The 52,991-nt window shown below is 36.2% G+C and carries 43 protein-coding genes and 4 tRNA genes; 18 read left to right on the top strand and 29 right to left on the bottom strand.

Annotated features, from left to right (window positions below):
- Positions 1–166: 166 nt before the first annotated feature.
- The 4 genes from HCG69_RS17280 to HCG69_RS17265 all read right to left on the bottom strand — a co-directional run bounded on the left by HCG69_RS17280 (position 167) and on the right by HCG69_RS17265 (position 5,142).
- The gene (locus HCG69_RS17280; RefSeq protein ID WP_221651067.1) at positions 167–1,465 is read right to left on the bottom strand and encodes an NAD(P)/FAD-dependent oxidoreductase; all 1,299 of its coding nucleotides are present in this window, start codon (positions 1,463–1,465) and stop codon (positions 167–169) included.
- 421 nt (positions 1,466–1,886) lie between these two features.
- The gene (locus HCG69_RS17275) at positions 1,887–3,023 is read right to left on the bottom strand and encodes an AAA family ATPase (RefSeq protein WP_221651066.1); all 1,137 of its coding nucleotides are present in this window, start codon (positions 3,021–3,023) and stop codon (positions 1,887–1,889) included.
- Positions 3,001–3,729 carry an RNA ligase family protein gene (locus HCG69_RS17270; RefSeq protein ID WP_221651065.1) on the bottom strand — a complete coding sequence of 243 codons (729 nt, stop codon included), beginning with the start codon at positions 3,727–3,729 and terminating at the stop codon, positions 3,001–3,003. The genes HCG69_RS17275 and HCG69_RS17270 overlap by 23 nt, the downstream gene beginning before the upstream one ends.
- A gap of 15 nt (positions 3,730–3,744) precedes the next feature.
- The gene (locus HCG69_RS17265; protein ID WP_221651064.1) at positions 3,745–5,142 is read right to left on the bottom strand and encodes an RtcB family protein; all 1,398 of its coding nucleotides are present in this window, start codon (positions 5,140–5,142) and stop codon (positions 3,745–3,747) included.
- Positions 5,143–5,599: 457 nt separating this feature from the next.
- Between HCG69_RS17265 and HCG69_RS17260 the strand changes: the two genes are divergently transcribed.
- Positions 5,600–5,672: transfer RNA gene (locus HCG69_RS17260), tRNA-Lys, on the top strand.
- A 332-nt stretch (positions 5,673–6,004) separates the two neighbouring features.
- On the top strand, positions 6,005–6,592 hold the full coding sequence (locus tag HCG69_RS17255; protein WP_221651063.1) for a lipocalin family protein: 588 nt from the start codon (positions 6,005–6,007) through the stop codon (positions 6,590–6,592).
- 34 nt (positions 6,593–6,626) lie between these two features.
- Here HCG69_RS17255 and HCG69_RS17250 read toward each other — a convergent pair whose 3' ends face one another.
- The gene (locus HCG69_RS17250) at positions 6,627–7,205 is read right to left on the bottom strand and encodes a Crp/Fnr family transcriptional regulator (RefSeq protein ID WP_221651062.1); all 579 of its coding nucleotides are present in this window, start codon (positions 7,203–7,205) and stop codon (positions 6,627–6,629) included.
- Between the two features lie 125 nt (positions 7,206–7,330).
- On the opposite strand from HCG69_RS17250, the gene HCG69_RS17245 reads away from it, so the two are divergent.
- The gene (locus tag HCG69_RS17245) at positions 7,331–7,651 is read left to right on the top strand and encodes a multidrug efflux SMR transporter (RefSeq protein ID WP_221651061.1); all 321 of its coding nucleotides are present in this window, start codon (positions 7,331–7,333) and stop codon (positions 7,649–7,651) included.
- 96 nt (positions 7,652–7,747) lie between these two features.
- On the opposite strand, the gene HCG69_RS17240 is transcribed toward HCG69_RS17245, so the two are convergent.
- The 3 genes from HCG69_RS17240 to HCG69_RS17230 all read right to left on the bottom strand — a co-directional run bounded on the left by HCG69_RS17240 (position 7,748) and on the right by HCG69_RS17230 (position 10,183).
- Positions 7,748–7,820 (bottom strand) — tRNA-Lys (locus HCG69_RS17240).
- Between the two features lie 88 nt (positions 7,821–7,908).
- Positions 7,909–8,712 carry an MBL fold metallo-hydrolase gene (locus HCG69_RS17235; RefSeq protein WP_221651060.1) on the bottom strand — a complete coding sequence of 268 codons (804 nt, stop codon included), beginning with the start codon at positions 8,710–8,712 and terminating at the stop codon, positions 7,909–7,911.
- A gap of 88 nt (positions 8,713–8,800) precedes the next feature.
- Positions 8,801–10,183: a peptide MFS transporter gene (locus HCG69_RS17230; RefSeq protein ID WP_221651059.1), complete on the bottom strand. Its 1,383-nt coding sequence runs from the start codon at positions 10,181–10,183 to the stop codon at positions 8,801–8,803.
- A gap of 99 nt (positions 10,184–10,282) precedes the next feature.
- On the opposite strand from HCG69_RS17230, the gene HCG69_RS17225 reads away from it, so the two are divergent.
- On the top strand, positions 10,283–10,678 hold the full coding sequence (locus tag HCG69_RS17225) for a BT0820 family HAD-type phosphatase (protein WP_221651058.1): 396 nt from the start codon (positions 10,283–10,285) through the stop codon (positions 10,676–10,678).
- An 81-nt stretch (positions 10,679–10,759) separates the two neighbouring features.
- Here the strand turns inward: HCG69_RS17225 and HCG69_RS17220 are convergent, their stop codons facing one another.
- From HCG69_RS17220 to uxaC, 3 genes are all read right to left on the bottom strand, one after another.
- A complete protein-coding gene (locus HCG69_RS17220) occupies positions 10,760–13,090 on the bottom strand; it encodes a tyrosine-protein kinase family protein (RefSeq protein ID WP_255586193.1) in 2,331 nt (776 codons plus the stop codon).
- Between the two features lie 10 nt (positions 13,091–13,100).
- Positions 13,101–13,892 carry a polysaccharide biosynthesis/export family protein gene (locus HCG69_RS17215; protein ID WP_002560253.1) on the bottom strand — a complete coding sequence of 264 codons (792 nt, stop codon included), beginning with the start codon at positions 13,890–13,892 and terminating at the stop codon, positions 13,101–13,103.
- A gap of 413 nt (positions 13,893–14,305) precedes the next feature.
- Positions 14,306–15,712: a glucuronate isomerase gene (gene uxaC / locus HCG69_RS17210; protein ID WP_221651057.1), complete on the bottom strand. Its 1,407-nt coding sequence runs from the start codon at positions 15,710–15,712 to the stop codon at positions 14,306–14,308.
- A 197-nt stretch (positions 15,713–15,909) separates the two neighbouring features.
- Here uxaC and HCG69_RS17205 point away from each other — a divergent pair, with 197 nt between their 5' ends.
- Together HCG69_RS17205 and HCG69_RS17200 are read left to right on the top strand one after the other, a co-directional pair.
- Positions 15,910–16,971, top strand: coding sequence for a substrate-binding domain-containing protein (locus HCG69_RS17205; protein WP_221651056.1), 1,062 nt, complete (start codon positions 15,910–15,912; stop codon positions 16,969–16,971).
- A 27-nt stretch (positions 16,972–16,998) separates the two neighbouring features.
- On the top strand, positions 16,999–18,438 hold the full coding sequence (locus HCG69_RS17200) for a tagaturonate reductase (RefSeq protein ID WP_221651055.1): 1,440 nt from the start codon (positions 16,999–17,001) through the stop codon (positions 18,436–18,438).
- An 80-nt stretch (positions 18,439–18,518) separates the two neighbouring features.
- Here HCG69_RS17200 and HCG69_RS17195 read toward each other — a convergent pair whose 3' ends face one another.
- From HCG69_RS17195 to HCG69_RS17145, 11 genes are all read right to left on the bottom strand, one after another.
- On the bottom strand, positions 18,519–18,665 hold the full coding sequence (locus tag HCG69_RS17195; RefSeq protein WP_005931831.1) for a hypothetical protein: 147 nt from the start codon (positions 18,663–18,665) through the stop codon (positions 18,519–18,521).
- Between the two features lie 266 nt (positions 18,666–18,931).
- A complete protein-coding gene (locus tag HCG69_RS17190; protein ID WP_195348515.1) occupies positions 18,932–19,459 on the bottom strand; it encodes an FHA domain-containing protein in 528 nt (175 codons plus the stop codon).
- A 27-nt stretch (positions 19,460–19,486) separates the two neighbouring features.
- Positions 19,487–20,587 carry an SPOR domain-containing protein gene (locus HCG69_RS17185; RefSeq protein ID WP_221651054.1) on the bottom strand — a complete coding sequence of 367 codons (1,101 nt, stop codon included), beginning with the start codon at positions 20,585–20,587 and terminating at the stop codon, positions 19,487–19,489.
- Between the two features lie 684 nt (positions 20,588–21,271).
- Positions 21,272–22,048: a glycosyltransferase family 2 protein gene (locus HCG69_RS17180; RefSeq protein ID WP_221651053.1), complete on the bottom strand. Its 777-nt coding sequence runs from the start codon at positions 22,046–22,048 to the stop codon at positions 21,272–21,274.
- Positions 22,049–22,050: 2 nt separating this feature from the next.
- Positions 22,051–22,689: an acyltransferase gene (locus HCG69_RS20820; protein ID WP_291585397.1), complete on the bottom strand. Its 639-nt coding sequence runs from the start codon at positions 22,687–22,689 to the stop codon at positions 22,051–22,053.
- A gap of 7 nt (positions 22,690–22,696) precedes the next feature.
- On the bottom strand, positions 22,697–23,944 hold the full coding sequence (locus HCG69_RS17170) for a glycosyltransferase family 4 protein (protein WP_221651052.1): 1,248 nt from the start codon (positions 23,942–23,944) through the stop codon (positions 22,697–22,699).
- The gene (locus HCG69_RS17165) at positions 23,929–25,185 is read right to left on the bottom strand and encodes a hypothetical protein (RefSeq protein WP_221651051.1); all 1,257 of its coding nucleotides are present in this window, start codon (positions 25,183–25,185) and stop codon (positions 23,929–23,931) included. Before HCG69_RS17165 ends, HCG69_RS17170 begins: the two co-directional genes overlap by 16 nt.
- Positions 25,173–26,537 (bottom strand): lipopolysaccharide biosynthesis protein, encoded by a 1,365-nt coding sequence (locus tag HCG69_RS17160; protein WP_221651050.1) that lies wholly within the window; start codon positions 26,535–26,537, stop codon positions 25,173–25,175. The genes HCG69_RS17165 and HCG69_RS17160 overlap by 13 nt, the downstream gene beginning before the upstream one ends.
- A 13-nt stretch (positions 26,538–26,550) precedes the next feature.
- Entirely contained in the window at positions 26,551–28,815 is a 2,265-nt protein-coding gene (locus tag HCG69_RS17155; RefSeq protein ID WP_221651049.1) for a tyrosine-protein kinase family protein, read from the bottom strand.
- 20 nt (positions 28,816–28,835) lie between these two features.
- Positions 28,836–29,642 carry a polysaccharide biosynthesis/export family protein gene (locus tag HCG69_RS17150; protein ID WP_221651048.1) on the bottom strand — a complete coding sequence of 269 codons (807 nt, stop codon included), beginning with the start codon at positions 29,640–29,642 and terminating at the stop codon, positions 28,836–28,838.
- 1,459 nt (positions 29,643–31,101) lie between these two features.
- Positions 31,102–32,241: a glycosyltransferase family 1 protein gene (locus tag HCG69_RS17145; RefSeq protein ID WP_221651047.1), complete on the bottom strand. Its 1,140-nt coding sequence runs from the start codon at positions 32,239–32,241 to the stop codon at positions 31,102–31,104.
- A 1,116-nt stretch (positions 32,242–33,357) separates the two neighbouring features.
- Between HCG69_RS17145 and HCG69_RS17140 the strand changes: the two genes are divergently transcribed.
- From HCG69_RS17140 to HCG69_RS17095, 10 genes are all read left to right on the top strand, one after another.
- Entirely contained in the window at positions 33,358–34,494 is a 1,137-nt protein-coding gene (locus HCG69_RS17140) for a glycosyltransferase family 4 protein (RefSeq protein ID WP_221651046.1), read from the top strand.
- Positions 34,495–34,615: 121 nt separating this feature from the next.
- The gene (locus HCG69_RS17135; RefSeq protein ID WP_221651045.1) at positions 34,616–35,245 is read left to right on the top strand and encodes a methyltransferase domain-containing protein; all 630 of its coding nucleotides are present in this window, start codon (positions 34,616–34,618) and stop codon (positions 35,243–35,245) included.
- A gap of 225 nt (positions 35,246–35,470) precedes the next feature.
- Positions 35,471–36,466 carry a hypothetical protein gene (locus tag HCG69_RS17130; protein WP_221651044.1) on the top strand — a complete coding sequence of 332 codons (996 nt, stop codon included), beginning with the start codon at positions 35,471–35,473 and terminating at the stop codon, positions 36,464–36,466.
- Between the two features lie 257 nt (positions 36,467–36,723).
- A complete protein-coding gene (locus tag HCG69_RS17125) occupies positions 36,724–37,752 on the top strand; it encodes a radical SAM protein (protein ID WP_221651043.1) in 1,029 nt (342 codons plus the stop codon).
- A complete protein-coding gene (locus HCG69_RS17120) occupies positions 37,749–38,861 on the top strand; it encodes a glycosyltransferase family 1 protein (protein ID WP_221651042.1) in 1,113 nt (370 codons plus the stop codon). Before HCG69_RS17125 ends, HCG69_RS17120 begins: the two co-directional genes overlap by 4 nt.
- Before the next feature lie 71 nt (positions 38,862–38,932).
- Positions 38,933–39,493 (top strand): sugar transferase, encoded by a 561-nt coding sequence (locus HCG69_RS17115; RefSeq protein WP_255586192.1) that lies wholly within the window; start codon positions 38,933–38,935, stop codon positions 39,491–39,493.
- 3 nt (positions 39,494–39,496) lie between these two features.
- Entirely contained in the window at positions 39,497–40,906 is a 1,410-nt protein-coding gene (locus HCG69_RS17110) for a capsule assembly Wzi family protein (protein ID WP_221651040.1), read from the top strand.
- A 2-nt stretch (positions 40,907–40,908) separates the two neighbouring features.
- Positions 40,909–41,457 (top strand): dTDP-4-dehydrorhamnose 3,5-epimerase, encoded by a 549-nt coding sequence (rfbC, locus tag HCG69_RS17105; RefSeq protein WP_221651039.1) that lies wholly within the window; start codon positions 40,909–40,911, stop codon positions 41,455–41,457.
- Between the two features lie 24 nt (positions 41,458–41,481).
- Positions 41,482–42,795, top strand: coding sequence for a UDP-glucose/GDP-mannose dehydrogenase family protein (locus HCG69_RS17100; RefSeq protein ID WP_221651038.1), 1,314 nt, complete (start codon positions 41,482–41,484; stop codon positions 42,793–42,795).
- A 36-nt stretch (positions 42,796–42,831) separates the two neighbouring features.
- A complete protein-coding gene (locus HCG69_RS17095) occupies positions 42,832–43,629 on the top strand; it encodes a DUF4738 domain-containing protein (RefSeq protein WP_221651037.1) in 798 nt (265 codons plus the stop codon).
- Positions 43,630–43,703: 74 nt separating this feature from the next.
- Here HCG69_RS17095 and HCG69_RS17090 read toward each other — a convergent pair whose 3' ends face one another.
- Both HCG69_RS17090 and serB read right to left on the bottom strand, forming a co-directional pair.
- Positions 43,704–44,945 (bottom strand): DEAD/DEAH box helicase, encoded by a 1,242-nt coding sequence (locus HCG69_RS17090; RefSeq protein ID WP_002560226.1) that lies wholly within the window; start codon positions 44,943–44,945, stop codon positions 43,704–43,706.
- 51 nt (positions 44,946–44,996) lie between these two features.
- Positions 44,997–46,220, bottom strand: a complete 1,224-nt coding sequence (gene serB, locus HCG69_RS17085) for a phosphoserine phosphatase SerB (RefSeq protein WP_221651036.1) — start codon at positions 46,218–46,220, stop codon at positions 44,997–44,999.
- 266 nt (positions 46,221–46,486) lie between these two features.
- Here serB and HCG69_RS17080 point away from each other — a divergent pair, with 266 nt between their 5' ends.
- Entirely contained in the window at positions 46,487–46,993 is a 507-nt protein-coding gene (locus HCG69_RS17080) for a peroxiredoxin (RefSeq protein ID WP_221651035.1), read from the top strand.
- Between the two features lie 189 nt (positions 46,994–47,182).
- Here the strand turns inward: HCG69_RS17080 and HCG69_RS17075 are convergent, their stop codons facing one another.
- Genes HCG69_RS17075 through lon form a run of 3 tightly spaced genes read right to left on the bottom strand, consistent with a single transcriptional unit; the run spans position 47,183 to position 51,877 of the window.
- Positions 47,183–48,280 (bottom strand): LptF/LptG family permease, encoded by a 1,098-nt coding sequence (locus HCG69_RS17075; protein WP_002560223.1) that lies wholly within the window; start codon positions 48,278–48,280, stop codon positions 47,183–47,185.
- Positions 48,281–48,284: 4 nt separating this feature from the next.
- Positions 48,285–49,415 (bottom strand): tRNA guanosine(34) transglycosylase Tgt, encoded by a 1,131-nt coding sequence (gene tgt / locus HCG69_RS17070; protein ID WP_196039863.1) that lies wholly within the window; start codon positions 49,413–49,415, stop codon positions 48,285–48,287.
- Positions 49,412–51,877, bottom strand: coding sequence for an endopeptidase La (gene lon, locus HCG69_RS17065; protein WP_221651068.1), 2,466 nt, complete (start codon positions 51,875–51,877; stop codon positions 49,412–49,414). The genes tgt and lon overlap by 4 nt, the downstream gene beginning before the upstream one ends.
- A 186-nt stretch (positions 51,878–52,063) precedes the next feature.
- Here lon and HCG69_RS17060 point away from each other — a divergent pair, with 186 nt between their 5' ends.
- Positions 52,064–52,768 carry a tRNA1(Val) (adenine(37)-N6)-methyltransferase gene (locus HCG69_RS17060; RefSeq protein WP_221651034.1) on the top strand — a complete coding sequence of 235 codons (705 nt, stop codon included), beginning with the start codon at positions 52,064–52,066 and terminating at the stop codon, positions 52,766–52,768.
- A gap of 43 nt (positions 52,769–52,811) precedes the next feature.
- Here the strand turns inward: HCG69_RS17060 and HCG69_RS17055 are convergent.
- A tRNA-Pro gene (locus HCG69_RS17055) sits at positions 52,812–52,886 on the bottom strand.
- A gap of 28 nt (positions 52,887–52,914) precedes the next feature.
- Positions 52,915–52,989, bottom strand: a tRNA-Pro gene (locus HCG69_RS17050).
- Between the last annotated feature and the right edge of the window lie 2 nt (positions 52,990–52,991).

The following is a 52,991-nucleotide window of genomic DNA, read 5'->3' as shown; positions in this document are numbered from 1 at the left end:
CCCAGCGGCAAGGGGCGGGACCACCCGTCCCGACGAGCGTTGGTTTTCAGTGTTTACAAACATAGTAACTATTATAACTCTAATACTATTCTTAATAAAAAAGGGAATAAGTCATCGCAACATTCCCTTTCCCATATCTATTAAAACGAGAGCAACATAACATATATCATTTCTTCGGTTTTACTCTTTTCACAGGCTTTATTATTAATCGCAACGAAGGGTCATAAGTGAAATAACTCCACATCCAGTCTATGAAAATGAAAAGTCTGTTCTTTACACCTACAATACTCATTAAGTGAATGAATAGCCAGACTGCCCAGGCAGGAAAACCACCAAAACGGATATTCTTCAACTCCACAATGGCGTTATTTCTTCCGATGGTAGCCATCGAACCTTTATTATGATACACAAAAGGTTTAAGTGGAAGCCCCTTTTCTATGTTGTTCAGATTCTGAACAAGAAGCTTAGCCTGTTGAATAGCCGGCTGAACAACCTGAGGATGCCCCCTCGGATAATCTTCTGAAATCATTAGAGCAGTATCACCAATAGCAAATACATTGTTAGTACCGACTACCTTGTTGAAAACATCTACATTCAGTCTGTTCCCCGGTCCGTAAGCGTCCTGCGGAAGTCCTTCAAGACTGTTAGCTTTCACACCTGCTACCCAATAGATATTTGTAGAAGGTATGGCCGTACCATCTCCCAGAGTAAGCAAATCATTTTCATAATCTACCACCTTGGAATCCACCTTTATTTCAACTCCTTTTTTTGCCAGATAGTCATGTACTTCGGTAGACGATTTTTCGGAGAAAGCCGAGAGTAGGCGAGGGCCTGCATCGATAAGGACAATACGCATCTGCTCTATATCCAGATCGGGATAATCTTGTGGCAAAATGAACTTACGCATCTCTGCCAATGCACCCGAAAGTTCTATTCCGGTAGCTCCGCCACCTACAATTATAAACGTCATCAATTTTTCCCGTTCTTTCAAATTACTCGTGTTCTGCGCTTTCTCAAAGCTTTCCAGTACTTGGTTACGGTTATAGAGAGCTTCTGCCGTTGTTTTGAGAGACATGGTATGGAGAGCCATCTTATCGTTACCAAAATAGTTGGTATAACATCCGGTTGCAATTACCAGATAGTCGTATTCAATAGCTCCAATGGAAGTTTCCAACATATTTTGTTCAGAAATAACCCGCTGGGCTTCACAGATACGAATATGAAAATATTTACGCTTTTTAAAAATCTTACGGAAAGGGAAAGAGATTGCACTCGGCTCTATACCGGCTGTAGCTACCTGATAAAGAAGAGGCTGAAACAGATGATAATTATTTTTGTCTAACAGAACAATTTGAAAATTGTCATTTTTTAGTTTGCGTGCCAGCTTTAATCCTCCAAAACCACCGCCTACAATAACTACTCTTTTTCTTTTTCCTTTATCGGGAATATCAATTTTATTCATCATGTTATTATTATATTAATCTGATAGTATATTAACATCACAGAAGGGAAAATTGTTTTTGTTATCCACTACCTCCAAACGTGTTTTTGTCAAGAGTAGATTTATTGATTATTAACCTGAAAGCGACTTTCTCAGAAGATAATATCAGTTGCATTGCAACACAGTAGCATTTACATCGCAACATACCGAGAAATGCATCGTAACATAGTAACAAACGAACCGTAACATACCATGTAATCTTGAATAAGTACCGGGAAAAACTGCAATAGATACCTGCCTATATACCTTCAGAAGCCGGTATAAAAAAATAAAGGAGAAAGCCATAGCTTTCTCCTTTACAAGTATTCTAACTGAATCTACTTTATGATTACAATTACAAAGATACTGTTTTTTTGACTAAAAGTCAAGCATCCGATGTATTATTTCATAGAAAATCTTTTTTATTTATCTCATTCTCTACCAGATACTCCACTTCGTGAGCTTCCGTCAATTGAGGTACCTCAAGCTTACCAAGCATACTGTCCAACACACTCTCCGGAAGCGGATATTCTCTTTCACGGTTCTGTTTTCGCCAAACGGAATAGTCTTTCTCAACATAAACCACTTTAACACGAGCCCCATACCCGGCAAAGAGATTGATAAGCTGAAAGCGCATCAGAGTAGTAATATTAGTTGCATTCCATATGAAATCCTGCCCTTTACGCAAATAAGCACGGGCTATCTTTTTAGCTTCCTGCACCACCCATCCATTTGCCGATTTGTCAGTAGGACTCAGTTTATTCTTCCGGCGAATATCATCCAGGCTGATAACAGGAAGAGCTATACCGGACGTTTCAAGATAATGATCTTTTCCCATTCCCGGTAACCCGGATAACAGAACAACATTACACTTAAACTTTTCATACGGAATGTAATCTATATAGCTTTCTTCCGTATGAAAGTAACGAAAACGGGCATGATCAGTGGTAAATTCTCTGCTCTTTTTCCAGCACCCCTGCTCACGGCAGAAGATTTCAAATAACTCCAGCGATTCCATCAAAGTATTTTTATCCTGACAGATACGTCCTTTTATATCAGCTTCGGCAAGTAAACGGAGTTGCGAAGTGTCCACTCTGAAAGCTGCCTTGGCAACCTGTCTCACAGGATCCTGCTTTTCCATCAGCCATAAAGGGAGCCCGTGAAACCTTACAAGTGATGCTATCTTTTCACGAATGATAAAAGGAGTTGATGTATCCTTGTACAAAAGCGTACGCACAGTATATTCTCCCTTACGGGCATGCCCTTTGGCAGTGACACTGCCATCTTCCTCAATGACTGTAGTAGAACGTTTTTCTACATCATGCAGTAGTGCAGCCGTCCAAAGTATTTCCTTGTCCTGCTCTGTAAGGGCAAGATAGCCGGGTAGTTTCTGTAATTCTTCTATCACCCGCCAGGTATGTGTAGCCACATCTCCTTCGGCATGATGAAACTGGTCCTGAGGAATCCCATTCATATCGCGTAACCATTCGAATTGTAGTTCGAGCGAGCTACGATCTTTCTTATCTGTTAATGTCCAAATCATATTTTTCTTTATTTTCATTAAACTCCCAGAAAAGCCGGGCACGCTTCCAGTGACGTGTCCAATGCTCATCTGTTTTCACATGTCCTTTGCGCACATACTTAAATACATTGTGTGCAAATTCGCTAACCGGATATTCATCTGTATTCCGCACTACCAACCCTTCACGCGTACAATCTTCTCCGGTAAAAGGATCTTTTGTACCAAAGGCTCCCGGTTGCCGGGCAAGCGTAAGTATCTGCTGCCGAAATTGTTCCTGAGGAAGTTCTGCAACGGACTCCAATCCCAATTCGGGAACCGTTGGCAAATCAAACATAGCAGCATAAAACTTTACCTCTTCCCAGGATAACCATTTATCGAGGCAACGCACGGCAAAAACATAGAAATACGATTCTAACCGTTTGTATTCAATAGAGTGAACAGCATACAGATTTTCACCAAATAATTCAAGACTGCCCAAATCATGCTTCATTAATTCCCAACGCTCACGCAGTTGTCGTGTCCATGGAGAAGTAGCAGGTGCAGCATGTGACCGTGCAAATACGCCGACGCTGTTCAGGCAATTATTCTCACCGTCCAATTTTTCGGTATATACAAGCGTGTCAATCCGCTGGATATCTTCCCAATAAGTATGGTTGATGCGGTCGTCACTTGTAGTTCCCGGTGAGAAAGGAAAGTGATACGTACGACCATATTTTTCTGATAACATTTTGTTTTTATTTAATTATTCTTTATTCATTCTTACGATACGGGGCATAAAACGCCCTTGTATCTCTACCAGGTTTTCCTGTGCCCGCATCACTCTTTCGATGTCCTTATAGGCAAGAGGCATCTCTTCCACACTGCCTCCGATAAGGGTTACACCCGCTTGTACCAGGTATTTCTTTAAAGCGGACTGTGTGAAGGTGCTTTGGGCCTGTTGTCTTGACATCGCCCGTCCGGCACCATGAGAGGCCGAAAAGAGAGATTCACGTACTCCTTTACCACAGACCAGGTATCCGGGAGTAGCCATACTACCCGGAATAAGTCCGGGTTGGCCTTTATAAGCCGGAGTAGCTCCCTTGCGGTGAACAATGGCAAAGTTACCGGGTGCTATTTCCTCCTCCCAGGCAAAGTTATGGTGATTGCTTACATTAGCAACCGGGATCAATCCCAAGGCTTTGGCAAGATTAAGATGAATCCTTTCGTGACAAGCCCGAGCATAATCTCCGGCAAGATTCATACTCATCCAGTATGCTTGTCCCTCTTCCGAATGGAGATCAAGCCAAGCAAAACACTGGGCTTCGCGAGGTAATTTACAAGATTCACGTGCCAGAAAACTATAATGTTGTGCAATAGCAGCTCCTAATCCACGTGAACCTGAATGAGACAACAAAGCAACATAATTCCCGGCAGGTAACTGTAAAGCATTGTCCGCCTCCAGTTCCAGTTCTCCGAAGTTCACAAAATGATTCCCTTGTCCCGATGTTCCTAATTGTCGGACAGCCTTCCCATGTAACTTTTGTAACAGGGGTGTCAATCGGAATTCTTCTCTGTCCAACACTTCATGCTCCTGTGTAAACTCTAATCCACCATCCATACCAAAATGTGTGTATTCCTTTAACGCCACTTTTGTCTGATGAGCATATCGTTTCAGAAAATCCGGCTTCGCATCAAAAACCGTCAAACTCATCCGGCAGCCAATATCCATTCCTACGGCATAAGGTATTACTGTGTGATCTGTTGCCAATACACCGCCGATAGGCAAACCATATCCGGCATGTGCATCAGGCATCAACGCTCCTGCCAGTGTTACCGGGAGACGCATGGCCAGTTCCATTTGTTGTTTGGCGGAACTTTCTATAAACTTGTTACCGTAAGTTTGGTAGACCAACGGCACTTCTCTCAGATCATAGACCTGAAACTTCCTTTCTATAATGGTGGGAGAGAAGTGTTCCGCCAGTTTCCCCCATACTTCATCATTTTTATATGCTTCGGGATTATCAAGCACATTTGCTAAACGAACCAGAATTTCTTCTTTACTTTCATACTTGCAATGTTTGCTTACAATGGCAACAGCCAGACTGCGTGCCACATTATTTGTATATCCCAGTTTGCTTAAATCTTTTAAACGTATTCCCATGATTTCTTACATAGCACACTGATCTCATCCCCGGAATAAACATATAATGTTCCGGAGTAATGAGGCAATATGCCTGTTAGCAGTGCAGAAGAAGACAGAACATAACATCCCCGCTTCACCACACTGAAGTGATTAAATAATAAAATAATAAGATTGCAGGACTAATCAATTTTTCTCCGGCAGCAGTTTCACGGAGTGTTCAGATAATAAAATTACTGGGGCTCTTCATCCCGATGAGCCGCTTAGTCCTGATTTTGATGTGTTATTTCTCCAACATAATTAATACCCTTTCCATAGTTTAAAGGGTGAATACTAAATTTATCGTTGCAAATGTAATTCATTTTTTAATGATAGCAAAGCGAAAGAAAATAAATTTAAAAATAATCGCTGCAAGGTTTGCTATTTTAAAATAAAGCTTTACCTTTGCACCCGAAATCAAAAAAAGCATAATACTAATGCACTCTTAGCTCAGTTGGTAGAGCAACTGACTCTTAATCAGTGGGTCCAGGGTTCGAATCCCTGAGGGTGTACAAAAAGGAGACTATTTTTAGCCTCCTTTTTTATTTGTCTTAAGTCGACAAAAAACTTTAAGACCAATAAGAAAACTGCGTCGCTAGCACATTGATAATCAACCAATAAAAGAGTATACACTTTTGCATATTAAAAATGTACATTCTTGTTATGTATCATTGTACACTTTTGCAATACATAAGTGTACACTCTTGTAATTCCCCTTCATACAGGTTAGTGTAACGCCTTCATTTCTTTCCGGGAAAGAGTATAGTTATTCAGGTAAAAATGTAAATTTAAAAATATAAATACTACCTTTGTTTCATTGTTACTATTTTAAAATTAATTGAATATGAAAAAATTAGTTTATCTGTCGACTTCAGTAGTATTTTTATTGGCTGGCATTATTTCATGCAAACAAGCTCCAGCCACTCAAATCATTAACGGAATCGTGTATGATGCAAGCATGAACAACCTGACAATTATCTCTGATCAGGGAGATACGGTAAACATCAGCACAATGGATGCCAATCCACAGAAAGTGCCCGGAGTATTACTCAATGATTCTGTCAGAGTAACCTGCACCCATGAAGATATAGACGGAGTTAAAATTCTGAAAGCCGACGAGCTAACAATTACCGTGCATTCTCCTTATTACTATATTCAGGGAACCTGGCTTGAACCCAATCCTATAAATCTCAAAGAGATGCAAGGATTCACACTCAATCAAAACGGAACGGCCAGTTCTGTGAATATGGCAACTTTACTGATAAAAAACTGGAATCTGGATAATTGGACACTGACTCTGCGATATGAAAGTATTGGCAACAAACAGACCATTACAGGAACCGATACCCTGAATGTAGTTAAAATCGATGCAGATTCACTCATTCTGGCCAAAAAGGCAGAAGTAGTGTGGCGACTGGCAAGGCAAAAGTAATCAGAGATCCTACCGTAATTCATGAATACCTTATTTATATTGTCATACTTTTAGTGTTGGCACGTATCCTACTCAAATGCTCCGATGAAATACCAAGATAGGAAGCAATATGCCGCAACTGTACACGCTGTAAAATCTCCGGTTTCTCTTTCATAAGCCGGAGATAGCGTTCGGTTGCCGTCATAGACAAACTGGAAATAAGGCGATGTTCGGTTCCTACAAATTCTTTTTCTATGAATTTCCGTGCCCAATTGCATACTTCCAGATCTTGCTGATACAATTCATGCAACTGTTTTAAATTCATTTTGTACAACACGGAATCCTCTAAAAGCTCTATCGTCTCATACCCTTTCTCACCATTCACATATCCCTGAGCAGATATAATAATATCATTTTCCTTCCCAAACCAGATTGTAATATCTCTTCCGTCCACTTCAATATAGGCCCTGGCGATACCTTGCTTTATCAGATATACATCACGTTCGATCTTATCTTTAGTGAACAAAATAAATCCTTTAGGATAGGAAATTTCATCCCATATAGACTCCAATTTATTCATTGTATTCTGTAAAATGGTATCCTTTGAAGGACAGGAAAATGATGTAATATCCATAACATGACTATATTTTGTCCGACAAATATAACTGATTTTATCTATTAAAATACTTAATTGATAATTATCAATTACTTTTTCTAACCAAGCTCATATCTTTACTGAAAATTTTAAATAATTAAATTATGGCATGGTTATTATTGATTGGAGCCGGGCTACTGGAAATAGGATGGCCTTTGGGGTTCAAACTGGCAAGTATTTATGAGAAATATTTCTATTTATTCATCACCATATCCATTGTTTCTATGGGAGCAAGTGGTTTCTTGTTATATCTTGCACAGAGAACAATTCCTATTGGCACTGCATATGTCATCTGGACAGGAATCGGAGCAATAGGGACAGTTCTTATCGGTATCTTCTTCTTTCATGATTCAACAAATATATTCAGACTGTTGTTTGTACTGCTGATTCTGACAGGAGTAGTAGGACTGAAAATGGTACATTAGAATAAGCCAGAAACAGAAAGAATCTATTAATAATAAAAGAAAATCCGTTGTATTTATTCAAAATACAACGGATTCTTTTATTTTACAAAATGCTTGTACACCCTCAGGGATTCGAACCCTGGACCCACTGATTAAGAGTCAGTTGCTCTACCAACTGAGCTAAGAGTGCTTATCTTCTCATTTGCGCTTGCAAAGGTAGATTTTTTGTTTTATTCAGCCAAACAAAACAGGAACTTTTTTAGCCGTTTTTATTGCTTTCATTCGAATTCATACAGATCTGATGGCGTACTTCGCTTTAATGCAAGCAGTTGCACATCTTTACCTACAATGATTCCTTTGTTCTTTAATTTCCATTCCACAGTCTTGTATGCCAATTCCGGATGATTATTATCTTTACTCAGGTGGCAAAGCCAGATATAACGTAGATCTTCGGTAAAGTTCTCTGCCAGGAATTCGGCTGTTGCTATATTACTCATATGTCCCGTACCGCTTGATATACGTTCTTTCAGATATTGCGGATAAGGTCCCATCTTCAACATCTCTTCATCATAATTGGCTTCAAGAATCAGGTAATTGGCTTTGCGGATGTATTTGGCAGCGGTAGGAGTGATCTCGCCAAGGTCAGTAAGGAAAGAGAAGATCTTACCATCTATCTCAATGCAATAACCCACATTATCTGTTCCGTCATGAGGGACTTCGAAAGACTCTATATGGAAATCCTCCAATTCCATCGGCTGTTCCTTTTCCAGATAACGGACAGAAGAATGTAACTTCTCCGTCATACAATAACTCTTATTAATTCCGGCATGAACACGAGCCGTTGTATAAACCGGAATATTCAGTTTTTCCCCCAAATGTCCTACAGCTTTGATGTGATCGGCGTGATCATGAGTCACAAACACAGCACGTATGGACTCCATTGCTACATTAATGTCTCTCAGTGTCTTTTTTATCGTTCGTATTCCAATGCCGGCATCGATTAGTATTCCATATGTATCAGTACCCAGATAATAGCAGTTTCCACTACTGCCACTTGCCAGGCTTATAAATTTTACTTTCATTTCGTATCCTTTTCTTTAAAATGCAAATTGCCGTCAACTTTTGTGGCAAAGTGACGGCAAATATACACAAAAAAGAAGAAAATAAGCCTTATGCTTTCTTCTTTTTGTCGATGGATTGGGTGATTTTAGCGAAAATAAGAAGAGCAATAGCTGCTACCAATCCTATACCCGCAAAATAATACCAGATATAATGAGCATTCACACTGGCAGCCTCCCATGCTTCATGTGATTCAAACAAAATTGGATCCGGACAATATTTCGTTAATAAAATACCAGCCAGCCCAAAACCAAAGATAGAAGAGAGGAATGAGTGCAGATGACTGAATCCCAGATACATTCCTTCTTCGCCTTTAGGTGCTTGTAAAGAGAAATATTCAAGATAGCGCGGAGAAATAAAACATTCAGCCAACGCCTGTATTACAATACCAACAATCATCATTAAGGTAATATTAGTCATGCCGGATATTATATCATTTCCAAGCAGGTTACCACAAGCCATCAATAATGCTGAAACCGGAATCAGAAACATACCGATATTCATAGAAGTGATAGCGGTACGCTTTGCCATCAACCGGGTAATAAAACTGACACAACAAACCACCACAAAAGGATTAACATTAGCAATCCACCCCGGCTTCGCTGTTTCGCCCGCCATACGAATAACATACTTCGGCATAGTGGCATACAATTGTTGTTGCACCATCCAGAATCCGGTAATGATTAAAATAAGAATCAGTAATCGCCAATTAGTCATGATTCGTACAAAACCACGCCAGATTTCATGCATACTTTTTCCTTCACCCGCCGTATGTGTTGATTTATAGAAGAAAATCACTGCCAGAAGAGCAAGCAATGTCATGCCACCGGAAAAATAATTGATGTAAATATACGCCTGCTCACCTATAAAGTTTCTCAGTGGATCAATAATGGTTTTACCGGTGAAAGCACCAATATTTACCATCATATAGAAAATGGAGTAACCCCGTGCACGTGTAGCTTCTGTTGTCTCTTTGGCTACTGATGCAGAAATGATAGATTTGATAAAAGAGCCTCCTATCATAAGTATAGTCAGGACAGGAACTATCATCCAACGGGCATTGCTGTCCGGCAAACCGGAAAAACGGGTTACTTCACCATAAGTAACCAGCCCCGCCGATTCAAGCAGGGTAGGTAATACTCCTAATCCCAAATATCCGATGGAAAGAAGTGAAAAGGCAATGATCATAGACCGTCGGAAACCTATCTTATCAGCATAAGCTCCCGAAAAAATAGGAAGTAAATACAATCCGCCGGAGAAAAGACCGGATATCATACTTGCTTCTAAATCATTAAAACCTAAAATACTGGATAAATAGATCGTGAGAACGATAAACACAGCATAATAAGCCATGCGTTCAAACAGTTCGACTGTGTTGCTGACCCAAAAGGCTTTAGTGAATCCTTTGGTAGCACTTTGAGGGGAATTGTTCATGTAAATTTTCTGTTTTTATGTATTAATTCAGCGCAAAGATAGTCTTTTTTGGCTATTTATATGTACATTTGTCAGCAATAACACCTAAGAAATAGTGAAATGAGAATAGCTGTAGACTTTGACGGAACCATTGTAGAACATTGTTATCCACGTATTGGCAAGGAAATTCCTTTTGCGATTGAGACCCTGAAACTGTTACAACGAGAGGGGCATTGGCTGATATTGTGGAGTGTACGCGAAGGCAAACTCCTGGAAGAAGCTGTAGAATGGTGCAGGGCACGAGGCCTTGAGTTTTATGCAGTGAACAAAGACTATCCGGAAGAAGAAATGACAGATAAAGATTATTCCCGGAAACTAAAAGTAGACTTATTTATTGATGACCGTAACCTGGGAGGACTTCCCGACTGGGGAATTATTTATCAAATAATAAAAGAGAAAAGAACCTTTGCCGAGATATACAAGCAAGAGCCTAAAAAGAAAAGAAAATGGTTTTGAAAATAAAAAATACCGCAAGAGAAATCTTCCCATATTAAGATTTCTTTTATGCGGTATTTTTGTTGAGTGAAAAGAAAAATGCTATTTATTGTTTTTATGCCCATAGCCATATCCGTAACCGTACTTGCCATAAGCATATTTTTCATCAGACATATTGTACCCGTTTACCAATATGGAAATACGATTCAACTGACCACCTGATTCCAAATCCCGTATGATTGACAAAGCCTTTTTGGGTGTATAATTCAACCGGCATACATAGAGAGTGAAGTCCGTTATCTTTCCAAGGCTCAATGTATCACTCACCATACCTACCGGAGCCGAATCGACGATAATATAATCAAATTGTTTACGCAAATAATCAAAGGCTACCCTAAGTTTTTCTTTTTCCAATTGTTCTGCCGGATTGGGAGGTACAGGACCTGCAGGAAGCACAGACAGGTCTTTATGAATGCCGGAAGGATAGATAATGCTATCCAGGGACACTTCACTCCCGGAGAGGTAATTAGTCATTCCCTGTTCGTTTCTAATCTTAAAAAATTCAGCGAGTCTCGGACGACGAATATCAAGCCCCACAATTAATACTTTGCATCCCAGGAAAGCAAAAGTCAGCGCTAAGTTTATACTCGTAAAACTTTTACCTTCAGCACTCATCGTAGAAGTCACAAGAATACATTTCTTATCATCTCCTTCGGCCATAAAACGAAGGTTACTGCGCAAACGCCTGAATGCTTCATCTATTACATCATTCCGACCGTCTTCAACTTGCTGTTCCGAATCATTCATTTGTGGAATAGTCCCCACCTGTGGTAAACCAATTGCTTCCAACTCAGATAGTGACGTCAATTTAGTACGGAAAATTCCTCCAAACAGAACTATTCCGGCAGTAAGCACAAGAGACATGAAGCTCGCTCCGGCATAAATCATCATACTTTTGGGAGCTACCGATGCATCAGCAGCAAGCGCCGCATCAATAATACGTGCTTTATTAATAGTAGCAGCCAATGAGATAGCAGCCTGTTCTCTGCGCTCAAGTAACATCAGATAAAGATTCGCCTTAATTTGTTGCTGACGGTCGATGTTATTAAATTCTCTCTCTTGTTTGGGCAAATTATCTATCCGGGTATTAAAATAGTTTGTTTTCTGCATAATATCGTCACGCGCTATCAGTAAACCATTTTTTATTCCCGAAAGCGAATTGAGCACATTCCGCCTTAAAGCGTCAATCTTAATACCCTGGTTTATAACAGCCGGATTATTCTCTTTCATTATATGCAACAATCTTTCACGCTCCAGCAATTCTTTATTATACTCATTTACTAATTTGGCAAGTTCAGTATCTGCAATTCCGGTATTAATGGGCAATAAAGAAAAAGGGTGGTTACTATCTTGCAAATATTCATAGATATAAGCAGTCATGTTCAATTGTGTTTCTACATCAAGCAATTTCTTCTCGTATTCATTATTTGTATTAAGATCAAGTACCATGTTGGTTTTTATATCACTAAGACGCTCTTTCAGTTTATAGCGTTCCAGATTCTTGTCCACAAAGCCCAGTTCACGACTGATACTATCAAGCCGCTCTGTTACAAACTGCAAAGTATTTCCTGTCACTTTGTTTTTATCTTCCATCGCATCACGGTTATAAATTTCAATCAATCTGGAAAGGAAAAGCTCTGCTCTGCGCTTACTGACATCCGTGTATGAAAGAGAAATAATCGATGTTTTCTTAGAAATGGTACTAACGGAAAGACGTGATGCGCAACTTTTCACAGCATCTATAGGACGGCAAATCATAATTTTCATAGTTCCCGGCCATTCACTCTGGTCGTTGGTCATACGAAGCATCACTTTTCCTGCGGGCGTTTCAACAGTAACCGGAAACCCTGTAAACTCAGTTGTCCGGCAAACATCATTTAATGCTGCAGTCACTACATATCCTCTTTTCTTACTATCAATTTCCAGTAGCAAAGTTCCTGTCAAAGTATCCATAGCCGCTTCATCAAGAATAGCAACCAATGGTGAAGCAGTATCTTCTACGTATCTGAAGTTTTTTCTGATGCGATAAGTCGTATGCAAACGAAGCTCATTGACTACCTGTAAAAGGGTAGAACGCGAACGTAGTATCTCCATTTCATCATCAATCTGAGTTCCTGTATTAGGAAGTTGGGTATTTGCCATGGCAAAAAGTTCGTCAACTACTTTATTCTGATTCTCTGTCTCCTTAATAACAATGGAAGCAGAGGCCTGATAAACAGGAGTTACTAAATGAACATAAATAAAAGCAGCAGCCAATGCCAGAATAAGAGAAGCAACGAACCACTTCCATCGGGCAAGAAGTTTGTAAAAAAGCTCAATTAAATCAATCTCCTGTTCCTGAACAGGGTCATTCGTCATTCGGTTATTTTCCATAATCTTTAAATTAGCGAAGTATGTTAACAATCAATCCGGCAAGTGATATCAGAATAGAAGTAACAGAAACCAGCAATGTAGTAGAAGAACCGATATTGGCACTTTGAGACTTTGCTTTATTAGGTTCTACATATACAATGTCATTCTGCTGCAAATAGAAATAAGGTGAGTATATGATATTGGCATCATTCAGATTCAGTGTAATAATATGCCGGTGAGAGTCGATGTCCTCTCTCATGATTCGTATACGATCTCTTCTTCCATAAATCGTGAGATCGCCCGCCATAGCTAATGCTTCAAATACATTTATCTTTTCGTTAATCACCGTATACATATTGGGGCGATTCACTTCTCCTATGACAGATACTTTATAGTTTATCAAACGGACGGTAACAATGGGTGGTTCTTTCAGGTACTTATGCAACTGTGAAATAATCATTTCAGAAGTCTGTTGTGTTGTGAGTCCGCCTACTTTCAATTGTCCCAGAACAGGGAAAGAGATCTCCCCTTCATTGTTAACGAGATAGTTTTGCAATGTAGGTTGGGAGACAAGACTGGAAAGGCTGTTGCCCGACTGGGCAGAAGGAACAATCAGATTGAATGGCAAAGCTGCTTCCGGTTCGGGGGTACTGACAGAAATGGTTATTAAGTCTTTTGGCATGATCCGGGCATCAAAAGCCACGGAAGATTCCGGTATTTCTACACTTTTCTCTTGTAAATAGACAACCCGCCTGCTTGATGCACAAGACATGACAACAAGACACAAAGCTACAACCATGGTAGCCTGAACTGCTCGATTCATTACTGTTTGTTCGTAGCCGGTGGTTCCCGCACCAGCTATTCTAATTATATATAGAAAGCGTGGGAACTGTTGCCATTATCTGTCAAGAGGTATCGCCAAACACCCGAAACACAAATAATGAAGCAACAGCCCACGCCCAACTATACATTCGTAGATATACAGCGAGCATGAGCGTTTTGTTGCTTATTATTCCAGTGTCTCTTTTGAAATTGGCGATTTCCTTGACAAGAATAATATCGTAAACGCTTCTAACTAATTAATATGTAACCATTTAGAGCCTTTATATAAAGTTTCTAAACAGACTGCAAAGTTAATGAATAAAATAGAAATGACAATGGTTTCATATAAAAAAACCGGCAGGAACATGATTAGTTCCTGCCGGTATTCTGTTTTCTTATCAGATTTTTATCTGATTAAAACTGAAAGAAGTTCTTAGCATTATTATAACTGATATCTTCAATCATTTGGTTTACACGATCCATTTCTGATACCGGAATTTCACCATTTTCTACATCACGACCCACCAGATTACATAACGTACGACGGAAATATTCATGACGCGGGTAGGAGAGGAAGGAACGGGAGTCGGTCAACATACCTACGAAACGACTCAGCAATCCTAATACGGAAAGAGCATTCATCTGTTTTTCCATACCATCTTTCTGATCGAGGAACCACCAGCCTGAACCAAACTGTATCTTTCCTGCAACAGTACCATCCTGGAAGTTACCCAGCATCGTGGCAATCACTTCGTTTGCACAAGGATTGAGGTTATAAAGGATTGTTTTTGTCAATTTACCCTTAGAGTTTAAGCGGTCAAGGAATTTAGACATAGCTTTTGCCGTAGTAAATTCACCAATTGAATCAAAGCCAGTATCAGCACCCAGAAGCTTAAACATCTTACTGTTGTTGTTACGGATAGCACCATAATGAAACTGTTGAGTCCAGCCCTTTTCCCAATCCATTTCACCAAATACCACTAACATAGCCGATTTAAACTTCAGAATCTCTTCCTTCGTCAATTCTGCTCCGCCATACACCTTATTAAATATAGCTTTGATTTCCGCATCTGTATAATCTTCGGCATAAAATTCTTCAATGCCATGATCTGACAGTTTGCAGCCTTGTTCAGCAAAGAAGTCATGACGTTTGCGCAAAGCAGCAATCATATCATCATATGTAGAGATGGTAACGCCACTCACTTCAGAAAGTTTTTCCATATAAGAACGGAAGTCTGCAGGAACTTCTACAGCCATTGCCTTATCCGGACGCCATGTAGGAAGCATTTTTATTTCAAATCCACTCTCACGTGTTTTGATATGATATTCCAATGAATCAATAGGATCATCAGTAGTACAAACCACTTCTACACGATAACGGCGCATCATACCGCGAGCCGAATATTCGGGTAAAGCTAATTTCTCATTACATTCATCATAGATCTCGCGGGCAGTCTTCGGACTCAGAATTTTATCAATACCAAACGCAGTCTTCAGTTCCAGATGAGTCCAGTGATACAACGGATTACGGAAGGTATAAGGTACGGTTTCAGCCCACTTCTCAAATTTCTCCCAATCTGTAGTATCCTTGCCGGTACAATAACGCTCATCTACACCGTTAGTACGCATCGCACGCCACTTGTAATGGTCGCCACCCAACCAAATTTCTGTCAATGATTTAAACTGATAATCATCAGCAACCATTTGAGGAATTAAGTGACAGTGGTAATCAATAATTGGCATCTTTGCCGCATGTTCGTGATACAACTTCTGTGCTGTTTCTGTCTGCAACAGGAAGTTTTCATCCATAAAGTTTTTCATTCTACTGTGTTTTAAGTATATAAAATAATTACTTTTTATATCGTAACCTATATAGTATTGATTGTAAAGCTAATAGGCTTGATTATCGTTTTAGTTTTATTAACCGTTATCGAACACAAAAGTAGAAAAATTACTTGTAGGAACAAAATAATTCGTATATTTGCAGCGAATATTTATAATATTTAAGTTTTAAAGCTATGGAAGACCAGAACTACACCATAAAAGATATAGCCCAGATGGCAGGAGTTTCTGCCGGAACGGTAGACCGGGTACTTCACAATCGGGGTGATGTATCTCAGAAAAGCAAAGAAAAAGTCCAGAAGGTGCTCGATGAGATCAATTATCAGCCCAATGTATTTGCTATCGGCCTGGCTGCCAAGAAAAAGTACACCATTACATGCATGATACCCTATTATGTAGAACATGATTATTGGCATTCTGTGGCAACTGGTATTGAACGTGCCCGGCAAGAATTACGTCCGTTTAACGTTAGTGTAGATTACTTGCATTACAAACATGGAGACCGAAAATCTTATCAGGATGCATGTCAGAAAATAGAGAAAAGCAACACAGATGCACTACTTTTAGCTCCTAATTTTCGGGAAGACACTCTTTCAATGCTCGCATATTTAAAAGATAAAAATATTCCGTTTGCATTTATTGATTTTGATATTGAAGAAGCTAAAGCTCTGAAATACATCGGTCAGGATTCTTATAAAAGCGGATATATTGCAGCTAAAATCCTGATGCGCAATTATCAGCAAGGGCAAGAATTGATATTGTTTTTAAATAATAACAAGGATAATCCGGCAGAGATACAGATGAAACGTCGTCTTGAAGGATTCATGAAATATATTTCTGAAGAACATAAAGACATTGCGATTCACGAAGTAATATTGAATAAGAATAATCCGGAAAAAAATAATGAAATATTAAGTGACTTTTTTCGGAAACATCCAAAAGCGACATTGGGGGCGGTATTCAACTCTCGTGTTTACCAGGTAGGGCACTACTTACGGGAAAAGGGACAGAACATGACTGGCCTGATAGGATATGACCTTCTAAGAAACAATACAGAATTGTTGAAATCAGGAGAAGTCACCTATCTTATAGGTCAACGTCCCGGACTTCAAGGCTATTGTGGCGTAAAAACACTATGTGACAACATCGTCTTCAAAAAATCTGTAGAACCGCTGAAATATATGCCGATTGATATTCTGATAAAAGAGAATATTGATTTTTATTTCGAATTTGAATAACATATTAATTTTATAATTTTGATTAACATGAAAGCATTAAACAAAGAGACAGCTCTTAAAGTACAACGCCCGGAGCGTATCATCCAATTTGGTGAAGGAAACTTTTTACGTGCATTTGTAGATTGGATAATCTATAATATGAACGAGAAAGCCGATTTCAATAGTAGCGTAGTCGTTGTTCAACCTATCGACAAAGGTATGGTGGACATGCTGAATGCGCAGGATGATCTCTATCATGTAAACCTCCAGGGACTGGATAAAGGCGAAGCTGTTAATAGTCTCACGATGATTGACGTTATCAGCCGTGCATTGAACCCCTATACACAAAATGCAGAGTTCATGAAGTTGGCGGAACAACCGGAGATGCGCTTTGTTATTTCCAATACTACTGAAGCCGGTATCGCTTTCGATCCGTCTTGTAAACTGGATGATGCACCTGCAACTTCTTATCCGGGCAAGCTGACTCAATTGTTATATCATCGTTTCAAAACATTCAATGGAGATAAGAGTAAAGGATTAATCATTTTCCCATGCGAACTTATCTTTCTTAATGGCCACAAACTAAAAGAAACAATCTATCAATACATTGAATTATGGAACCTGGGTGAAGAATTCAAAACATGGTTTGAAGAAGCCTGCGGCGTATATGCTACATTGGTAGACCGCATTGTACCCGGATTCCCCCGTAAAGACATTGCTGCCATCAAGGAAAAACTACAATACGATGATAATCTGGTTGTTCAGGCCGAAATATTCCATCTTTGGGTCATTGAAGCACCACAAGAGATTGCGAAAGAGTTCCCTGCTGACAAAGCCGGCCTGAATGTATTATTCGTTCCATCTGAGGCTCCGTATCACGAACGTAAAGTAACTTTATTGAATGGTCCGCACACTGTCCTTTCTCCGGTAGCCTATCTGTCGGGAGTAAATATTGTGCGTGAAGCCTGTGAGCACGAGGTTGTTGGTAAATATATCCACAAAGTAATGTTTGATGAGTTAATGGAGACACTTAACTTACCAAAAGACGAACTTGAGAAATTTGCTCACGATGTATTGGAGCGCTTCAATAATCCATTTGTAGACCATGCCGTAACAAGTATCATGCTGAATTCATTCCCGAAATATCAGACTCGTGACCTGCCGGGATTGAAAACTTATTTAGAGCGCAAAGGAGAATTGCCAAAAGGTTTAGTATTAGGTTTGGCTGCTATCATTACCTATTATAAAGGTGGTGTTCGTGCTGATGGCGCCGAAATTATACCAAACGACGCTCCGGAAATCATGAATCTGTTGAAAGAACTGTGGGCAACCGGTTGTACTCAGAAAGTAACAGAAGGTGTACTTGGCGCTGAGTTTATTTGGGGTGAAAATCTGAATAATATCCCAGGACTGGCCGAAGCGGTAAAAGCCAACCTTGATTCTATCCAGGAAAAAGGTATGCTGGAAACTGTGAAAAGTATTCTCTAAATAAGAGATCAAAATAAACAGGAAAGAGCGACTTTCATTTTGTGAAGGTCGCTCTTTTCTATTTTTAGTCATACAAAGAATTAGTCAATAGTAAGATCTTCAATAACCTCTTTTGACTGTTGGTTTACATCTTTCTCCACTCTGGGAGATGATAAAACCCAATAGCCCAACAATAATACAGCTATAATAATGGCTATAATAATCCATGTTCTGTTTTTCTCTTTCATTTTCGTTAGGGTTTAGTGAATTTTTATATGCTCAAAGAACAAACTGAAGATGAGTTTGTTCGAGCATACTTTTACTCCAAAACAAAATAACGTATTTAACAGTGTATTAAATACGTTATTTTATATCCCTAAAGTACGTACTTTTGACATGTAAGAATACGTACTTTTATATCAGGAAAATAGTATTATTTCTTATCTGTTAATATTATCGGCGATTTAGCATATAATTCGCTTCTCAAATGAAATTAACTTGTCATAAAACGCATTTATTCTGATTCCGCAGTCCGAAGTATAAAAGTAGTAGCACCAATCGTTATGATAGCACCATTTTCTATCCGGATACGGTCTTTATCATTTAAAATTTCATTCATTAGAAAAGTACCTGTCAGACTGGGAGCATCCCGAAGTGTATAAACCAGTTCCCCTTGCTTATTTCGTTTCACATTAATAATACAATGCCGACGATCCATACTCATATCACCAGTCTCGATAGGAGTGTTTATCATCGTGCCCACACAACGGCGCCCAATAACATTATCCCCTTCCTGTAAAGGTATTACTTGTTTGAAACCAAATACGTTCTCAATAACAACAATACACCCAAATTCATTTTTATGAGCTTCTTCATCAAGTATTTCTTCTTTTTGAGTCTCTCTCACTTTACTCTTTCCCAAACGAATACTAAACTGCTTACCGCAGTGTTCACAAACAAATACCAGAGATTGCCCTTCTGTATACTTAGTTTCATCAAAAGAAAGATAATTCTCACACTTAGGACAACGAACTCGTTTCATATCTTAAAGGATATAGGGGGATTTGTATTACTTAACCAGCAACCAAGCGGTTTTATAGGTGTCATTCTCTCTTAACTTCAAAAGCTGTTTTGTACCCTCTTCACGAGTTGTACACGACATTATACTTACACGGATCTTACCATCATTATTTAAAACTTTCGCTCCTGTAAATCCTTCAGCTTTCAATCGTTCTGCCATTACCTCTGCATCTTTTACACCAATGCCTCCGGCAACAATTATATGAAAATTACCTTCTGTCTGTTTTGATTTTACAACAGCTTCAAATGACGGAATCGATTGAGACTCATTTGATTGTACAGCAGCAGACGTTTTATGTACCTCTTCTGTAACAGGCTGAGCTACTTTCACCTCTCGTACCGCAACAGGTTTTGTTACCTTTTTCCCCGTTTTTTTAGAAGTACCGGACACTGCCTTTACCGACTGCTTCACATCCTTATTCATCACAACAGGAGTCATCGCAATAGATTTTCCCTCTATTTTTTCAAACAGATCAATCGGCAACAATTGAGCGTAATTATCTTTTTCTACATAAGTATTTTCAACCGGAGTGGAAAGGAAGAAGAATAGTACTACCGCAGCCACTATAGCCACCGCACTACGCACCATCCCACGATTGATCTTGATCTCATATGATTTCTTTCTTTCCTGAATAACAGGAACCAATACCCTTTCTTTTTCCTGATGTAAAACGGTCAGTTCCTTCATTTCGAAAGAATCAAGCCCATATAAATAAGGTGTAGTAATTTTATTATCATAAGGAATGAACTCATAAGTATCATGGATCGTATACCTGATTTCTCCAACATTATCCAAATCAACCTTACCTTCTTTATACAGCATAATGATCAACTCTGAAACCTCATCCTCGACTATCTTGGAGGCATCCGAGAAGTTCGTATCATATACAGCCATATAAGATTGTACCAACAACCCATCATTCAGCTTTAATTGCGGATTAAAACCAATGGTACGGGTAGGGGGAAGGAACATGTTCTCTTCTACTTGTATCGCAGGCGTATAATGAGCAACAAAACCTCCTAATCCGGGAACAATTACACAATCATTCTCCAATAATAATACTTCTATATGCTGTGACAACTCAATCATGAGTGCAAAATTAACAGTTTTATTGAAGATATGCCAGAAAAAGGCATTTTTTATTACGACAATTTCTCAATTTCCCATAATCTTCATTTTTCCGGATTCAATTTAATATCTATCACAAAAATAAATCGTTACATAGAACGATATTGTGACAGAATATTTTCATAAAATCATTGATAAACAATTTCTTTTCGCTTTTTTTGAAGTTAAATAACGCCGCTATAAACATGGTATTGAGGCGTCTCCATGTATCTTCATGTAGAAGTTACGTTCTAAACAATAACCACTTTTCAAATGTCCTATTTCGGAGTTTATTCCCTACACATTTAAAAATCATTTTCTTTTCCTTTCAATAACGACTTTCCTAAATATTTGGAATTCCCTGAATTAGAAATTGAATATCTTCTGATTCTTTCTGCCCTCTATCCCCCTTTCTCCAGCAACAAATCAAGCGTCTTTCCAGTAATCCGACTGCTATTCAGTCATCATCATTAAGATGAGTTCAACTCCTTTTTCACCGATACACAAAATGAATTAATTCAGTCGTATTACAGGGAATGGAAGAAATAAAGTGAAAATAACCACAGAAGTACAAGCTGTAGACATGCTCACCCAAAACTATATATGCATTCTTTTGAATAGAAGCAAGACATTTAACAGTTACTATGGTACCTCAAATGCCTTAAGTCAAGATAAGGCTCTAAATAGAGCGCGAACTTTAAGTCTTATATATCTCAATATATTGGTCGGTGATAGTCGAATAATATTATGCATTTTCATATAATCACTATATAAATGAGGAAAACAATGTCTAAAATAATTAAATTTCTCCTGTTTGATTATTTTAAGGCTATTTTTCCCTGCGCTTATTCCTGTCACATCGTATTTAGATATATATAATGGAATAGTTTTGTTTGTCTTACCATATTTAATAGTTGCTTTTATAAGAAAACATACATCTGCTGTAATTTTAAGTGCTTCATCATATCCACCTAGTTCTTTTATTGTAGAAGTACGAATTAAAGTAGATTGGTGACAGATCGTACGGTAGAGTAAAGTGTAAAGAGTAACATTTTTATCAGGCATTTCTGCCGATATTTGTTTTCCTTGGTTAGTTCTTAATATGCCACCAAATATAAAATCAGTATCCATTTCATATTCTTTTATTTTACTAAGAGTATCATGAGCAACAAATTCATCACCTGAATTCATAAATATAATGTATTCACCTCGAGCGTGGTCTATTCCTTTATTCATTGCATTATAAATACCGTCATCTGGTTCTGATATATAAAAATCAATATATTGTTTATATTGGTTTATTATTTCAAGGCTTTCATCAACAGACGCACCGTCAATAATAATAAATTCATATAAATATCTATTTTGAGAAATAACACTTTCTATCGTTTTTTTTAGACCACTAGCATTATTACGATTAACTGTTATTATACTTAAAATCATAACTATATTTTTTTTATTACCACACAAGGATTACCACCTGCTATCACATTAGGAGGGATCGTTCCACAAACTACACTTCCTGCTCCAATTACGGAATTATCTCCAATAACACTACCTTTCAATATAATAGTACGCGTTCCAATAAATACATTTTTCCCAATAGACACTGGAGCTGTTTTTACATGTTTTTCATCACTAAAACGATATATAGGTGTAATTGAATGCCAGTCAGAATCGGTAATCAATACATTACCACCAATTAAAGTATCTGAACCAATTGTTATTTTATTGAAAGCTGATATAGTAATTGCTGACATTCCTACATGACTATTTATTTCGATTATAGCTCTTTTGGTATTAGTTGTTATCCGTGAACGAGATAACATTCCAATGTTATTGGACTTAAATGATGAGTTAATTTTTACATCTTTTCCTATAATAATCTGAGAACTAGGATAGCGCATTAGATACGGTATTCCATAACATTCTATTTTCCCCTTCAGATTTACTCCTTTAAGCCATGCTAATATAGAGGTATATATTGAGCATATATTTATATAAATAGTAGAGCGTATCCCTGAGATATTAAGGAATATATAAGCTTTTGGATCATCTATAAATTTCTTTATTTTATTTCTCATATTAAAATCAGTTATTAATCTGAGTGTATATGTTATAGAGAGAATCGGCAATAGCTTTTCTATCGTGTCTTTTCATGGCTACTTCTCTTTCAGTAACAGATAATTTATATGCCAAATTATCAGACTCAAATATCGAACATATTTTATAGGCCAACATAGCTGCTTCTTCAAAACGATATAATAAGCCACTCTTTTGATCTTCAATTAAATCCATCATACCCCCTACATATGAAGCAACAACTGGTGTTCCTATTAATTGTGCTTCACATACCGAATTAGAACTGTTTTCTATGATAGATGGACACACAAAGACATGAGCAGACAGATATTGCCTTACCATTTCCTTTTCTGATAATGTACCTAAGAAATGGAGATGGCTACGTACACATGATTTATCAATTATAGAATTAAGATAATTCCAATAGGTAGATTGTTTGTATGCAGGTTTTGAAGTAAGGTCATCACCGGCAACATAAACTTGCGCATCCGGATATTGCTTCAATATGACAGGTAGCGCTTCTAAAAACTTGTGTAATCCTTTTATTGGATAATATACTTGACTAAGAAATATCGAATGTTTTCTACATTTGCTTATATCCCATTTATTAGTATAAAAAGAATCACGTAATGCTTCCTCACATTTGAAATAGCGAATATCTGGGTTTATAGCCCAACAATTAGAATAGTCCCATAAGGTACGCCCTACTATGTTTTTCATTTTTTTGATTAATGCAATTTCATAGGTACCTTTTTGGTGAAATTTTTCACGTTGATGTTTTAATGTATCTCTTTTTAAAACATCTCTTAAAGTCGTGTATTTGTCTATAACCTTGCTTTCTATACCTCCATAATAATATAATGCATAGACACTTATCAGTCCCTGAATAGAAAGTAAAGCATTATTAGATCCACAAGTATTAATATAAGAAAGCGAATGATAAAACTCTGAACCATGAATATGTACAACATCTGGATTGATTTCATTGTTTATATCAAAGAGTATCTTGTCCATATCATTTTGACTAACTGCTGAAGGTATCATGTAATATACGTATTTATCATATTTAATACATTTTACCTCTATTCCTTCATAAGGCGATATAATGTATAATTTTAATTGAGGATAGAATTCTTTCAATGCATTTTTATAAGAATAGAGCCATCCCCCAATCACAGGTTCTGGTAATCCTAATTCACGACAAATTTCTGGAAATGCAATATTAACTAACCAGACGACTTTCATCTCTTTTCCCATGGCAGCAAAGTCTTTTTCTTTTTAAATAACATATCAAATATTTCACTATCTTTCATTTTACTAATATTTAGATCGAGGCAAATAGCGACAGCAAGCCATATCATAAATGTTTTGGTGTTGAACGCATGTAATCCGAATGGAGCTAAATCAATTAATTGTATTATCAATATATACGCACAACCTTTAGATAATTGATTCGATGATTTTAATCCCTTATATATGGCTATGATGAATATCAATAAATATAGAATTAAATATATAAGACCTCCCTTTAGAATGATTTGCAGATAGCCGCACTCTATATCATTTCTATAGTCGTTATATTCATCATTTTCATCTTTATCAACTCCTGGACAATAATATTGACCAAATACCCCACGCCCTAAAATCAAATCCTTAGGGTTAGCCATATCAATAGCAAAAGCAAGAAAAACATCTTCACGAGTATCTTCTTTTGCACGTTTAGTAATATTAGAAAAAGTTCCAGAACTTTCTTGTATATAAAAAGAAATAGCACCTATTAATAGTATAAAACTTACAAGGATAGCAATTAATTTACTTTCAATAGATTTAATTTTTCCATTAATTACAATATTTATACTACCTATTAACATATATAGTCCAAATGTGAGCATTAAATTTCGCCGAGCAGTCAATGTCGCAACAAGAAATGCCAAGAATAATACTAACAAAGCAATAAAACATTTTTGAGATGAATGATATTTGTTAGTAATGTATATGAAACCGGCACCTATGGCAAATGTTTCCAAATAGAATTGCCTGAAACCGTTATTATACTCTATTATAGGAATGAAAAAAATAAATAGAAATAATACATTTACCATATAAGTAACGCCAATAAAACTCCGCAACAAATTCTTCAAGGGAAGCATCATAAGAAAAATCGCGAAATAAGGCAATATCGGATAAGGAAGCAGATAATTTGATTTTTGTGTAATTTCACTCACATCAGAACGAATAAACATGATTCCATTCCAAAGTAGAATTATTAAAAAGAGCCCCCATATCTCTTTCTTGCGATTAGCATTACTAAAGGACATGAATCTGAGCAGAGTAAATACAACCATTAATATACCTGATATGATTAGCAGTTTAAAAACAAAAATATTATACAATTGAAAATAATCTTCAGATAATATTCCGATTGTATAAATTATTAATCCTAACCAAAGTATAGAAAGGGTATCAGATGTTTTTTCTTTTATAATTACTTTATCCATATACCTTGTTTTTGTTTAATAATTACTTTATAATATTGCAAAGGTGCTAAAATTAAACCATTAAAATTAGCTATTATAGATGCAATAAGTATCGCATACATTCCCATATTAAATACATTACAGAAAAGAATGACTAAGGTAACAAATATGACTGGAGATATAAGACTTGATAAACATTGTATTTTCAAGGCCCCGATACCATTGACAAAAAAGACAAAAATAGATCCAAATATACTTGTAGCAAAATAAATGAACATCCAAAAAGAGAGGGTTGAAGAAACAGCAACAACATTTCCTATCCATATTTTGTAAATCCAGCCAGAGCAAATAAACATTAAAACTCCAATCAATAAAACGAATAGCCCAACTTTGAAATATTTCGATACTCCATTCTTTATCCATTGCATGTCATTTTGAGCATAAGCATTTGTTACTGCAGACCAAAAAGGTTGCAAAACAATCACGAATCCCATATTCAAGACATTAAAATATTTATATGCAATGTTATATTCTGTAACACTTTCCATCGAAAATAGACGAGCAATAAGTATATTTGCTGTTTGAAATTGAACAATAGCAGCAACTTGTATAATGAAGAATTTTACACCAAGTCCCAATAGCTTTCCCGCACAATTAAAATTAATGCTTTTTATAGAAGGACGGCAGAACTTATAATCATGAGTAAAATAAATGATAGAATATACTGTCCATACACATAAAGGAGGAAGGCATAAACCTAATGACAGAATAAACAACGAGCCTTCTATGCTATTTTTAAATATATATATAGATATTAAAATTAAAACTTGGCTAACAAATTCAATATAAGAAGAACGCGCAGGTCGTTGGTCTGAAATAAGTATTACGCTAAGTATCTTTATTACAAAAGAGATACAAAAATAAGCAATAAGTACTATTAATGCTAATTTTAGATCACTTTCATATGCAATATCTATTCTCAATAAAACTGTAATATCAAAATTAAGCACAAAAAATAAGAATATGACAAATACGAAAGTAAATATACCCATAAGTATGAAATAGGTAGTACTTACATAAATTTTAGCTATACTAAAATTAGAGATAGCAAATGCCTCCGCAAGCTTATTACGCAATCCATTAGTAAAACCAATATCAAAAAAACTCATCCAAGCAATAATGGAACTTATTGTTAACCATATTCCATATTGAACAGCGTTAACGAAGTCTATTGTAAGAGGAACGAGTATGAATGAACATAAAATACTTCCAATTCTAATTAAGAGTGAGAAAAATATATTCTTTTTAATTTGCGCGGAACGTTTATTTCCCCCCAAAATAGTTTTCCTAAAATATCGAATATATTTTTCCACAATGAATAATTATTTATTCTTCTACGTCATTTATAATGCACATAACTTGCTTCATATTCATGTCTTCAATAAGAGATTCTATGTAATTTATCGAACTATTTTCGGTACATGCCACCCGAGCAACAAAAATGACTCCGTCAACTAATTCAATAATAGGCATAGCGTCTGAATAACAAGTTAACGCAGTAGAATCAAAAATAATAAAATCATATTGCTCTTTCAGTTTATCACAAAGAGCTTTAAAATTGGCACTTAATAAGCTCTCTGATGGGTTATTTTTTACAGTTCCAGTTGGCAATATATATAAATTCTTATCTAACAATGAGTTTTGAATCACTTTCTCTATTGAAATATTATTGTTTAATACCTGATATAACCCTTCAGTATTCTTAATTCCTAATAAACTAGATAGTTCAGAATTGCGCAAATCTGCATCTACAAATAGTACTTTATGGTTAGTCTTTGCCATTGAAATAGCTAAATTGAGAGCGATAAAGGTTTTACCTTCTTTTCTTTGCATAGAACTAATCAATAATGTTTTTTGGCTTATAGAATTATTAAACATCTTATACATATTAGAACGAAGATACCTAATATCTTCTTCCACTACTGATGATGAATCATTTTCTTCAAACAGTATTTGTTTGTTTGCCGAATGTATTGTATTTGTAATTCTTAAATCAGATATTGATTGTAGTTCTGAAACTGTATTAAATTTATTTGCGAACATTTTTCTAAAATAAAGGAATAAGACAGGCAACAAAACTGTAAAAAATATCGCCGCAATAGCTATTAATAGCTTTTGGGGGGCAACAGGTTTATTATATGCAAATGCATTATCAATAATTTGCGCTTTAGGATTTGATACAGCCAATTTTAAGGCATTCTCTTCTTGTTGTTGCAACAAGTATACAAATAGAGCTTGCTTTATCTCCTGCTGTCGCTTAATCTCTATATATTCACGTTCTTGCAGGGGCATTCCTTTTATACGTTTCATGAAAATCTGTTCCTGCGTTCTCAAATCATCTCGAGCATATTCTATTCCCCTTTTTATACTTTGTATAGTAATCAATACACTTTGACGCGTTACATCAACTTGTTCATTCATCGATTCAATTACAGGGTTACCGGGATTAGTTGAACGCAATAACTTTAATCGTTCTAAGAGCAATTCATTATATTTTAGCAAAGATTCTACTGCCGATTTCTCCTCTATACCTAAGCTCATAGGCACTACCGCATATCTATTTTCTGGAGCTTTGAGAAAATCTTCAATCATCGCTATTACTGAATATTGTGTTTCTGCACCTATTAACTTTTCCTTAAAATCACTACTTTTTTCAAGAATAATTTTTGCTTCAGTTCCAATATCCGTTAGCTGATGATCTGTTTTATATTTTTCAACAGCTCTTTCTATAGACTTTAAATCTGATTCCATCAAATCTATACGTTTCTGTAGGAATTCAACAGCTCGATTCGTTTCTGCATTTTTTTCATCAATACCATATTTATTATAATATTTTATAATCGAGTTAAGAATATCTTTTCCCCGGTTGGTTAATATATCTTCTATCGCTAAATTTATGACATTCGATTTTTTGCTAGCTGCAACAATAGAGACCTCACGCATTAATCCTTCTGTAACTCCACCATATCCCGAAAACATAATTTCCATGGACAGATTCTTTCCACTTTTAAAAAATGGAGTTTTATCTAATGTGAAATCTCCAAATGTAGTTGGTATTTTTACAGGAAAAGTAGATGTTGTCTCACCTATTTTTTTTCTTTTGTAGATAGCTTTTACTTTTACTTGCTCATTTTTATCTATTTTCACTTCGAACTTAGTATAGTATAAGAAAGTATCAGCCATGTTAACAATATCGCTTTGTAAGCATACAGGAGAATTCTTATAATATTGTTCTTTTTGAATTAATCCTTTTTTATTATAGACTATATTTAATCCCAAATCTTTAACGGCATTATAAAGAATTGAATATGATTTCACAATTTCTAATTCATCATCTACAGCACCGCCTCCTACTCCAAGCATATTTCCAAAAGAAAGACCACGCATCATTGAGGCAGCCATTCCCCCCATTCCTCCCTTGGAGTCTTCCTTAACTAATATATTAGCAGATACTTTGAAAACCGGTTTTTTTATAAATATGTATAGAGCAGAAAAACCGATACAAATAAGAAATGAAAGAATAAATAATTTCCAATTTCTTATATATAATTTTATAAGATTGATTAATTCCGTTTTTTTTGTAGAATTCATAACAGTTAAGATTTGGAAGGTTATTTTACAAGTAAAGCAATTACTAGTGACGCAATTACAGAGACAGTACCAACTATAGTGGAGAATACAGAAATATTAAACTGAGAACTTTGACTATAATTTGCATTTCCTTTACGAGCCTTGTTAGGTTCCACATATACTACATCATTTTGTTGCAAATAATAATAAGGAGAAGAAAAGAGTTCAGACGAGGTTAAATCCAATCGCTGATACTCTTTTTTTCCATTATTATCACGAATTACTAACACATTAGTACGTTCTCCATATATAGTTAGATCAGACGCTCTACCTATTGCATCTAATATTGTTACCCGCTCGTTTGAAAAAAAGATCGTTCCAGGAGAGTTTACTTCACCTAGTACCGAAATTCTAAAATTCTGAATTCTAACTGTTACTAATGGTGATTTTGCATAAGCTGAAATTTTCCTCTCCAAATCTTCAGATAATTCATTACATGTTAATCCTGCTACTTTTATTTTTCCTAAAACTGGAAAGTCAATATAACCTTTATTATCCACTAAATAGGTTTGCAATACAGCAGTAGTAGCTACATTAGTCTCACCCACAGATTGATAACTAGTCAATGGAAGATTAAACACAGCTACTGCATTAGGATCTATACTAGAAACGAGAATTGTTAATTGATCATCTAAACAAATTTTGGATTCATATTTTTCTGCTTGATCAGTTAAACTCCCAGAAGATTGATAGCTATTAATATCTTGAAAATAGGCTATTCGATCACTCGTTCTACACGAAGTAAATAGAATAATTAAGCAAATAGTTGCTATTGTTTTTATATTCATTATGCTTTTAATTTTAGTATTCAACATTTTGATGTATTCTAAATTAAGAAAACGACAAAAATGATATTTTAGTATAATTTTCTTCTTAAAAATTTTCATACGTAATAAAAAATATAGTTTTTATGTTATCCCTTAATTCCACAGTCCATTTTCTTTAAACAAAGACAAAATCTTAACATGCAACAACTTACCAATCACCTTACCATATATAAATTTTCACTCATCCTCCTATTGTCACACGTAAAACAGTAACCAACAAACTTACTCGATTAAATAAGTATCAATCGTTCACAAATAGATATCGCCTCATATTTCAGAGAGAATTGAGGTAATCCATCAGTACAACAAATTGTTCTATATCTGAGCAAACGAACGTGGTACATTAGCATAAAAGGCACAGGGACATTTTAGGATTAGAGAAATATTGAGATTGACTACAAGATACACTATGCGACGTCTATCCCCTTTATAATTTTCACAAAGAAAAATGTATATAAAAAAAACAATGCAGGAAGAAAACACATATGACTAAGAAAATTTGTTTACCAGAGAAAATTTTGTCTTTCGGCCACCCCTAACCAATATTAGGATAGTTAAGAGAATGAAATTATCCAATACTATAACATAAAACAAGGAGTTTCTGAAAGACTGCCTGATATACTCAATAACACACATCTCGAAATCTTTTCCCAAACTGACTCCCTACCTGCCAATAAAGTGACTAATATTTCACTTATTAGTGTCAGTGCCAAATAGATCTAACAGCGCCAACAATGGAGGTTAATATTTACACCAATAGACCACATAAAACAATGAGGTTCACATAGCTGGAATCTTGAACTTATTCATCTGAACCGAATTCTATTAAGCGAAGAATAGCCTAAGCTGAAAAACCATGTTTATTATTAGAAAACAACAGAAAACATACTTGTACCAAAAACTAAAAGTGGTTGTTACGATCAATAATTTCGAAGATACTGAGTCTTTTAACTCTTTCTGATGGTATATACATCTTCTCATTTATAAAAGACATGTAACCTTCGGTCTAAACATGGGATTCATCATCGTAAAAGAGGCTAATTTCTCCTTTGGCGTAGGAGAGTATCAATTTGGGTTCTTACAATTTTTCAAACTTTGTGTTCATAAAACTGCGATAAAAATATACAATTGGGATGTTTGCTCATAGATCTATCCTATGTCAATGTAAATAAAGCTTCTTTTGTTGCCGCCTGCTTCCCCAACCCAGATAAAGTTTAAAGCCCTCCGAAGTAATACGATCAACATATGCACAAATCGTTGCGAATCCCTAATATTAGTTCTTCTCGCTTATTTATTCGCTTGTATATTTTGTATACTACGAATAAACGATATTTGTACAATATGCAAAAATACTTGTTAATCTCTTAATTAAGAGATCGATTTGATGAATCGAGAATTTAAATGTGTATAAATCGCACTTTTATGAATTCATTTTACAAATTGTTTGAAAGGTATCAAGCATTTGCTGAGCACATTTTTTCCATGTGAAAGTTTGTAATCGCTTTTGGCCCTTATTTTTAAGTTCTTCTATTTGAGATGAATTGTAACCTAATAATTTTTTGATAGAATTACTTAAATCATTTGAATTACCGGATTCAAATGTAATTGCTGCATCTTCTGCTATTTCTTGAAGCGAACCTGCATCAGAACAGATAATAGGTACATTATAGGTCATTGCTTCTAATATAGGAAAGCCAAAGCCTTCGAATCGTGAAGATATAACCGTGGCTAAGCAATTGGAATATAACGAGATTAACTCTTTATCATTTACTCTCCCAAGGTATAAAATATGAGAATCAGCATAGTTGTCTTCAGCTATTTTTTTTAAAAATAATGAATGCCCTTCTCCCTCTGGGCCAACTAAAACTAATTTTATATTGGGGTGACAACTTTGAATTTTTCTAAATGCCTCTAATAACACATCTAATCCTTTCCCTATATAATCAGTACGCCCCGGAGTAAATAGATATTGTTGTTGCTGCAAGCCCCATTTTTTTATTATTGAATATGTTTCGTCAAGGATTATAGGAGAATGCGGCGAACTTCCATTATAAATAACTTTAATTTGCTGGATAGGAATACTTAAAAAACGCTCCATATCTTTTGCTGTAAATGCAGACACAGCCGTAAATGCATTAGAACGTTTGATGGAACGTGGAATGCATATTTTTTTTCTAAATACAGTTCTTACTATACTATATTTGTTTTTTATATGATATTCTCCTAAGTCATGAAATGTAGTCACAATAGGAATGTTCCAATGACCCGGAAAATGGTTACAACCGCTTGGAATCCAGAAGCAATCAATATCTGGTGTTATATACTTTTGAGAAAGATATTCCAACCAAAAAGCTTTTTTGTATTGATTATCTAGATAAGGAATGTAGATAGCTTTAACAAATGAACTGTTTTCATTTAACACATCTTTCGCTTGTTGGTTACAAAACACAATCCAAGTTATACTTTTATCATATTCATAGATTGATTCTATCACTTTTTCGAAGCATAATTCTGCTCCAGCACGGCGATTGTACAGTGTATATATTGTCGCAATATTCATTGTTTTTTCTCTTTTTTTTAAGTGTTAATTTAATGTTTTTTTTGATATTCATTTTACTTGTCCCTTGTCATCCCTCCCAAAGATACTCCTTCTCTATATTTGTAAGAAATAGTTTTTTAATCGAAATAACATAAACCATGAGTATTATTATATTGAGTTAAGAATCAACAAATATCTAAATTCAAAACTTATACTAATGCAAAGAAACGAATAAAATTTCTCAGGACAAAACATTTATGCGGAAATTGACGTACATCTAAAAAGCTGAAATGTTACCATTTTGACTGAATACCCTCATCATAAGACTTTTACTCAACCGTATTCAGCTTTATCTCTGATGCATTATTTGAGCCATAATTATTTTGGTGATGTGTATAAATCTGTCTATGAAATCGACTCTAAAACATATAGACATTATATGAAAGTGAATAATATTATGATAAATCCAGCGATGTGCCAATTATCCAGAAAAAGCAATTGTAAAAAAAACGAATTCAATGGATAGTCGCAAAGTTGCCTATCTCTTGCTGCGGTGAATTAACGGGCATCCACATCCTGTAATAAATGCCTTAGAAACGCCTTTTACAGTGTAGTTGCACTGCGAAACAAAAGGCCCATCTCGAATGAGATAACGTATAAAATCCTTGATTATATTTATGATATTCCCTATTCACCAACTTTTGAAGAAAGTGCTACTCACTGATCAAAACACTTTATGAAATGATCATTGAATAAGATAACTCTTTCTACGATTCATGAGCAGAAAACATCCTTTTTATTGGTAAACTCAGCTATTAAGCAGCGCAATTTGTCATTGGAAGCAACTTGTAAGATACCAAACTATTATACACTACCAACCATGAAAAACCGCCAAAATTAATGAACAGTTTCAGAAATAGGTTTCATTACAGGAATGACATTCCTTTAAGAAATAGAATACACCACTAGATTTACCAATTTTGATAAGTTGATAAGGTTGTTGGATTAAATCTGAGATTAAAATAAAAATAAGAGTGTACAAAAACTAAATTAAGTAAACTCTAATAAAAGCTTCATTTTATCGTTTATAATAAAAATCAATGGAACTATTATATATAAACCCATAAGTGGATTATTATGAAAATTGTATATTGCATCTTTGATTGTTCATCTCCTGGAGGAACAGAACGCACCCTATTTTTACAAGCAAACTATTTTGCTGAAAAAGGAGAAGAAGTACATATTGTTACAACCGAAAAAGCCTCTTATCAACAGAATTCATATTATTTTTCTGATCGTATCTCATTTCATAATCTAAACATAAATTATAGAGAAGTAGACAACAGCTTATCACTTCGCAAGATTCTGAATAGAATCCAAAAAGGACATAAGCATAAAAAGAAACTTAATGAGTTGCTGTTTGCTTTACGACCGGACATTACGATTGCTATGTTTGGACATGAATCGTCTTTTTTATACCAAATCAACGATGGTAGTAAAAAAATCATAGAATACCATTTTTCAAGATATCACCGTAATATTGAGTTTTCTTCCGCCTCCTTTTGTAAAAAGCGGTTTGCATTATTCAAAGAATGGCGTAAATGCAAATTTATAAATAGATATGATGCATTTGTTGTTTTAACAAATCAAGATGCTGTAAATTGGAAGCAATTTAAAAATGTGTTTGTAATCCCCAATGCCTTACCATTCATTCCTAAAAAAAGCTCAAATTGTGAAAACAAAAAAGTAATAAGCGTAGGACGCTTATCATTTGAGAAAGGCTATGATTCTCTTATTGAGGCATGGAAAATTGTCACATCAAAACACCCAGATTGGGAATTAGAGATCTATGGTGCCGGACAAGAATATAATAATCTATGTTCGCTGATTAAGAAGTATTCTCTTACAAATATTTTCATCAATTCTCCTGTACAAAATATTGATGAAAAATATATAGAATCGTCTATTTATCTAATGACTTCTCACTACGAAGGTTTCGGAATAGTTCTCATTGAAGCTATGATATGTGGGTTACCTTGTATTAGTTTCGACTGTCCCTGTGGTCCTTCCGAAATAATCACTAATAATGAAGATGGCTTCCTTGTACCTGTAAACGATATATATGCATTAGCAGACAAGATATGTTTATTGATTGAGCATAATGCTTTGAGAAAAGAAATGGGTAAAAAGGCACGTCAAAACGTCATGCGATATTCTGTAAATAAAATTATGAAAAAATGGGATGACCTTTTTAAAAAAATGTTAAGTGAATAAAAGCTATATAATTAGTGACAAATTATCACGTTTCTATGATAAATGGAAAGGCATAATTTGAAAATTACCCGTTACAATATATACAAGTGAATGAAATAATTAAACTCAACAAAAATCATTTATGGAAATTGCAAATAAAATTAGTATTTATAATAGAAATCGTAAATACATCTATTTTGAAAAAAATATAAAATACACTCCATCTTCAAAAATTTTAGATGTGGGCTTTACAAATACAATATCTGATAATGGAAACTATATAGAAAAAAATTATCCATATCCTGAAAATATAACAGCATTAGGAGTTGACGGAAAGGATGCGTTTGAAAAGCAATATCCCAATATTAACACGATTCTTTACGACGGAAATATATTTCCTTTCCCAGACAACTCATTTGATATTGGTTGGAGTAGTGCGGTTATAGAACATGTTGGTAACCGAGAAAAACAACTCCTCTTTTTAAAAGAATTGTTACGGACCTGTAAAACTACTTTTTTAACTACCCCCAATATTGGGTTTCCAGTAGAAGTACATACTCGTACTTTCTTCTTACATTGGTTACCAAATAGACTTTTTGAAAAATATTTAATACTTGTAGGAAAATCCTGGGCTACAGGGGATTATATGCACCTATTGTCTAAAAAAAATATTATAAATTTATGTCGTGAAGCAGGGGCTAACAAAATTACAATACACGGGAATCGAATTTTAGGTTTGGTGTTAGATTATAGCATAATTATTGAAAAATAAGATAATACCTGGAATAATTATACCCAATTACAAATACTGTAAATATCAAAATAACTTCTTGATATTTTTGTTGTACCTATGAATAATAAGTAAACAAACCAATTCATGGCTAAAAATCAGAAAATTCAAAATAGGACCTCAAATATAACATGTAAAAAGGAGATTAAATAACATTTCTTTAATATTTAAAGAGTTTTCAATTATTAAGTATAAAAGATTGCAATAATGGAATTATTAGAACATATAAAATGTTTTTTAAGACAAAATAAATTTTACGTAACGCACTGTCAAACTCCCATAAATAATTGCCGCTATTGGTGTAGAGGGATAAAATATTATATTAAATCATATTATTATCATTTAGATAAAAGAATTACAGGAAATACTGTTTTTTTCATTATAGATCCCAATATTAGCCATCCGGGATTAGCTGATCGTTTCAAAGCTATTATTGGATCCTACTACATTGCATTGCAAAATGGATTTGATTTTAAAATAATATTCAACCATCCATTTGAGTTGCACCATTATTTGAGCTGCGCTGGAAATAAGAATTGGATTGCCAGTCTTGATGATTTGAGCTACAGTTTGAAAAATTCTCGCATAATTGCATATAATGGGGGAGGAAAGATTCCAAAGCTCAATAAACGTATAAAACAATATCATATTTACAGTTATATAGGCTATGATATACTCTACACAAATAAGATAAATGATCACAACAAACTTTGGGGAATACTATTTAAACAATTATTTAAACCTGCCCCCGTATTATCAGGAGCGCTAAAGGCGCTAAACCTAAAAGAAAATGAATATATATCGGTGCATTTACGTTTTATAAATGCACTAGAACAAGTCGAAGAAAATCAATTCAACTATCTCATTGATAGTGAAAAAGAACAATTAATTCAAAACTGTCTCATTGGTATAAGAAATATCATATCCGAATATCCTGGAAAAAGTATTCTGGTGTTTTCAGACAGTAATACCTTTCTAAAGCATGTAAAAAGAGAATTGCCTGTTGTCGTATTAGATGGAGAAGTTGGACATATATCATTTAAGAATAGCGAAGATATTGTATTAAAAACATTTGTTGATTTTTATGTAATGTCAAAGTCCTTTAAAATAATAAGAATACTAAATAAAAACACATATGCTACAGCATTCTCTTACCATGCTGCCCTTGCCGGAGGAAAAGAATGTATTGATTACCCAATTTAAAAGAATGGTTTCTTTATATAAAAATATCGAAATCAACAATAATTTCATGATAAGATCAAGTTCCGAATTAGATACTATTATTATTTTATGTTTTAAAGATAATATTACGTTTTACTGAATTTCATATATGAGTTATCATATAGAAATGATAATTTTATTAAGATAATATAATTTTTATAGTATTATTACGTTTCTATAAGTAATAAAAGCAAGGTAAATACCTGCAAATACAATTAAGATGATTAACAAGAGATACAATGATAAAAACTATTTCTACACCTAACCCTACTGATATGTGCATCATTGTTACGTATCGATGTCCTATGCAATGTCAAATGTGTAATATATGGAAGAATCCGACTCAGAAAGAAAAAGAAATAACCATTGCTGAAATAAAAAAATTACCGTCTGTAAAGTTTATAAATATCACGGGAGGAGAACCATTTATTAGAGAGGATTTAGAAGAGATTATTAAAGTTTGTTTTCAGAAGTCTCCACGAGTGGTTATATCAACCTCCGGATGGTTTGAAGAACGAATAATAAAGTTAGCTAAACGCTTTCCCAATATAGGTATACGTATCAGTATTGAAGGTTTATCACAAAAGAATGATGAACTTCGCGGAAGAGAAGGAGGATTCGATAAAGGATTGCGTACATTGTTACGACTACGAAAAATGGGAGTGAAAGACATTGGATTTGGCATCACTGTATCCAATCATAATTCAGCCGACATGTTATCCCTTTATCAGCTCTCGAAACCGTTAGGTATGGAATTTGCGACTGCAGCTTTTCATAATTCTTACTATTTCCATAAAGAAGATAATTACATTACGAATAAGGAAGAAGTTTGTAATAATTTCAAAACTTTAATTAAATGGCAACTGAAAGAGACACATCCGAAGTCATGGTTTAGAGCTTACTTCAATATGGGACTCATTAATTACATCCAAGACAATCCAAGATTATTGCCATGCGAAGCTGGTTTAGTAAATTTCTTTGTTGATCCGTATGGAGAAATATACCCTTGTAATGGGTTGGAAAATAAATTCTGGAAAGAGAGTATGGGTAATATTCGCCAAGCTTCTTCATTTGAAGAGATATGGTTTAGCGAACAAGCCGAAAGGGTACGTCAACAAGTACATAACTGCCCCAAGCATTGTTGGATGGTAGGAACTGCTTCTCCAGTAATGAAGAAATATATCCACCAGCCACTAAGTTGGGTACTTCGTAATAAATTAAACGTAATGATAGGAAAACCTATATCCATGGAATTGAAACAAAAATGAAGATTGTAGTAACCGGTACAAGAGGGATCCCTGGAATTCAGGGAGGCGTGGAAACACATTGCGAAGAATTGTTTCCACGTATTGCAGATGACAAACATGAAATAATAGTCATCCGCAGACCTAAATATATACCTTCAGGATATGAAGTAAAACATTACAAAGAGGTAATAATCAAAGATATCAAAACTCTACCAGGAAAACATTTAGAAGCAATTACGCATACTTTTATGGCCGTACTTTATGCATGGAGGATTCACGCTAATATTGTTCATATCCATGCTGTTGGTCCATCCTTAATGATACCAGTTGTACGGTTATTAGGTATGAAAGCAGTAATGACACATCATGGACCAGACTATGATCGCCAAAAATGGGGAAAGTTATCAAAAATCATATTAAGGCTCGGAGAAAGGATTGGAGTAAAGTATGCCAATCATGTGATCGTGATTTCTAAACATATTCAAAAAATGATTTCTAAAAAATATCCAGCCCAAATAAATTTGTCCCTCATACATAATGGAGTGAATCTAACATGTCCACAAGTCGATAATAACTATCTTGCAGAATTAGGAGTTAAAAAACAGGATTATATTCTAGCTGTAGGGCGCTTTGTTAAAGAAAAAGGATTTGACTTATTGATAAAAGCATATAAAAATAGAAAAGACAAAAACATAAAACTTGTCATAGCAGGAGACGCAGACCATGAGGATCGATATTCATTATCGCTAAAAGAAATGGCTCAAGAACAAGGGATAATACTGACCGGATTTATACAAAAAGACAAATTATCACAGCTTTATAGTTTTACTCGGTTATTCGTCTTGCCGTCCTATCACGAAGGACTACCTATCTCTTTACTAGAGGCCATGAATTGTAACTGCAATGTTTTAGTGAGCGATATTCCGGCTAATAAAGAGATAGGACTTGTAGAAAGCTGTTATTTCAAATGTGGTGATGTACAAAGTTTACAAAATGGCTTAGATAGAAAATTACAGGATACATGGATTCCATCTGAATACGATATGTCATTATATAATTGGAACCACATAGCTCAACAAACTAAAGATATTTATGATTCTTTAATGCAAAAAGCAATATTACAACCATGAATACGTTATATCTACAAATGGATATAAAGACTTTTTTAAATAATGCTCCGCTTACACGGAATAGTAACAGAATGGTAAAACGTATATTTGATATTGTAACAGCCATGATAGTTTTGGTGGTGTTTTTCCCATGGGCTTACTTAATCATAGCTTGTTGCATAAAAATATTTATGCCAGGTCCTATTTTTTTTAAGCAAAAAAGAACCGGAAAAAATGGAACTGTATTTTCATGTTATAAATTCAGAACGATGGATGCCAAAAATCGTTCTGATGAATTTGTAGATCCACAATTAAATAAATATTCTTTAGGTAATTTTTTACGCACCACAAGTTTAGATGAACTTCCACAGTTTTGGAATGTATTGAAAGGAGAAATGTCCATTATCGGTCCAAGGCCACATATGCTAGTACACGATGAAGAATATAAGAATAAAATAAAAGAATATTCTTTGCGATATGCTGTAAAACCAGGTATAACAGGATGGGCACAAGTCAATGGTTTACGTGGGGAAAGAGATATTAGAAGAGTAAAGATGCGTGTAGATTATGACTTATGGTATATCCAACATTGGTCTATTCTATTAGATCTAAAAATAATGCTTCGTACTGTTGGAGTTATGATAAAGAAATGACAGATGCCTATTATATTTACTAAGTTATATAAATTTTTCCCTGTATGTTTGCTATTTACAATAGGAAATATTTACGCTCAAGAATTAACAACATTTGCAGAGTGCGGAGTAACTGTACATGCAGGGGATAACACCCCTCTATGGCAACTGAGCAATCAGTACGGTCTATCTTCTGTTAAAAATAATGCTTATATCAGAGGAGGAGTATTCTACAATAAAATGCTCCGTTCATGGAAAGCAAAAGCAGGAATAGATATTGCTGTAGCAACTGGGTTCTCCTCCACCTTTATTCTCCAACAAGCCTATGCTGACATTCGCTATAAATGGTTAGGTATGTGGGCTGGTAGTAGAGAAATTAGCACAGATTTGCTAAATCAACAATTAAGTAGCGGGGGGGTAGTATGGTCGGGAAATGCAAGGCCAATACCACAAATTTGTATTGGTATCTTAGATTATGTGCATTTAGCACCTAAAGTACAGTTCAAAGCCCAAATCTCTTATGGATGGTTTACAGATAGCAAATATCAAGACAAACATGTTGGAGAAAAATATTACTATACAAGGAAGGTAAAATACCATCAGAAAAGTTTCTACTTACGTTTTGGACAACCTGCCGGACATTGGATATTTGATATCGGTATGCGTATGGATAACCAATTTGGCGGATATGCTCTAAGAGGCATTAACAATGGTGACTTGGGCAATAACTGGAAAGATTATTTAAACGCGCTTATTCCACGTAATGGTGGAGAAGGAGAGTATTTTGATGGAAATTATCTTGGTAGTGAGCATATTAAGTTAACTTATCAACATGATACTTCATCATTTTCGGTCTACTTGGAAAACTTCTATGATGATTTTTCCGGAATGGGGAAGTTAAATGGTATGGATGGACTTTGGGGAGTAGAATATAGAACTAATAACCAACAATGGATAAACAATCTTGTTTTGGAATATTACCAATCAACTAATCAAAGCGGTCCTATGCATGGTATTGACTTCTCAGAGATAAAAAAAACTGGGGGGGCCGATGATTATTATAATCATGTAGTATATACCGGATGGTCACATTGGGGAATAGGTATGGGCAATCCTTTTGTTGCTTCTCCTATCTATAATCGAAACGGAGACCCTACTTTCTTATACAATCGTGTTAAAGCAATCCACTTAGGATGGAGTGGTAACATTACTTCAGAATGGATTTATCGTGCTAAACTATCTTTTAACCGCACTTGGGGAACTCCATACAAGCCTATCCCTGAAATTTTAGAAAATTTTTCTACCTTTGCAGAGTTTAAATATATTCCAAGTAAATGGCGAGGTTGGAGCTTTACCGGTTCCGCAGCTTTTGATATTGGAGATATCTATGGTGATAATTTGGGATTTCAATTAAAGATTCACAAAAGTTTTTGATAATGAATTACATACAGACAGAAATTGATGGCGTATGGTTAATAGAACCTGAAGTATTTTCTGATAGTAGAGGATATTTTATGGAAGCTTTTAAAAAAGAAGAGTTTGAAAAATACATTGGGCCAGTAAATTTTATACAGGATAATGAATCTAAATCATCATTCGGTGTGTTGCGTGGTTTACATTATCAAAAAGGGGAATATAGCCAAGCTAAGTTAGTGCGTGTCATAAAAGGAGAAGTACTTGATGTAGCAGTAGATCTACGAAAATCATCACCTACATTTGGGAAGCATGTCAGTGTTTTACTAACCGAAGAAAATAAACGCCAGTTTTTTATTCCACGTGGATTTGCTCATGGTTTTTTGGTGTTAAGTGAAGAAGCTATTTTTACTTACAAAGTGGATAATGTATATACTCCACAAGCAGAAGCATCTTTATTATATTGTGACACGTCATTGGCTATTGATTGGCCTATAGCTGAGTCTCAAGTTATTATGTCTGAGAAGGACAAACAAGCTAAAACTTTTCAAGAAGCTGAATATTTCGTATAATCCATTCAAACAAAACATCAAAATATGAAAATTGCAATTGTAGGGACCGGATATGTAGGTTTGGTTACAGGAACTTGTTTTGCTGAAATAGGTGTAGATGTAACTTGTGTTGATACTAACAGTGAAAAAATAGAAACATTAAAAAAAGGTATCATTCCTATTTATGAACCGGGGTTGGAAGAAATGGTACTCCGGAATACAAAGTCAAAACGATTGCGATTTACAACATCATTGGAAAGTTGCTTAAATGATGTAGAAGTGATTTTTAGTGCAGTAGGTACACCTCCCGATGAAGACGGTAGTGCAGATCTCAGTTACGTCCTTGCCGTAGCCCATACAATCGGGCGTAATATGAATAAATATAAACTGGTAGTTACTAAAAGTACTGTGCCGGTAGGGACGGCTCAGAAAGTACGTAATGCCATTCAAGAAGAACTGGATAAAAGAGGAGTCAAAATAGAATTTGACGTTGCTTCAAACCCTGAATTCCTAAAAGAAGGAAATGCCATCAGTGACTTTATGAGTCCGGATCGTGTGGTAGTGGGAGTAGAGTCGGAACGTGCAAAGAAACTCATGAGTAAACTCTATAAACCGTTCTTATTAAATAACTTCCGGGTGATCTTTATGGATATTCCTTCTGCAGAAATGACTAAATACGCAGCAAATTCAATGCTCGCTACCCGTATCAGCTTCATGAACGATATAGCAAATCTTTGTGAACTTGTAGGAGCCGATGTAAATATGGTACGCAGCGGTATTGGTTCAGATACTCGTATCGGACGTAAATTCCTTTATCCGGGAATAGGATATGGGGGATCTTGTTTCCCGAAAGATGTGAAAGCGTTGATAAAGACTGCAGAACAAAATGGATATGATATGCGTGTGCTCCGTGCTGTAGAGGAAGTGAATGAAATACAAAAAAGTGCTCTATTTGATAAATTTCAGAAACTATTTGGCAATGATTTGCAAAATAAAACAATTGCTATCTGGGGACTTGCTTTCAAACCGGAAACAGATGACATGCGTGAAGCCCCAGTACTGGTACTTATCGATAAGTTGCAGCAGGCCGGATGTAATATCAGGGCATATGATCCCGCTGCCATGGAAGAATGTAAAAGAAGGATAGGGGACACCATTTATTATGCACGTGATATGTATGATGCTGTACTTGATGCAGACGTTCTGATGTTAGTTACCGAATGGAAAGAGTTTCGTTTACCTTCATGGGCAGTAATCAAAAAAACAATGGCACAACAAATTGTTTTAGATGGTCGTAACATCTATGAGAAAAAAGAAATGGAAGAACTAGGATTCATATACCATTGTATTGGGAAATAAGAAGATAATTGTGTATTTTTGCACAAAACTAAATAAATGATTAAATACATAGCGATATCGTTGTTGACGGTCTTGCTTATGGCGTGTAATAACACCCAAAGACAAAACTCTTCGGAACAAAATGAAGACATCAAAGCCAAACAACTATTACAAGGAATCTGGCTTGATGACGAAAGTGATATTCCTTTAATGCGAATCAAAGGTGATACCATTTATTATGCAGATTCACAGAGCGCCCCCATATACTTTAAAGTAATAAAGGACACTCTTTATACCTATGGAAATGAACAGACACGTTATCAGATTGATAAGCAAACAGAGTATACCTTTTCGTTCCATTCCTTAGCAGATAATATTGTAAAACTCCACAAATCAGAAGATCCCAATGATTCATTAGCCTTCTCCGGAAAGCCGGTTGAGGTTATTCCAACTTATACAGAAGTCACTAAAAAAGACAGCGTAGTAACATTTGATGGAATCCGTTATAGAGCATATGTATATATCAATCCTTCTAAAATCAGAGTAATAAAAACCACTTATTCAGAAGATGGTATCAGCATGGACAATATATATTATGACAATATTATGCATATATGTCTATATGAAGGGAAAAAATGTTTGTATGCCAGTGATATAACAAAGCAAATGTTCGAGAAGGTAATCTCCACAGATTTCCTGCAACAATCAATATTATCTGATATGGATTTTAAAGGTGTTGATCATAAAGGATTTCATTATCAGGCTATGGTCTGTATTCCGGAAAGTGCTGTATGTAATATTGTGAATTTATTAATTTCTTTTGATAAAAAGCTCATTATTTTTGCGAACAAATAATCGAATAGAAGAAAGAAAAAATGGAGAATATCGATAATTTACAGCATTGATATTCTCCATTCTCTTTTATACATTTATTGTTTTCTCCCTCTTGAACGATCTCCGGATTTCCGTCCACCTCCCTTACGAAAGTTTCGGGATCTACCACCACTGCCATTGCTTCGTGGATTATAAGCCGGGGCTTCACCTAATTCTGCAGGTACAGGTATTTTATAAATATCCTTCTCCAGGAAATTTTCTATATTCTTAAAGTTGGTCTGTTCTTTTTCATTTACGAATGTAAGAGCTACGCCATCATTATTAGCACGTGCAGTACGCCCGATACGGTGCACATAATCTTCACTATCATGAGGAACGTCAAAATTGATCACTAAACGAATATCATCAATATCAATTCCTCTTGATACAATATCAGTCGCTACAAGAATATTGATTCTACCAGACTTAAACTCATGCATAATGAATTCTCGCTGCGCCTGTTCCAAATCCGAATGCATCTCTCCAACATTCAACTTCATCATCTTCAGAGCTTTCGCAACTTCTTTCACTTTAATTTTAGAGGATGCAAAGATAATAACACGCTCGGGCACTTCTTCTTCGAAAAGACTACGGACAATACCCAGTTTTTGATTTTCATAACATACATATGCTGCCTGAACAATCTTCTCAGCTGGTTTGGATACAGCCAATTTCACTTCTGCAGGATTATTCAGAATTGTTTTGGCCAGTTGTTGAATTTTGGCAGGCATTGTTGCCGAAAACATAATTGTCTGACGCTCTTTAGGCAGATACTTTACAATTTGCATAATATCCTCATAAAAGCCCATATCGAGCATACGGTCAGCTTCATCCAGTATGAAATAGGACACTTTTGATAAATCCACATATCCTAAACTCAGATGAGCAATTAAACGTCCCGGAGTAGCAATTACTACATCTGCCCCAAGAGTCAACCCTTTCTTCTGTTGTTCAAAAAGCACTCCATCGTTTCCACCATATACAGCAACACTGGACACTGGCATAAAATAGGAGAATCCTTCCATTTGCTGATCTATCTGTTGTGCCAGTTCCCGGGTAGGGGACATGACAACGCAGTTAATAGCATCCTCCGGATGCTCTCCCTCAGATAGCTTATTTAATACAGGAAGTAAGAAGGCAGCCGTCTTACCCGTACCTGTCTGAGCGACCGCAATTAAATCTCTTCCCTCAAGAATAACAGGGATTGCCTGTTCTTGTATCGGTGTGCACTCATCAAACCGCATTGCGTCGAGTGCTTCAAGTACACGATCGTTTAGTTTTAGTTCAGAAAACTTCATTTTATGCTTATTATACAAATTAATAATATCACCAATTAATCACAGGCAGGTTTACATGTTCAAATATGAATCTTTGAAACCAAGAAAATAAAGTACCCCATCCAGGCCAATTGTATTAATAGACTGCTCAGCATTGGCTACTACCTTAGGCTTAGCATGAAATGCAATACCCAATCCGGCGATACCTAACATCGGAAGATCATTGGCTCCATCACCTACTGCAATTGTTTGGGCAATATCTACTTTTTCAACTTGTGCAATCAGACGGAGGAGTTCAGCTTTTCGTTTCCCATCAACCACATCACCCAAATAACGCCCGGTCAACTTACCATCCACAATCTCAAGTTCATTGGCATACACATAGTCAATGCCATATTTTTGCTGTAGATATTTTCCAAAATAAGTAAAACCTCCGCTTAGAATAGCAATTTTATAACCATATTTCTTCAGAACATACATCAACCGATCTACTCCTTCCGTAATAGGCAAGTTCTCCGCTATTTCCTGCATCACCGATTCATCCAGCCCTTTAAGTAACGCTACACGTTCACGGAAACTTTCTACAAAATCAATTTCACCACGCATAGCACGCTCAGTAATCTGTTTCACTTGGTCTCCCACACCAGCACGTATTGCCAGTTCATCAATAACCTCGGTCTCTATCAAAGTAGAATCCATATCAAAACATATCAGACGGCGCATCCGTCGATACATATTGTCAAGCTGGAAAGAGAAATCCATTTCGAGTTCACTAGCCAGTTTCATTAGTTGTTCCTGCATAACAATACGATCCTTCGGGGTACCACGAACAGAAAACTCAATACAGGCTCGTGTACGTGCTTCACATTCATTCAGGGGAATACGCCCTGTAAGACGTTTGATAGCATCGATATTCATTCCTTGTTCAGCAAGAATACGAGTAGTTGCAGCAATCTGACGAGCAGAAAGTTTACGCCCTAATAGCGTAAGGATATAGCGGTTCTTTCCTTGCATCTTTACCCAACTTTCATATTCCTCCGTAGATATAGGATAAAAACGAATTGTTACTCCTAAAGACGAAGCTTTGAACAATAACTCTTTCATAATAAACCCAGAATTCTGTTCCTCTGTCATACAAAGGATGCCTAATGAAAGCGTATTATGAATATCCGCCTGACCGATATCCAGAATTGTAGCATCATATTTTGCTAATATTTCTGTCACAGAAGCCGTCAATCCAGGACGGTCTTCACCTGTTATTCGGATGAGAATAAGTTCAGTATTTGAGAGTTGCATAAAAAAAATCTTTTAATCCTGCAAAAATAGAGAAAAAAGTCGGTACCTATGCTAAAGAACATAAAAAATTATGGTCAAAAAGTAAGAAATTTGCTTGTTTATTTGGAAGTTAATTTAATAAATACTTACCTTTGCGCCCGGTTTCTGAATTAAAGGCATTGAAAATCAACGGATTCCTCTCCGTTTGATGCCTGGAAAGACGATGTTTCGGGGAGAAGCCACTGTTTAAGGACAGTCCCGAATAGTATTAACCAAAACCGAATTACATGAGACATGTAAAATGGATTTTTGTTGTATTACTAATTTGTTCCTTGACAGCCTTCGTTGAAAAAGACAAACCTACCGGAGGCTTAAGTGTGGGTGACGTAGCCCCTGATTTTCGAATCGAATCTACGTCAGGGGAGCAACGCCCTCTTAAATTGGCTGACTTAAAAGGTCGGTATGTGTTGCTAAGTTTTTGGGCAAGTTATGATGCACAGTCCCGGATGCAAAACGTAAGTTTGAACAATGCACTTCGGTCTGATGCTCCCAATGTGGAAATGGTTTCTGTGTCATTTGACGAATACCGTTCGGTATTTGAAGAGACTATTCGTAAGGATCAAATAGTTACGCCCACCTGTTTCGTGGAAACTAAAGGCGAAGATTCCGGTTTATTTAAAAGATACCGTTTGAACCGGGGTTTCACTAACTATTTATTAGATGGAAATGGTGTTATTATAGCCAAAAACATCTCTGCTGCAGAACTTTCTGCTCACATAAAAGAAATCGGATAAATATATCTGACTTCAATAAAAAGTGTAAGGAGAAAGGGGAATTTCCTGAATAAATAAAGATGTTCGGGAATAGACAAAAGAGGAAATGAATACAACAAAAAGAGTCCCGTCTACTTAAAAGTTGACGGGACTTTTTCTTTAAAGATTCAGATTACTCTTTTAATCATCTGCCATTGCAGAAAATAAGCATTATTTAGGAGCCTTTTTATATAAGTAGAATGCTATGAATGCATACAATACATTCGGTATCCATACCGCAACTACAGGAGGAACATTTCCATTAACAGCAAAAGTCGAAGTAATTGTCTGGAAAAGGATATACGAGAAACTTAGTGCAAGCCCGATTCCCAAATGCAGTCCCATTCCTCCCTTGGTTTTTCTTGATGACAGGGATAAACCTATCACAGTTAGAATGAATGACGCAAAAGACATGGCAATACGCTTATGATATTCAATTTCAAACTCTTTGATATTGGCAAATCCACGCCTCCGTTGCTTATCAATGTATTCACTCAACTGAGGACTGGTAAGCATTTCCTGTTGATTCTTCATAATCAGAAAATCAGATGGATCCATATTTATAATAGAATCCATTCTATCCCCCTTTATGATATTTTCTTTCAATCCATCCAGTTCACGTATCATATAATCATGAATAGTCCATTTGTTTACAGTAGTTGTATCATATACGATACGACGTGCTGTCAGGTGAGAAATCAGTTTCTTATCAACAAATTTATCCAGTGAAAAACGATTTCCGGTCTTATTATAATCCTGATAATTATCAATGTAAGCTATTACGCCGTCAGCTACCTCAAGTTGCACATTACGTGCACTGCCTTTCTTTTTCGGCTTTACATACCTATCCTCAAAGTTCAAGCGCGTTACACTTCCTTTAGGTATTACATATGAACCCAACATGAAAGTAGCTACTGCAATAACGGCTGCCGATATCATATAAGGACGCATCAGACGCTTAAAACTCATTCCGGTAGAGAACATAGCAATAATCTCTGAATTCTCTGCCAGCTTTGAAGTGAAGAAAATTACGGCAATAAATACAAACAACGGACTGAATAAATTCGCAAAGTAGGGAATGAAGTTCATATAATAATCAAAGACGATTGCAGTCCAGGGCGCTTCACGCTCCATAAACTTATCCATCTTCTCATTGAAGTCAAACACTACAGCGATAGAGATAATCAACGCAATAGCAAATACGTATGTCCCCAAGAATTTCTTGATGATATACCAGTCCAGCAGTTTGATAAAACGATTGCTTTTCATTTAATTATAGTCTTGTTGACACTCTTTTTACCATCATCGGCTTCCATGTAGAGAAATCCCCGGCAATAATGTGTTTACGTGCTTCACCTACTAACCAGAGATAGAATGCCAGATTATGGATAGAAGCAATCTGCATAGCCAATAATTCTTGCGCATGAAACAGATGACGCAGATAAGCTTTACTGTATAAAGTATCTACGCAAGAAGCGCCATCAGCTTCAATAGGAGAGAAGTCCATTTCCCACTTTTTATTACGCATGTTTATAATACCATCCTTGGTAAATAACATTCCATTCCGACCGTTTCGAGTAGGCATTACACAGTCAAACATGTCAACTCCACGTTCAATACCCTCCAAAATATTCACCGGCGTACCGACTCCCATCAGGTAACGTGGTTTGTCTTTCGGCAAAATGTCGTTTACAACTTCAATCATCTCATACATTTTATCCACAGGCTCACCCACGGCAAGTCCTCCAATGGCATTTCCATCCGCTCCTTTAGAGGCAACAAACTCTGCTGATTGTTTACGCAAGTCTGTGTACACACACCCTTGAACTATAGGGAAAAGAGATTGATTATAGCCATATTTAGGTTCTGTTTCATTAAAACGCTGAATACACCTGTCAAGCCAGCGGTGTGTCAGTCCTAATGACTTTTTGGCATATGCATAGTCAGAATCTCCCGGAGGACACTCATCAAATGCCATCATAATATCCGCACCGATAGTACGTTCAATATCCATCACTTTCTCAGGAGTAAAAACATGTTTACTTCCATCAATATGCGAACGAAATTCAGCACCTTCTTCACGCAGTTTACGGATACCTGCCAACGAAAAGACCTGGAACCCACCGCTATCAGTCAACATCGGACGGTCAAAACCGTTGAATTTATGTAATCCACCGGCTTTTTCTATAACATCCAATCCCGGACGCAAATAAAGATGATATGTATTACCCAATATGATCTGAGCCTCAATATCCTCCTTCAATTCTGTCAGGTGTACACCTTTCACTGTGCCAAGTGTACCCACCGGCATAAATATAGGAGTTTGTATCTGCCCGTGGTCTGTTGTAATCAGACCCGCACGGGCATTACTTTTTGCGTCTGTATATTGTAATTCAAATGTCATTCCTGGCTGGCTTTCTTTACAGATAAATCAATGGCATCAGCCACCTTCTCATCAGTCAATGCGATGGCAAATACTTCTTTCACATCAGTTACATAGTGGAATGTCAGTCCTTTAAGATACATCTCCTGAATCTCATCTATGTTCTTTTTATTCTCGGCACTCATTATAATTTCTTTAATCCCTGCACGTTTAGCTGCAAGAATTTTTTCCTTAATACCGCCCACCGGAAGTACTTTACCGCGAAGAGTTATTTCACCGGTCATGGCCAGATTTGCTCTCACTTTACGCTGCGTCAACGCAGAAGCCAATGAAGTAGCCATAGTGATACCCGCTGACGGACCATCTTTGGGGATCGCACCTTCCGGAACATGAACATGGATATTCCAATTATCAAATATTTCTTCATCCAGATTCAGCAATGAAGCATGTGCTTTGATATATTCAAGCGCCAGCATAGCAGACTCCTTCATTACATCCCCCAAATTACCCGTTAAAGTCAAACGTCCACCTTTACCGCGGCTCAAACTTGTTTCAACAAATAAAATTTCACCTCCAACAGCAGTCCATGCCAATCCTGTTACAACACCTGCGTAATCATTACCCTGATATTTGTCACGAGTATATTCAGGTGCCCCCAGAAAATCATATAAATCGGCAGGCTTAATCTCTGTCTTTAAGAAATAACCATCGGTAGCATACTGACGGGCAGATTTACGGAGTATCTTACCGATCTTCTTTTCCAGTTCACGTACACCACTTTCACGAGTATAAGACTCTATAATAGCCTCCAATGTATCTTTTGGGATCTTAATATCAGTCTTTTTCATTCCATTTGCTTCCAACTCTTTTGGAACCAGATGCTTACGGGCAATCTCAACCTTTTCTTCCGTGATGTAGCCACTAACCTCAATCAGTTCCATACGGTCGAGCAATGGTCCAGGTATCGTGTTCAGATTATTAGCAGTAGCAATAAACATCACTTTAGACAAGTCATAATCCACATCGAGGAAGTTGTCATGAAACGTTGTATTCTGTTCCGGATCAAGTACTTCCAGTAAAGCAGATGAAGGGTCTCCCTGACGATCTGCGCTTACTTTATCAATCTCATCCAGAATAAATACCGGATTGGAAGAACCTGCCTTTATCAAACTCTTTATAATTCGTCCCGGCATGGCACCGATATAGGTTTTACGATGTCCGCGAATCTCGGCTTCATCATGTACACCTCCCAAGGACATACGAATATACTTCCGCTTCAGAGCAGCAGCAATAGATTTTCCCAAAGAAGTCTTACCAACTCCCGGAGGTCCATACAGACAGATAATCGGTGATTTCATATCACCTTTCAGTTTCAGAACAGCCAAATGTTCAAGAATACGTTCTTTCACCTTTTCCAGACCATAATGATCTTTATTCAGTGTTTTCTCTGCATTCTTCAGATTCAAATTGTCCGTTGTATATACGTTCCATGGCAAACTAAGCATCGTTTGCAGATAATTCAACTGTACACTAAAATCAGGAGATTGCGGATGAGTACGCTCCAGTTTGGCCAACTCTTTCAAGAAAAGAGTTCGTACTTCTTCGCTCCATTTCATTTTATACGCCTTATTGCGCATTTCTTCTATTTCCTGCTCCTGTCCACTGCCACCCAACTCATCCTGAATTGTTTTAATTTGCTGCTGCAAAAAATATTCACGCTGCTGCTGGTCTATATCTTCACGGGCACGCATTTGAATAGACGCTTTAATTTCAGCAAGCTGAACTTCCCGGTTCAATATCTCCAACAGGCGATACGTACGCTCTCTCAATGAATCGTAACGCAGCAATTCTATCTTCTCGTCCTTTTTTAAAGGTAAATTAGTGCAGATAAAATCTACCAAAAACATATGATTATTAATGTTTTTGATAGCAAATGCAGAATCCTGATGCAAAGAATCCGAAGATTTAATATAGCGTATTGTCAGGTCTTTACAAGTTTCAACCAGAGCCTGAAATTCCTTATCATTTTTGTCAGGCATTATTTCATCTTTTACTTCGATGCCGCCCTTCAGATAGGGATGGGTTTCTGTAATACCCGTCAATTCCAAACGCTTCAATCCCTGTAAAATAACAGTTGTCGTTTGATCCGGCATTTCCAAAATACGCACAATTTTCCCTATGGTTCCAATTGTGTGCAGATCTTCAAATTGAGGTTCATCTGTCTGAGCTACTTTCTGGCAGACAACCGCTATATTCATATTTTTCTTTTCAGCCTCACGTATTAATCTCAAGGATGACTTCCTACCCACTGAAACCGGCATAAATACCCCCGGAAACAACACCATATTACGAAGGGGAAGTACCGGAAGAGTATCACCTGATTTGATTTTCACATCGAACATTTGCTCTTCATTTCCTTCAAAATCGGCGATCAGTGAGAATGCATTATCATCTGAATCTTCCATAAAGTATTTTTCTCTCATCATTTCGTTTAAATTAGTTTATGTCATTATATGGGCATAAATTGTTTGCAAAGTTAATCGATTATTCATTAATAATAAAGCCCACGTACGATAAAAACACAAAAACAATGCCAAATTATACCGTTTACCGAACGTTATCTCATAATAATTATTTATTTTTGGCAAATTCCATAAGATATTAGCAAAATGCCAAATCCATATTTTCAATTCAAACAGTTCACTGTATGGCACGACAAATGTGCTATGAAAGTAGGAACAGACGGAGTACTGCTTGGTGCCTGGTCCAGTGTTAAGAACGCCCAAAGAATACTCGACATCGGAACAGGAACCGGATTAGTAGCTTTAATGCTTGCCCAACGTAGCAAAGCTTTTATTGTTGCTCTCGAAATAGATTGTGCCGCCGCTAAACAAGCCAAAGAGAATGTTGCACACTCTCCTTGGCAAGATAGGGTAGAAGTATTACAGGTCGATTTTAAACAATATACTTCTACTGCACGTTTTGATGTCATAGTCTCTAATCCTCCATATTTCGTAGACTCTTTAAAATGTCCTGACCAGCAAAGAAATGCTGCCCGGCACAATAATGAATTAACTTATGAAGATTTGTTTAGTGGAGTATCACAACTTCTTTCAGAAGATGGAGAATTTACTGTCGTCGTGCCTACAGATGTTTCGGACAATGTAAAAGAAGTTGCCTTCAATCACTCTTTATATCCATGCAGACAACTGAATGTTATCACCAAACCCGGATTACCCCCCAAAAGAACCTTGATAACTTTTATATTCAAAAAGCAGGAATACCAGACAAAAGAACTATTAATAGAACTAACCCGCCATCAATACAGTAAGGAATACGTTGAACTAACCAAAGAATATTACCTGAAAATGTAAAAAAAGAGGCAACTACATAAATCATGTAATTGCCTCTTTTTCGTCGGGGTAGCGGGATTCGAACCCACGACCCCCTGCTCCCAAAGCAGGTGCGCTAACCGGACTGCGCTACACCCCGAAAACTTTTCAATTGAACTCCTTCTTTGTCGGGGTAGCGGGATTCGAACCCACGACCCCCTGCTCCCAAAGCAGGTGCGCTAACCGGACTGCGCTACACCCCGAA

Origin of the sequence: Bacteroides sp. K03 (assembly GCF_019734355.1) — a bacterium.
In the GTDB taxonomy this organism is placed as follows: domain Bacteria; phylum Bacteroidota; class Bacteroidia; order Bacteroidales; family Bacteroidaceae; genus Bacteroides; species Bacteroides nordii.
This window is presented reverse-complemented; position numbering and strand designations above follow the sequence as displayed.

What these genes read in the sequence shown, in the direction of transcription:
- HCG69_RS17215 (WP_002560253.1), bottom strand. Translation starts at nt 13,892, where the DNA reads ATGAATCGAGCAGTTCAGGCTACCATGGTTGTAGCTTTGTGTCTTGTT.
- HCG69_RS17120 (WP_221651042.1), top strand. Translation starts at nt 37,749, where the DNA reads ATGAAGATTGTAGTAACCGGTACAAGAGGGATCCCTGGAATTCAGGGA.
- HCG69_RS17280 (WP_221651067.1), bottom strand. Translation starts at nt 1,465, where the DNA reads ATGATGAATAAAATTGATATTCCCGATAAAGGAAAAAGAAAAAGAGTA.
- HCG69_RS17255 (WP_221651063.1), top strand. Translation starts at nt 6,005, where the DNA reads ATGAAAAAATTAGTTTATCTGTCGACTTCAGTAGTATTTTTATTGGCT.
- HCG69_RS17060 (WP_221651034.1), top strand. Translation starts at nt 52,064, where the DNA reads ATGCCAAATCCATATTTTCAATTCAAACAGTTCACTGTATGGCACGAC.
- HCG69_RS17235 (WP_221651060.1), bottom strand. Translation starts at nt 8,712, where the DNA reads ATGAAAGTAAAATTTATAAGCCTGGCAAGTGGCAGTAGTGGAAACTGC.
- HCG69_RS17150 (WP_221651048.1), bottom strand. Translation starts at nt 29,642, where the DNA reads ATGAATATAAAAACAATAGCAACTATTTGCTTAATTATTCTATTTACT.
- serB (WP_221651036.1), bottom strand. Translation starts at nt 46,220, where the DNA reads ATGCAACTCTCAAATACTGAACTTATTCTCATCCGAATAACAGGTGAA.
- tgt (WP_196039863.1), bottom strand. Translation starts at nt 49,415, where the DNA reads ATGACATTTGAATTACAATATACAGACGCAAAAAGTAATGCCCGTGCG.
- lon (WP_221651068.1), bottom strand. Translation starts at nt 51,877, where the DNA reads ATGAGAGAAAAATACTTTATGGAAGATTCAGATGATAATGCATTCTCA.
- HCG69_RS17225 (WP_221651058.1), top strand. Translation starts at nt 10,283, where the DNA reads ATGAGAATAGCTGTAGACTTTGACGGAACCATTGTAGAACATTGTTAT.
- HCG69_RS17200 (WP_221651055.1), top strand. Translation starts at nt 16,999, where the DNA reads ATGAAAGCATTAAACAAAGAGACAGCTCTTAAAGTACAACGCCCGGAG.
- HCG69_RS17205 (WP_221651056.1), top strand. Translation starts at nt 15,910, where the DNA reads ATGGAAGACCAGAACTACACCATAAAAGATATAGCCCAGATGGCAGGA.
- HCG69_RS17265 (WP_221651064.1), bottom strand. Translation starts at nt 5,142, where the DNA reads ATGGGAATACGTTTAAAAGATTTAAGCAAACTGGGATATACAAATAAT.
- HCG69_RS17125 (WP_221651043.1), top strand. Translation starts at nt 36,724, where the DNA reads ATGATAAAAACTATTTCTACACCTAACCCTACTGATATGTGCATCATT.
- HCG69_RS17075 (WP_002560223.1), bottom strand. Translation starts at nt 48,280, where the DNA reads ATGAAAAGCAATCGTTTTATCAAACTGCTGGACTGGTATATCATCAAG.
- HCG69_RS17220 (WP_255586193.1), bottom strand. Translation starts at nt 13,090, where the DNA reads ATGGAAAATAACCGAATGACGAATGACCCTGTTCAGGAACAGGAGATT.
- HCG69_RS17080 (WP_221651035.1), top strand. Translation starts at nt 46,487, where the DNA reads ATGAGACATGTAAAATGGATTTTTGTTGTATTACTAATTTGTTCCTTG.
- HCG69_RS17100 (WP_221651038.1), top strand. Translation starts at nt 41,482, where the DNA reads ATGAAAATTGCAATTGTAGGGACCGGATATGTAGGTTTGGTTACAGGA.
- HCG69_RS17250 (WP_221651062.1), bottom strand. Translation starts at nt 7,205, where the DNA reads ATGGATATTACATCATTTTCCTGTCCTTCAAAGGATACCATTTTACAG.
- HCG69_RS17145 (WP_221651047.1), bottom strand. Translation starts at nt 32,241, where the DNA reads ATGAATATTGCGACAATATATACACTGTACAATCGCCGTGCTGGAGCA.
- HCG69_RS17275 (WP_221651066.1), bottom strand. Translation starts at nt 3,023, where the DNA reads ATGATTTGGACATTAACAGATAAGAAAGATCGTAGCTCGCTCGAACTA.
- HCG69_RS17165 (WP_221651051.1), bottom strand. Translation starts at nt 25,185, where the DNA reads ATGGATAAAGTAATTATAAAAGAAAAAACATCTGATACCCTTTCTATA.
- HCG69_RS17245 (WP_221651061.1), top strand. Translation starts at nt 7,331, where the DNA reads ATGGCATGGTTATTATTGATTGGAGCCGGGCTACTGGAAATAGGATGG.
- HCG69_RS17185 (WP_221651054.1), bottom strand. Translation starts at nt 20,587, where the DNA reads ATGATTGAGTTGTCACAGCATATAGAAGTATTATTATTGGAGAATGAT.
- HCG69_RS17095 (WP_221651037.1), top strand. Translation starts at nt 42,832, where the DNA reads ATGATTAAATACATAGCGATATCGTTGTTGACGGTCTTGCTTATGGCG.
- HCG69_RS17135 (WP_221651045.1), top strand. Translation starts at nt 34,616, where the DNA reads ATGGAAATTGCAAATAAAATTAGTATTTATAATAGAAATCGTAAATAC.
- uxaC (WP_221651057.1), bottom strand. Translation starts at nt 15,712, where the DNA reads ATGAAAAACTTTATGGATGAAAACTTCCTGTTGCAGACAGAAACAGCA.
- HCG69_RS17270 (WP_221651065.1), bottom strand. Translation starts at nt 3,729, where the DNA reads ATGTTATCAGAAAAATATGGTCGTACGTATCACTTTCCTTTCTCACCG.
- HCG69_RS17090 (WP_002560226.1), bottom strand. Translation starts at nt 44,945, where the DNA reads ATGAAGTTTTCTGAACTAAAACTAAACGATCGTGTACTTGAAGCACTC.
- HCG69_RS17140 (WP_221651046.1), top strand. Translation starts at nt 33,358, where the DNA reads ATGAAAATTGTATATTGCATCTTTGATTGTTCATCTCCTGGAGGAACA.
- HCG69_RS17155 (WP_221651049.1), bottom strand. Translation starts at nt 28,815, where the DNA reads ATGAATTCTACAAAAAAAACGGAATTAATCAATCTTATAAAATTATAT.
- rfbC (WP_221651039.1), top strand. Translation starts at nt 40,909, where the DNA reads ATGAATTACATACAGACAGAAATTGATGGCGTATGGTTAATAGAACCT.
- HCG69_RS20820 (WP_291585397.1), bottom strand. Translation starts at nt 22,689, where the DNA reads ATGAGAAATAAAATAAAGAAATTTATAGATGATCCAAAAGCTTATATA.
- HCG69_RS17195 (WP_005931831.1), bottom strand. Translation starts at nt 18,665, where the DNA reads ATGAAAGAGAAAAACAGAACATGGATTATTATAGCCATTATTATAGCT.
- HCG69_RS17115 (WP_255586192.1), top strand. Translation starts at nt 38,933, where the DNA reads ATGGTAAAACGTATATTTGATATTGTAACAGCCATGATAGTTTTGGTG.
- HCG69_RS17180 (WP_221651053.1), bottom strand. Translation starts at nt 22,048, where the DNA reads ATGATTTTAAGTATAATAACAGTTAATCGTAATAATGCTAGTGGTCTA.
- HCG69_RS17110 (WP_221651040.1), top strand. Translation starts at nt 39,497, where the DNA reads ATGCCTATTATATTTACTAAGTTATATAAATTTTTCCCTGTATGTTTG.
- HCG69_RS17190 (WP_195348515.1), bottom strand. Translation starts at nt 19,459, where the DNA reads ATGAAACGAGTTCGTTGTCCTAAGTGTGAGAATTATCTTTCTTTTGAT.
- HCG69_RS17130 (WP_221651044.1), top strand. Translation starts at nt 35,471, where the DNA reads ATGGAATTATTAGAACATATAAAATGTTTTTTAAGACAAAATAAATTT.
- HCG69_RS17170 (WP_221651052.1), bottom strand. Translation starts at nt 23,944, where the DNA reads ATGGGAAAAGAGATGAAAGTCGTCTGGTTAGTTAATATTGCATTTCCA.
- HCG69_RS17230 (WP_221651059.1), bottom strand. Translation starts at nt 10,183, where the DNA reads ATGAACAATTCCCCTCAAAGTGCTACCAAAGGATTCACTAAAGCCTTT.